This window comes from Enterobacter cloacae complex sp. IR5384, assembly GCF_049237265.1.
Classification (GTDB): domain Bacteria; phylum Pseudomonadota; class Gammaproteobacteria; order Enterobacterales; family Enterobacteriaceae; genus Enterobacter; species Enterobacter cloacae.
The window spans coordinates 56,320-113,211 of sequence record NZ_JBMKHJ010000013.1 but is presented as its reverse complement, the minus strand read 5'-3'; the positions used below and the strand labels follow the sequence as shown (position 1 = coordinate 113,211).

At 56.5% G+C, this 56,892-nt stretch carries 55 protein-coding genes and 1 other RNA gene (2 of these 56 cut by a window edge); 15 read left to right on the top strand and 41 right to left on the bottom strand.

Annotated elements, in window-relative coordinates:
- The 3 genes in view from recJ to xerD are tightly spaced (at most 28 nt apart) and all read right to left on the bottom strand, a layout consistent with a single transcriptional unit that may run on beyond the window.
- Positions 1-1,663 carry the 5' portion of a single-stranded-DNA-specific exonuclease RecJ gene (gene recJ / locus ACOTX3_RS13030; protein ID WP_127869118.1) on the bottom strand. The gene continues 71 nt to the left of window position 1, outside the view, so 1,663 of the gene's 1,734 nt are visible here — the first part of the coding sequence; the start codon lies at positions 1,661-1,663; its stop codon lies beyond the left edge, outside the window.
- 5 nt (positions 1,664-1,668) lie between these two features.
- Entirely contained in the window at positions 1,669-2,382 is a 714-nt protein-coding gene (gene dsbC / locus ACOTX3_RS13025) for a bifunctional protein-disulfide isomerase/oxidoreductase DsbC (RefSeq protein WP_013098611.1), read from the bottom strand.
- A 28-nt stretch (positions 2,383-2,410) separates the two neighbouring features.
- Entirely contained in the window at positions 2,411-3,307 is an 897-nt protein-coding gene (gene xerD, locus ACOTX3_RS13020; RefSeq protein WP_013098612.1) for a site-specific tyrosine recombinase XerD, read from the bottom strand.
- Positions 3,308-3,408: 101 nt separating this feature from the next.
- On the opposite strand from xerD, the gene fldB reads away from it, so the two are divergent.
- Positions 3,409-3,930: a flavodoxin FldB gene (gene fldB, locus ACOTX3_RS13015; RefSeq protein ID WP_013098613.1), complete on the top strand. Its 522-nt coding sequence runs from the start codon at positions 3,409-3,411 to the stop codon at positions 3,928-3,930.
- Between the two features lie 6 nt (positions 3,931-3,936).
- Here fldB and ACOTX3_RS13010 read toward each other — a convergent pair whose 3' ends face one another.
- Both ACOTX3_RS13010 and sdhE read right to left on the bottom strand, forming a co-directional pair.
- Positions 3,937-4,350 carry a protein YgfX gene (locus ACOTX3_RS13010; protein ID WP_023620447.1) on the bottom strand — a complete coding sequence of 138 codons (414 nt, stop codon included), beginning with the start codon at positions 4,348-4,350 and terminating at the stop codon, positions 3,937-3,939.
- A complete protein-coding gene (gene sdhE / locus ACOTX3_RS13005; RefSeq protein ID WP_013098615.1) occupies positions 4,331-4,597 on the bottom strand; it encodes an FAD assembly factor SdhE in 267 nt (88 codons plus the stop codon). Before sdhE ends, ACOTX3_RS13010 begins: the two co-directional genes overlap by 20 nt.
- 294 nt (positions 4,598-4,891) lie before the next feature.
- Between sdhE and ygfZ the strand changes: the two genes are divergently transcribed.
- Positions 4,892-5,872, top strand: coding sequence for a tRNA-modifying protein YgfZ (ygfZ, locus tag ACOTX3_RS13000; protein WP_023620448.1), 981 nt, complete (start codon positions 4,892-4,894; stop codon positions 5,870-5,872).
- 109 nt (positions 5,873-5,981) lie between these two features.
- Here ygfZ and trhA read toward each other — a convergent pair whose 3' ends face one another.
- Positions 5,982-6,641, bottom strand: coding sequence for a PAQR family membrane homeostasis protein TrhA (gene trhA / locus ACOTX3_RS12995; RefSeq protein ID WP_003863433.1), 660 nt, complete (start codon positions 6,639-6,641; stop codon positions 5,982-5,984).
- Between the two features lie 265 nt (positions 6,642-6,906).
- Between trhA and ACOTX3_RS12990 the strand changes: the two genes are divergently transcribed.
- Entirely contained in the window at positions 6,907-7,638 is a 732-nt protein-coding gene (locus ACOTX3_RS12990; protein ID WP_058679193.1) for a MurR/RpiR family transcriptional regulator, read from the top strand.
- A 116-nt stretch (positions 7,639-7,754) separates the two neighbouring features.
- Positions 7,755-9,188, top strand: a complete 1,434-nt coding sequence (locus ACOTX3_RS12985; RefSeq protein WP_058679194.1) for a 6-phospho-beta-glucosidase — start codon at positions 7,755-7,757, stop codon at positions 9,186-9,188.
- A gap of 69 nt (positions 9,189-9,257) precedes the next feature.
- On the opposite strand, the gene ACOTX3_RS12980 is transcribed toward ACOTX3_RS12985, so the two are convergent.
- From ACOTX3_RS12980 to ACOTX3_RS12945, 8 genes are all read right to left on the bottom strand, one after another.
- Positions 9,258-10,001, bottom strand: coding sequence for an SDR family oxidoreductase (locus ACOTX3_RS12980; RefSeq protein ID WP_058679195.1), 744 nt, complete (start codon positions 9,999-10,001; stop codon positions 9,258-9,260).
- Between the two features lie 72 nt (positions 10,002-10,073).
- Positions 10,074-12,947 (bottom strand): aminomethyl-transferring glycine dehydrogenase, encoded by a 2,874-nt coding sequence (gene gcvP / locus ACOTX3_RS12975; protein WP_029883155.1) that lies wholly within the window; start codon positions 12,945-12,947, stop codon positions 10,074-10,076.
- Positions 12,948-13,069: 122 nt separating this feature from the next.
- Positions 13,070-13,459: a glycine cleavage system protein GcvH gene (gene gcvH, locus ACOTX3_RS12970; RefSeq protein ID WP_013098622.1), complete on the bottom strand. Its 390-nt coding sequence runs from the start codon at positions 13,457-13,459 to the stop codon at positions 13,070-13,072.
- Between the two features lie 23 nt (positions 13,460-13,482).
- Complete coding sequence (gene gcvT / locus ACOTX3_RS12965) at positions 13,483-14,577, bottom strand: glycine cleavage system aminomethyltransferase GcvT (protein WP_028028158.1); 1,095 nt, start codon at positions 14,575-14,577, stop codon at positions 13,483-13,485.
- 397 nt (positions 14,578-14,974) lie between these two features.
- Positions 14,975-16,177: an FAD-dependent 2-octaprenylphenol hydroxylase gene (gene ubiI, locus ACOTX3_RS12960; RefSeq protein ID WP_058679196.1), complete on the bottom strand. Its 1,203-nt coding sequence runs from the start codon at positions 16,175-16,177 to the stop codon at positions 14,975-14,977.
- A gap of 12 nt (positions 16,178-16,189) precedes the next feature.
- A complete protein-coding gene (ubiH, locus tag ACOTX3_RS12955) occupies positions 16,190-17,368 on the bottom strand; it encodes a 2-octaprenyl-6-methoxyphenyl hydroxylase (protein ID WP_020687080.1) in 1,179 nt (392 codons plus the stop codon).
- The gene (gene pepP, locus ACOTX3_RS12950; protein ID WP_086528234.1) at positions 17,365-18,678 is read right to left on the bottom strand and encodes a Xaa-Pro aminopeptidase; all 1,314 of its coding nucleotides are present in this window, start codon (positions 18,676-18,678) and stop codon (positions 17,365-17,367) included. Before pepP ends, ubiH begins: the two co-directional genes overlap by 4 nt.
- A 31-nt stretch (positions 18,679-18,709) precedes the next feature.
- Entirely contained in the window at positions 18,710-19,288 is a 579-nt protein-coding gene (locus tag ACOTX3_RS12945) for a YecA family protein (protein ID WP_013098627.1), read from the bottom strand.
- Between the two features lie 168 nt (positions 19,289-19,456).
- Here ACOTX3_RS12945 and zapA point away from each other — a divergent pair, with 168 nt between their 5' ends.
- The 3 genes from zapA to ACOTX3_RS12930 all read left to right on the top strand — a co-directional run bounded on the left by zapA (position 19,457) and on the right by ACOTX3_RS12930 (position 20,631).
- Positions 19,457-19,786, top strand: a complete 330-nt coding sequence (gene zapA, locus ACOTX3_RS12940; protein WP_006811891.1) for a cell division protein ZapA — start codon at positions 19,457-19,459, stop codon at positions 19,784-19,786.
- Between the two features lie 41 nt (positions 19,787-19,827).
- Positions 19,828-20,011, top strand: a non-coding RNA gene (ssrS, locus tag ACOTX3_RS12935) — 6S RNA.
- Positions 20,012-20,034: 23 nt separating this feature from the next.
- Entirely contained in the window at positions 20,035-20,631 is a 597-nt protein-coding gene (locus ACOTX3_RS12930; RefSeq protein WP_058679197.1) for a 5-formyltetrahydrofolate cyclo-ligase, read from the top strand.
- A gap of 96 nt (positions 20,632-20,727) precedes the next feature.
- On the opposite strand, the gene serA is transcribed toward ACOTX3_RS12930, so the two are convergent.
- Complete coding sequence (serA, locus tag ACOTX3_RS12925; protein WP_013098629.1) at positions 20,728-21,960, bottom strand: phosphoglycerate dehydrogenase; 1,233 nt, start codon at positions 21,958-21,960, stop codon at positions 20,728-20,730.
- 268 nt (positions 21,961-22,228) lie between these two features.
- Positions 22,229-22,888, bottom strand: a complete 660-nt coding sequence (gene rpiA / locus ACOTX3_RS12920; RefSeq protein WP_013098630.1) for a ribose-5-phosphate isomerase RpiA — start codon at positions 22,886-22,888, stop codon at positions 22,229-22,231.
- A 127-nt stretch (positions 22,889-23,015) separates the two neighbouring features.
- Between rpiA and argP the strand changes: the two genes are divergently transcribed.
- Positions 23,016-23,909 (top strand): DNA-binding transcriptional regulator ArgP, encoded by an 894-nt coding sequence (gene argP / locus ACOTX3_RS12915; protein WP_008499727.1) that lies wholly within the window; start codon positions 23,016-23,018, stop codon positions 23,907-23,909.
- A 48-nt stretch (positions 23,910-23,957) separates the two neighbouring features.
- Here the strand turns inward: argP and ACOTX3_RS12910 are convergent, their stop codons facing one another.
- The 7 genes from ACOTX3_RS12910 to tkt form a co-directional block, all read right to left on the bottom strand.
- A complete protein-coding gene (locus ACOTX3_RS12910) occupies positions 23,958-24,698 on the bottom strand; it encodes an oxidative stress defense protein (protein WP_013098631.1) in 741 nt (246 codons plus the stop codon).
- Between the two features lie 92 nt (positions 24,699-24,790).
- Entirely contained in the window at positions 24,791-25,426 is a 636-nt protein-coding gene (gene argO / locus ACOTX3_RS12905; RefSeq protein WP_013098632.1) for an arginine exporter ArgO, read from the bottom strand.
- A 145-nt stretch (positions 25,427-25,571) separates the two neighbouring features.
- On the bottom strand, positions 25,572-26,426 hold the full coding sequence (locus tag ACOTX3_RS12900) for a small-conductance mechanosensitive channel MscS (RefSeq protein WP_013098633.1): 855 nt from the start codon (positions 26,424-26,426) through the stop codon (positions 25,572-25,574).
- A gap of 185 nt (positions 26,427-26,611) precedes the next feature.
- Positions 26,612-27,691 carry a class II fructose-bisphosphate aldolase gene (fbaA, locus tag ACOTX3_RS12895; protein ID WP_013098634.1) on the bottom strand — a complete coding sequence of 360 codons (1,080 nt, stop codon included), beginning with the start codon at positions 27,689-27,691 and terminating at the stop codon, positions 26,612-26,614.
- Positions 27,692-27,782: 91 nt separating this feature from the next.
- Positions 27,783-28,946 (bottom strand): phosphoglycerate kinase, encoded by a 1,164-nt coding sequence (pgk, locus tag ACOTX3_RS12890; protein ID WP_013098635.1) that lies wholly within the window; start codon positions 28,944-28,946, stop codon positions 27,783-27,785.
- A 49-nt stretch (positions 28,947-28,995) separates the two neighbouring features.
- Positions 28,996-30,015: an erythrose-4-phosphate dehydrogenase gene (epd, locus tag ACOTX3_RS12885; protein WP_014833195.1), complete on the bottom strand. Its 1,020-nt coding sequence runs from the start codon at positions 30,013-30,015 to the stop codon at positions 28,996-28,998.
- 326 nt (positions 30,016-30,341) lie between these two features.
- Positions 30,342-32,333: a transketolase gene (gene tkt, locus ACOTX3_RS12880; RefSeq protein WP_127869117.1), complete on the bottom strand. Its 1,992-nt coding sequence runs from the start codon at positions 32,331-32,333 to the stop codon at positions 30,342-30,344.
- Positions 32,334-32,605: 272 nt separating this feature from the next.
- On the opposite strand from tkt, the gene ACOTX3_RS12875 reads away from it, so the two are divergent.
- Both ACOTX3_RS12875 and ACOTX3_RS12870 read left to right on the top strand, forming a co-directional pair.
- Positions 32,606-33,364, top strand: coding sequence for a M48 family metallopeptidase (locus ACOTX3_RS12875; RefSeq protein ID WP_013098638.1), 759 nt, complete (start codon positions 32,606-32,608; stop codon positions 33,362-33,364).
- Positions 33,365-33,574: 210 nt separating this feature from the next.
- Complete coding sequence (locus tag ACOTX3_RS12870) at positions 33,575-34,843, top strand: OprD family outer membrane porin (RefSeq protein WP_023621590.1); 1,269 nt, start codon at positions 33,575-33,577, stop codon at positions 34,841-34,843.
- A 91-nt stretch (positions 34,844-34,934) separates the two neighbouring features.
- Here the strand turns inward: ACOTX3_RS12870 and ACOTX3_RS12865 are convergent, their stop codons facing one another.
- From ACOTX3_RS12865 to ACOTX3_RS12800, 14 genes are all read right to left on the bottom strand, one after another.
- On the bottom strand, positions 34,935-36,575 hold the full coding sequence (locus ACOTX3_RS12865) for a thiamine pyrophosphate-binding protein (protein ID WP_058678496.1): 1,641 nt from the start codon (positions 36,573-36,575) through the stop codon (positions 34,935-34,937).
- Between the two features lie 13 nt (positions 36,576-36,588).
- Positions 36,589-38,058: an aldehyde dehydrogenase gene (locus ACOTX3_RS12860; protein ID WP_127869116.1), complete on the bottom strand. Its 1,470-nt coding sequence runs from the start codon at positions 38,056-38,058 to the stop codon at positions 36,589-36,591.
- A 9-nt stretch (positions 38,059-38,067) separates the two neighbouring features.
- A complete protein-coding gene (locus ACOTX3_RS12855; protein ID WP_029883147.1) occupies positions 38,068-38,838 on the bottom strand; it encodes an aspartate dehydrogenase in 771 nt (256 codons plus the stop codon).
- Between the two features lie 9 nt (positions 38,839-38,847).
- A complete protein-coding gene (locus tag ACOTX3_RS12850; protein WP_020687070.1) occupies positions 38,848-39,642 on the bottom strand; it encodes an SDR family oxidoreductase in 795 nt (264 codons plus the stop codon).
- On the bottom strand, positions 39,626-40,396 hold the full coding sequence (locus tag ACOTX3_RS12845) for an alpha/beta fold hydrolase (protein WP_045902711.1): 771 nt from the start codon (positions 40,394-40,396) through the stop codon (positions 39,626-39,628). The genes ACOTX3_RS12850 and ACOTX3_RS12845 overlap by 17 nt, the downstream gene beginning before the upstream one ends.
- A 9-nt stretch (positions 40,397-40,405) precedes the next feature.
- The gene (locus ACOTX3_RS12840) at positions 40,406-40,936 is read right to left on the bottom strand and encodes a cupin domain-containing protein (protein ID WP_013098646.1); all 531 of its coding nucleotides are present in this window, start codon (positions 40,934-40,936) and stop codon (positions 40,406-40,408) included.
- 10 nt (positions 40,937-40,946) lie between these two features.
- Positions 40,947-42,203 (bottom strand): MFS transporter, encoded by a 1,257-nt coding sequence (locus tag ACOTX3_RS12835; RefSeq protein WP_014833205.1) that lies wholly within the window; start codon positions 42,201-42,203, stop codon positions 40,947-40,949.
- 25 nt (positions 42,204-42,228) lie between these two features.
- Complete coding sequence (locus tag ACOTX3_RS12830) at positions 42,229-43,416, bottom strand: NAD(P)/FAD-dependent oxidoreductase (RefSeq protein ID WP_127869115.1); 1,188 nt, start codon at positions 43,414-43,416, stop codon at positions 42,229-42,231.
- Positions 43,413-44,339: a VOC family protein gene (locus ACOTX3_RS12825; RefSeq protein WP_020687066.1), complete on the bottom strand. Its 927-nt coding sequence runs from the start codon at positions 44,337-44,339 to the stop codon at positions 43,413-43,415. Before ACOTX3_RS12825 ends, ACOTX3_RS12830 begins: the two co-directional genes overlap by 4 nt.
- Before the next feature lie 78 nt (positions 44,340-44,417).
- On the bottom strand, positions 44,418-45,206 hold the full coding sequence (locus tag ACOTX3_RS12820; RefSeq protein ID WP_028028063.1) for an IclR family transcriptional regulator: 789 nt from the start codon (positions 45,204-45,206) through the stop codon (positions 44,418-44,420).
- Between the two features lie 12 nt (positions 45,207-45,218).
- Positions 45,219-45,968 carry an SDR family oxidoreductase gene (locus ACOTX3_RS12815; protein WP_058678493.1) on the bottom strand — a complete coding sequence of 250 codons (750 nt, stop codon included), beginning with the start codon at positions 45,966-45,968 and terminating at the stop codon, positions 45,219-45,221.
- Positions 45,968-46,990 (bottom strand): aromatic ring-hydroxylating oxygenase subunit alpha, encoded by a 1,023-nt coding sequence (locus tag ACOTX3_RS12810; protein WP_013098652.1) that lies wholly within the window; start codon positions 46,988-46,990, stop codon positions 45,968-45,970. The genes ACOTX3_RS12815 and ACOTX3_RS12810 overlap by 1 nt, the downstream gene beginning before the upstream one ends.
- A 10-nt stretch (positions 46,991-47,000) precedes the next feature.
- Positions 47,001-47,309 carry a recombinase-like helix-turn-helix domain-containing protein gene (locus ACOTX3_RS12805; protein ID WP_020687064.1) on the bottom strand — a complete coding sequence of 103 codons (309 nt, stop codon included), beginning with the start codon at positions 47,307-47,309 and terminating at the stop codon, positions 47,001-47,003.
- A complete protein-coding gene (locus ACOTX3_RS12800) occupies positions 47,306-47,629 on the bottom strand; it encodes a Rieske (2Fe-2S) protein (RefSeq protein WP_013098654.1) in 324 nt (107 codons plus the stop codon). Before ACOTX3_RS12800 ends, ACOTX3_RS12805 begins: the two co-directional genes overlap by 4 nt.
- 414 nt (positions 47,630-48,043) lie before the next feature.
- Between ACOTX3_RS12800 and ACOTX3_RS12795 the strand changes: the two genes are divergently transcribed.
- The gene (locus tag ACOTX3_RS12795) at positions 48,044-49,255 is read left to right on the top strand and encodes an MFS transporter (protein ID WP_058678492.1); all 1,212 of its coding nucleotides are present in this window, start codon (positions 48,044-48,046) and stop codon (positions 49,253-49,255) included.
- A 3-nt stretch (positions 49,256-49,258) separates the two neighbouring features.
- Here the strand turns inward: ACOTX3_RS12795 and speB are convergent, their stop codons facing one another.
- From speB to ACOTX3_RS12775, 4 genes are all read right to left on the bottom strand, one after another.
- Positions 49,259-50,179 (bottom strand): agmatinase, encoded by a 921-nt coding sequence (gene speB, locus ACOTX3_RS12790; protein ID WP_002434404.1) that lies wholly within the window; start codon positions 50,177-50,179, stop codon positions 49,259-49,261.
- 210 nt (positions 50,180-50,389) lie between these two features.
- Entirely contained in the window at positions 50,390-52,366 is a 1,977-nt protein-coding gene (gene speA, locus ACOTX3_RS12785) for a biosynthetic arginine decarboxylase (protein WP_014833212.1), read from the bottom strand.
- Between the two features lie 8 nt (positions 52,367-52,374).
- Positions 52,375-52,506: an acid stress response protein YqgB gene (gene yqgB, locus ACOTX3_RS12780; protein WP_127312443.1), complete on the bottom strand. Its 132-nt coding sequence runs from the start codon at positions 52,504-52,506 to the stop codon at positions 52,375-52,377.
- A 94-nt stretch (positions 52,507-52,600) separates the two neighbouring features.
- The gene (locus ACOTX3_RS12775; RefSeq protein ID WP_418250466.1) at positions 52,601-52,744 is read right to left on the bottom strand and encodes a hypothetical protein; all 144 of its coding nucleotides are present in this window, start codon (positions 52,742-52,744) and stop codon (positions 52,601-52,603) included.
- 425 nt (positions 52,745-53,169) lie between these two features.
- Here ACOTX3_RS12775 and metK point away from each other — a divergent pair, with 425 nt between their 5' ends.
- From metK to endA, 4 genes are all read left to right on the top strand, one after another.
- Positions 53,170-54,324 carry a methionine adenosyltransferase gene (metK, locus tag ACOTX3_RS12770; protein WP_013098658.1) on the top strand — a complete coding sequence of 385 codons (1,155 nt, stop codon included), beginning with the start codon at positions 53,170-53,172 and terminating at the stop codon, positions 54,322-54,324.
- Positions 54,325-54,674: 350 nt separating this feature from the next.
- Entirely contained in the window at positions 54,675-56,072 is a 1,398-nt protein-coding gene (gene galP / locus ACOTX3_RS12765; protein ID WP_020687062.1) for a galactose/proton symporter, read from the top strand.
- 58 nt (positions 56,073-56,130) lie between these two features.
- A complete protein-coding gene (locus ACOTX3_RS12760) occupies positions 56,131-56,628 on the top strand; it encodes a SprT family zinc-dependent metalloprotease (RefSeq protein WP_003860035.1) in 498 nt (165 codons plus the stop codon).
- A gap of 94 nt (positions 56,629-56,722) precedes the next feature.
- Positions 56,723-56,892 carry the 5' portion of a deoxyribonuclease I gene (gene endA, locus ACOTX3_RS12755; protein ID WP_127869114.1) on the top strand. Its footprint extends 538 nt past the window's final position, so the window shows 170 of its 708 coding nt (coding positions 1-170); the start codon lies at positions 56,723-56,725; the stop codon falls past the right edge of the window.

Sequence of the window (56,892 nt, the reverse complement as noted above, 5' to 3'; positions counted from 1 at the left end):
TGTAGGCCAGTTCGACCTCGCGTACGCCATTGTCCGGCCAGACAGCGGTATCGACGTTAAAGGCAATACCATCCAACAGCGGGCCGCCGCCCACCGGTTCCACCATCACTTTCAAGTGACGTTCGCCCACGATGCGCTGTTGCAGCAGACGGAAGCGGCCATCGAACAGCGGCTCCGGGAACATCTGTCCCCACGGGCCTGCATCGCGTAGCATTTGCGCCACTTCCATGGTCATCTCCATCGGTGCGAGCTCACCGTCGGAAATCACTTCACCCTGCAGCAGAGCGGGGTCGATCCAGTCAGTCAGCAGTTCGCCAAACAGACGCTGAAACTCGTCGAATTTCGCCTCTTCCAGCGACAAGCCTGCCGCCATCGCGTGACCACCGAATTTGAGCATCAGGCCCGGGTAGAGCGTATCCAGACGCTCCAGCGCATCGCGCATGTGCAGCCCCTGAATCGAACGACCGGAGCCCTTCAGCGTGCCATCGCCTGCGGGCGCAAATGCAATCACCGGACGGTGGAAACGCTCTTTAATACGCGACGCCAGAATGCCCACCACCCCCTGATGCCACTCAGGGTGGTACATCGCCAGCCCGCCCGGCAATGTTTCACCACTGCGTTCAAGCTTTTCACACAGGGTTAGTGCTTCAGCCTGCATTCCCTGTTCGATCTCTTTGCGGGTCTGGTTCAGCGCATCCAGCTCATTCGACAGCACGCGCGCTTCACCAATGTTGTCGCACAGCAGCAGCGCGACGCCGACGGACATATCGTCCAGCCTGCCAGCCGCATTCAGGCGCGGGCCGAGGGCAAAGCCCAAATCGCTGGCGGCGAGCTTGAGCGGATCGCGGTTCGCAATCTCCAGCAGCGCCTTAATACCCGGACGACACTTGCCCGCACGAATGCGGCTTAACCCTTGCCAGGTGAGGATACGGTTATTGGTATCGAGCGGTACCACGTCCGCCACGGTGCCGAGCGCAACAAGATCGAGATACTCGGCCAGATTGGGCACGGCGATCCCGCGGGACTCGAACCAGCCTTTATCCCGCAGCAGGGTGCGCAGCGCCAGCATCAGATAAAACGCCACGCCCACGCCCGCCAGTGATTTCGACGGGAAATCGCAGTCGCGCAGGTTCGGGTTAATAATGGCTTCAGCGGCCGGCAGCGTGTCACCCGGCAGGTGGTGATCGGTAACCAGCACCGGGATCCCCAACTGATGCGCGTGATCGACACCCGCATGGGAGGAGATCCCGTTATCTACGGTCAGGATCATCTGCGCGCCGCGGGCATGTGCCTGATCGACCACTTCCGGGCTAAGGCCATAACCATCTTCAAAGCGGTTAGGCACCAGATAGGTGACGTTTTCGCAGCCCAGCGCGCGCAGACTGAGCACGCTCAGCGCGGTGCTGGTGGCGCCGTCGGCATCGAAATCCCCCACCACCACAATGCGCGTGCCTTCACGAAGCGCGTTGTAGAGCATTTCAGTGGCTTTTTCGATGCCGTTCAGCTGCTGCCAGGGCAGCATCCCTTTGACGCTGCGCTCAAGATCGCCTGCACTCCGCACGCCGCGGCTGGCGTAGAGCCGCTTTAACAGCGGCGGAAGATCGGCTGGCAAATCAACCTGTTCAACCGCGTCGCGGCGGCGCAATTTTATTGGGGCTTTCACGCGGATTATTTACCACCAAACTGTTTCTGGTGCGCGTCGAGGAACTCTTTCATCTCTTTTGGCCCCTGATAGCCCGGGACAACGTAGCCGTTGCTTAAGACAATGGCTGGCGTACCGGTCACGCCAAACTGCACGCCCAGCGCGTAGTGGTTGGCAATATCAATATCACAGGAAGCCGGCTGCACACCCTTACCGTTCATCGCGTCATCAAACGCTTTGTTACGATCTTTTGCACACCAGATGGCCTTCATGTCCTGCTCAGGCTGGCTCTGCACACCCGCGCGAGGGAAAGCCAGATAACGCACGGTAATACCCAGCGCGTTGTAATCTTTCATCTCTTCATGCAGCTTGTGGCAGTAGCCACAGGTGATGTCGGTAAAGACGGTTATAACGTGTTTTTCCTGCGCCGCCTTATAAACGATCATCTCTTTTTCAAGCGCATTCAGGTTTTTCATCAGCAGCTGGTTGGTCACGTTCACCGGCTGCGCGCCGCTTACGTCGTACATCGGCCCCTGAATAATGTGTTTGCCATCTTCGGTCACGTACAGCACGCCGCTGTTGGTTAAAACGGTTTTCATCCCCGCCACCGGCGCAGGCTGAATATCGCTGCTGGTTACGCCGAGTTTCGTCAGCGACTGTTTGATAGCGGCGTCATCCGCATGGGCAAAACCGGTAAAAGAGGCTGCCAGCAGGGTGAACAGCGCAAAAGACTTTTTCATATAAGATCCTGTAACAATTCGTCGGCACTCACGCGCGAGGGTGGTGCTGTTGGTGTAGCTGCCGCAGGCGTTCCGTCGCGACATGGGTGTAAATTTGCGTCGTGGAAAGATCGCTGTGTCCCAGCAGCATCTGCACCACGCGCAGATCGGCGCCGTGGTTCAGCAGATGTGTCGCAAAGGCATGCCGCAACACGTGCGGCGACAGCTTTTCGCTGTCAATGCCCGCCAGTGTGGCGTAATGCTTGATGCGATGCCAGAACGTTTGCCGCGTCATCTGCTGCGCACGCTGGCTGGGGAACAAAACATCGATAGAAACGCCGTTCAGCAACCACGGACGACCGTGCTCCAGATACGTTTCCAGCCAGTACACCGCCTCTTCTCCCAGCGGGACCAGCCGTTCCTTGTTCCCTTTACCGATCACACGAACCACGCCCTGACGTAAGCTGATGTCGCTCATCGTCAGGCCAACCAGTTCCGAAACGCGCAAGCCGGTAGCATACAATAGCTCAAGCATGGCTTTATCGCGTAACTCCAGCGGCAGGTCAACAGCCGGTGATTGTAATAATCTCTCAACTTGTGCTTCGCTGAGATCTTTCGGTAGCCGCTGCGGGAGTTTAGGCGATGCCAGGAGGGCGCTGGGATCGTCCGCGCGAATTTTCTCACGGTAGAGATGCTGGAACAGTCGACGCATTGCACTGAGCAGACGCGCAGAGCTGGTGGCTTTGTAGCCCCCCTCCATACGCTCGCCCAGCAGCGCTTGCAGGTCGTCGCTTTGTGCGCTCTCCAGCGACAGTCCCCGGTGTGCCAGCCACTCCACCAGCATGGTGAGGTCCCGCCGATAGGCGCTCAGCGTATTTTGGGCCAGGTTTTTCTCCAGCCACAGCGCGTCGAGAAACTGTTCGATGAGTGCGAGATCCTTTTCCACATCAGCCCCTTTGATTCTGCAATCCGGGCATTATGCCTGATTGCGAGCGGTTTCTGGTACACTACGCGCAAAGTCATAGCAAGAATTGAGATAGATACGCGATGAATATTGGTCTGTTTTATGGTTCCAGCACCTGCTACACCGAAATGGCGGCAGAGAAAATTCGCGACATCATTGGCCCGGAACTGGTGACGTTGCATAACCTGAAGGACGATGCGCTCACGCTGATGGAGCAGTACGACGTATTGATCCTCGGCATCCCGACCTGGGATTTCGGTGAGATACAGGAAGACTGGGAAGCCATCTGGGATCAGCTCGATACGCTCAACCTCGACGGCAAAATCATTGCCATGTACGGTATGGGCGACCAGTTCGGTTACGGGGAATGGTTCCTGGATGCTCTCGGCATGCTGCACGATAAGCTGGCACCGAAGGGCGTCACGTTTATCGGCTACTGGCCAACGGAAGGTTACGAATTTACCAGTAAAAAACCGATTATCGCAGACGGCCAACTGTTTGTCGGGCTCGCGCTGGATGAAACCAACCAGTACGATCTGAGCGACGAGCGTCTGCAAACCTGGTGCGAACAGATTCTGGGCGAAATGGCCGAGAAGTTCAGTTAACGCGTATTATTCCTGCGTCGGTTGCTGCTGCAGTAGCATCCGGCGCAGTTCCCGCCACTCCGCAATATCCATACTGTCGGCGGCCAGCCACAGATGCTGGCACTTACCGCCGCCCACCTGGCGTAACCGTAGCATCATGCCGGAACTGAGCATCCAGGGCATACCGAGGATATCCCACTCTTTACCCTGCCAGCGCAGGCGGGAGTCCATCAGTAATTTGATCTCACCCTGGCGGGCATTGATCCGGCGCTGGCTGCGCACGCTGTCAAAAACGACGAACGACAGCAACAACAGCCACAGCGGCGTATAGCTAAGCGGCCACGGCATCAGTAAAACAAATGCCGCGACCAGGCCGTGGAGCAATAACGACATCCACTGCGAGCGCCACGAGACGCGAAGATCAGATTGCCACAGGACCACGTTCCCGATTCCGTGTTTGAATTAATTGCACCATCCGTTGCAACTCGGTGTCGGCGGGCTTGCCGTGGTTCATCAGCCAGTTGAATAAATCGGGATCGTCAGACTCAAGCAGGCGAACAAACAGACGCTTATCCTCATCGCTTAAGCTGTCATACTCATATTCGAAGAAAGGCATGATGGAGATATCAAGTTCACGCATGCCGCGTCGGCATGCCCAGTGAATACGGGCCTTGTTGTTAATATCCATGTTCTGTTTCCTGCATTACGTTTGGCACAGTCGGTACCCCGTTCAGTCTTCTTTATTTCTCTGCGGGGACACTCGCTAGTGTAACGTGTTTTTGACCGTTTCTTTACTGGAATATTGCGAAGCTGAAGCGGGCTTCCAGAATAACCCCTATAAAGACAGCGGATTACACTATTTTGCGTGGCGCTACGCATTGCTGCGTTATGGCACGAATGGCCTGCTGAAAGCGCTTGCAATGGCTGTAGTCTCTTTTACCATAAGGCATTATCAAAGCGTTAAGCAATTCAGGATACCGTTATGGCATTTACACCATTTTCTCCTCGCCAGCCCGCCGCCTCTGCGCGTCTGCCGCTGACGCTTATTTCTCTTGATGACTGGGCACTGGCCACACTCGTTGGTGCCGACGCCGAAAAATACCTTCAGGGCCAGGTCACGGCAGACGTGAGCCAGATGACCGAACATCAGCACCTGCTGGCTGCGCATTGCGATCCAAAAGGCAAAATGTGGAGCAACCTGCGTCTGTTCCGCCGTCAGGATGGCTTTGCCTTTATTGAGCGCCGCAGCCTGCGTGATGACCAGCTTAAAGAGCTGAAGAAATACGCGGTCTTTTCCAAAGTCACGATTGCGCCAGATGACGAGCACGTGCTGCTGGGCGTGGCCGGTTTCCAGGCGCGTGCCGCGCTGAAAAACCTGTTCAACGAACTGCCGGATGCAGAAAAGCAGCTGGTTAGCGAAGGTGAGACCTCCATCCTGTGGTTTGAACACCCTGCAGAGCGTTTCCTGCTGGTGACCGACGCCGCGACCGCCGAGCGCGTAACTGAGGCCCTGCGCGGTGAAGCCCAGTTCAATAACAGCCAACAGTGGCTGGCACTGAACATTGAAGCGGGTCTGCCGGTGATTGACGCGGCCAACAGCGCGCAGTTTATTCCGCAGGCGACCAACCTGCAGGCGCTGGGCGGCATCAGCTTTAAAAAAGGCTGTTACACCGGCCAGGAGATGGTCGCGCGGGCAAAATTCCGCGGCGCGAATAAGCGCGCGCTGTGGACACTGGCGGGTCACGCCAGCCGTGTACCGGAAGCGGGTGAAGATTTAGAACTGAAGATGGGTGAAAACTGGCGCCGTACCGGCACCGTGTTAGCCGCCGTTCAGCTGGATGATGGCCGTCTGCTGGTGCAGGCGGTGATGAACAACGACATGGAAGCCGACAGCGTGTTCCGCGTGCGTGATGATGCCAATACCTTGAGTATTGAGCCGCTGCCGTATTCACTGGAAGAGTGATGCTGTATCGCCCGGTGGCGCTGCGCTTACCGGGCCTACGGTTTTGGTGTTCTCCCTCTCGCTGTGGGAGAGGGTTAGGGTGAGGGCAACAGGCCGCAAGATGTAAAAACTACACCTGCCCCACATACAAATAAATTGCCAGGAAGTGACACACGCTGCCCCCAAGTACAAAGCCGTGCCAGATGGCATGGTTATAAGGGATGCGCTTGCAGACATAGAAAATGACGCCCAACGAGTAGACCACGCCGCCTACGGCAAGCAGGGTCACGCCCCCTACCGCCAGCTTAATCGCCAGCTGATAAACCACTATCAGCGACAGCCAGCCCATCGTCAGGTAGGTCACCAGCGACAGCACCTTAAACCGGTGCGCAATGGTCAGCTTAAAGAGGATCCCCAGCAGCGCCAGGCTCCAGATCACAATCATCAGGCCACGCGACAGCGGTGAGTTCAACCCCACCAGCAGGAATGGCGTGTAGGTGCCTGCAATAAGAAGATAGATAGCGCAGTGGTCAAATTTTTTTAGCCATATCTTCGCCCGCTGATGCGGAATGGCGTGATACAGCGTCGACGCCAGAAACAGCAGGATCATACTCCCGCCATACAGGCTGTAGCTGGTAATGGCCATGGCACTGGCGTTGGTGTCCACCGCCTGCACCAGTAATAACACTAAACCGACAATCCCAAACACCAGGCCAATGCCGTGGCTGATGCTGTTGGCTACTTCCTCAGCCAGTGAATATCCCTGTGCGATTAATGGTCTGCTCACCATACAAAACTCCGGGAAAACGAAAGATGATTATTCATCGCATGACTATGCTAACTGAGAATGATTCCAGTGAACACCTGTTAGCTAAAATAATTTCAATCCATAATTTATATATAAAAATCATAGATATAAAAAACAGTTTCACCTTACATTTGTTCACATTAAAATTTAATCATTATGAATCAAAGGCATAAAAATGGATCCTGCCCTCTGGCTGCATGTTATGATGGGTCAATGAGGTCTGAATGAGAGTTATGCCACTGTGAGTATGTTCACCCACGCCGCCATTGCCAGTCTCAATAATCTGGAGATGATGGTCTACAACTATGTCATTAAAAATCGTGACAAAGTAATGTACATGACTATCCGCGAACTGGCGGACGCGGCAGGTGTCTCCACCACCACTATCCTGCGCTTTTGCCGCAAACTCAACTGCGAAGGCTACTCTGAATTCCGCGTACGCTTTAAGCTCTATCTGGAGCAGAATGAGCCTCAGCAGATAAATTTTGGTGCCAGTGAAATTATCAGCTTCTTTAAAAGCGTTAATAATGAAGAGTTCGATACATTATTAGATGAAGCGGTGGAGATAATATTATCGTCCGAGCGAATTATCTTTGTCGGCGCAGGGACCTCAGGCTCGCTGGCAAAATATGGTGCACGCTTCTTTTCTAATATCGGTAAATTCAGCAACCATATCGACGATCCTTATTTCCCGGTGACCAATGACATGGCCAAAAATGCGCTGGCGATTGTACTGTCGGTATCCGGTGAAACGGAAGAGATCCTGCGCTTCGCCAGCCAGTTCAGCCTGCATCACTGCAAGGTACTCTCCATTACCAGCCATGAGCACTCGCGGCTGGCAAAACTGGCCGATTTTAATCTCTCCTGGCATGTTCCACAGACGCGTATTGCAGGCGTGTATGATATCACCACCCAAATCCCCGTTATTTTTATTCTGGAGTCGCTCGGGCGTAAACTGGCGAAGAAATTAACAGAATAAAACATCCTGTTTTTTGCATGTAACAAATTACAATTCAGGCAAATTGTTATATCGTGACATTTAATGTCGCTTTGCTAGACTCGATTCCAATAAGTCATGAATTGAGAATAGCAACGATGAAAAAATTAACCTTACCAAAAGATTTTTTATGGGGCGGCGCGGTTGCTGCTCACCAGGTGGAAGGCGGCTGGAACAAAGGCGGCAAAGGGCCGAGCATCTGTGACGTGCTGACCGGTGGCGCGCATGGCGTTCCCCGTGAAATCACCCAGGAAGTGGTACCGGGTAAATACTACCCAAACCACGAGGCCATCGACTTTCACGGCCACTACAAAGAAGACATCAAGCTGTTTGCCGAGATGGGCTTCAAATGTTTCCGCACCTCTATCGCCTGGACGCGCATCTTCCCGAAAGGTGACGAAACGCAGCCTAATGAAGAAGGGCTGAAGTTTTACGACGATCTGTTCGATGAGTTGCTAAAGTACAACATCGAGCCGGTGATCACCCTCTCCCACTTCGAAATGCCGCTGCACCTGGTGCAGGAATATGGCGCCTGGACCAACCGTAAAGTGGTCGATTTTTTTGTCCGTTTCGCGGAAGTGGTCTTCGAGCGTTACAAAAACAAGGTCAAATACTGGATGACCTTCAACGAAATCAACAACCAGCGTAACTGGCGTGCCCCGCTGTTCGGTTACTGCTGCTCCGGTGTGGTCTATACCGAGCACGACAACCCGGAAGAGACCATGTACCAGGTGCTGCATCATCAGTTTGTGGCAAGCGCCCTGGCAGTGAAAGCTGCGCGTCGTATTAACCCGGAAATGAAGGTCGGCTGTATGCTGGCGATGGTGGCGCTCTATCCGTTCTCCTGTAAACCGGAGGACGTGATGTTTGCCCAGGAATCCATGCGTGAACGCTATGTCTTTACCGACGTTCAGCTGCGCGGTTATTACCCGTCTTATGTACTGAATGAGTGGGAGCGCCGTGGTTTTACCATTAACATGGAGCCGGGTGATGAGCAGATCCTGCGTGAAGGTACCTGCGACTACTTAGGTTTCAGCTATTACATGACTAACGCCGTCAAAGCAGAAGGCGGTACCGGCGATGCAATTTCAGGCTTTGAAGGCAGCGTGCCCAACCCGCATGTGAAAGCCTCTGACTGGGGCTGGCAGATTGACCCTGTGGGTCTGCGCTACTCTCTGTGTGAGCTATACGAGCGTTATCAGAAACCGCTGTTTATCGTCGAGAACGGTTTTGGCGCCTACGATAAAGTGGAAGAAGACGGCAGCATTAACGACGACTACCGCATCGACTATCTGCGCGCTCACGTGGAAGAGATGATCAAAGCCGTGACGCACGATGGCGTGGACCTGATGGGTTGTACGCCGTGGGGCTGTATCGACTGCGTGTCGTTCACCACCGGCCAGTACAGCAAGCGCTATGGTTTTATCTATGTGAACAAGCACGACGACGGCACGGGCGACATGTCGCGCTCCCGTAAGAAAAGCTTCGAGTGGTATAAAGGTGTGATTGCCAGTAACGGCGAGACGCTTTAACTCTGTAACGCCGGGCGGCGCTCCGCTTGATCCCCTCTCCCTTTTGGGGAGAGGGTTAGGGTGAGGGGTTTACTTCCCGCCCGCTAACTCAATAAAACTGCCCGTCACGTACGACGCTTTCTCGCTCAGCAGCCAGACAATCGCCTGGGCTACCTCTTCAGGCTGGCCGCCGCGCTTCATCGGCAGCAACGACTTAACGCGATCCACACGTCCCGGCTCTCCACCGTCGGCATGGATGTCGGTATAGATAAGCCCAGGGCGCACGCAGTTAACGCGGATACCTTGCGCCGCCACTTCCAGCGCTAACCCGGTTGTCAGTGAATCCACCGCCCCTTTGGACGCCGCGTAATCCACATACTCACCCGGTGCGCCCAGTCGTGACGCCGCGGAGGAGACATTCACAATCGCCCCACCCTTGCCGCCATGTTTGTGCGACATACGCTTTACCGCTTCACGGCAGCAAAGGAAATACCCCGTGACGTTGGTTGCCAGCACGCGATTAATGCGTTCAGCCGAAAGATTTTCGATAGTGGATTGCTCAAACAGGATCCCGGCGTTATTCACCAGCGCCGTCAGCGGCTCAGCTTCTCGGTCAAGACTGTCAAACATCGCCAGTACCTGCGCTTCATCGCTAATATCTGCGCGCAGGGCAAAGGCTTTACCGCCCGCCCCGACGATCTGGTTGATAACGTCCGTCGCAGCCTTGATATTGTGGTAATAATTCACCGCCACGGTGTAGCCTTCGTTTGCCAACTGCAGCGCGGTGGCTTTACCGATACCGCGGCTGGCGCCTGTTACAAGTGCAATACCCATTCTTTTCTCCCAATAAAAAAGCCGGGTATGGCGGCTTCGCCATACCCGGCCTACGTTACTACATCAACACGATTACTGGTATTCGCTCATTGGTACGCAGGAGCAGAACAGATTACGGTCACCGTAGACGTCATCAAGACGTTTCACGGTTGGCCAGTATTTGTTTGCCACACCGGCCGGGAAAACCGCCAGTTCACGGCTGTAACCGTGATTCCACTCCGCCACCATTTCATGCTGCGTGTGCGGCGCATTGACCAGCGGGTTGTCTTCCAGCGTCCATTCGCCGTCCTGCACGCGGTCGATCTCCATGCGGATGGCCAGCATCGCATCAATAAAGCGGTCCAGCTCGGCTTTGCTCTCGGACTCCGTTGGCTCCACCATCAGCGTACCCGCAACCGGGAATGACATGGTTGGCGCATGGAATCCATAGTCGATAAGACGTTTGGCAATATCCAGCTCGCTAATGCCGGTCTGCTCTTTCAGCGGACGAATATCCAGAATGCACTCGTGCGCCACGCGGCCATCACGACCGGTGTAGAGCACCGGGTAGGCCGACTTGAGGCGGGTCGCGATGTAGTTAGCGTTCAGGATCGCCACCTGGCTTGCCTTTTTCAGCCCTTCCGCGCCCATCATGCGGATGTACATCCAGCTGATTGGCAGGATAGAGGCGCTACCAAATGGTGCCGCTGACACCGCGCCCTGACGGGTCAGCATCCCTTCGATCTGCACCACGCTATGGCCTGGAACAAACGGTGCCAGGTGCGCTTTCACGCCGATTGGCCCCATACCCGGGCCGCCACCGCCGTGCGGAATGCAGAAGGTTTTATGCAGGTTCAGGTGCGAAACGTCCGCGCCGATGAAGCCCGGCGAGGTGATGCCCACCTGCGCATTCATGTTCGCACCGTCGAGATAGACCTGGCCGCCAAACTGATGCACCACTTCACACACTTCACGGATGGTCTCTTCGTACACGCCGTGAGTCGACGGGTAGGTCACCATGATGCAGGAGAGCTTATCGCCCGCCTGTTCGGCTTTTGCACGCAGGTCAGCGAGGTCAATGTTGCCGTTCTTATCGCACGCCACCACGACCACTTCCATCCCCGCCATCTGGGCGGAGGCCGGGTTGGTGCCGTGGGCAGAGCTTGGGATCAGGCAGATATCACGGTGGCCTTCGTTACGGCTCTCGTGATAGTGGCGGATCGCCAGCAGACCGGCGTACTCACCCTGCGCGCCAGAGTTTGGCTGCATGCAGAGCGCATCGTAACCCGTCAGTTTCACCAGCCAGTCGGAGAGCTGGTTGATCATCAGGTGATACCCTTCCGCCTGCTCGGCAGGGCAGAACGGGTGCAGCTCGGCAAACTCAGGCCAGGTGATAGGGATCATCTCCGCCGCCGCGTTCAGCTTCATGGTGCAGGAACCCAGCGGGATCATCGCCTGGTTCAGCGCCAGATCCTTGCGCTCCAGAGAGTGCATGTAACGCATCATCTCGGTTTCGCTGTGGTAGCGGTTAAAGACCGGGTGCGTCAGGATCGCATCGTTACGCAGCATGCTTTCCTGAATTGAGCGGCTGTCGAGCGCGACCTCTTTGTCCAGCGTATCAATATCCAGACCGTGCGCGTCGCCCAGCAACACGTTAAACAGGTTGACGATATCTACACGGGTGGTGGATTCATCGAGGGTGATGCCGACCGCGTTATGGATGTCGCTGCGCAGGTTGATTTGCGCCGCATCAGCACGCGCCAGCACCGCCGCTTTGTCCGCCACTTCAACGCACAGGGTGTCGAAGTAGTGAGCGTGACGCAGTTTGAGGCCTTTCTGCTGCAGACCGCAGGCCAGAATATCGGCCAGACGGTGAATGCGGCTGGCGATGCGTTTCAGGCCAACCGGACCATGGAACACCGCATACAGGCTGGCAATGTTAGCCAGCAGAACCTGCGAAGTACAAATGTTGGAGTTCGCTTTCTCGCGGCGGATATGCTGCTCACGCGTCTGCATCGCCATGCGCAGCGCAGTGTTACCGGCAGCGTCTTTTGACACACCGATAATACGGCCAGGCATGGAGCGTTTGAATTCATCTTTTGCCGCAAAGAATGCCGCGTGCGGGCCGCCGTAGCCCATCGGCACGCCGAAGCGCTGCGCAGAGCCGAAGACGATATCCGCACCCTGTTTGCCAGGCGCCGTCAACAGTACCAGTGCCATAAAATCAGCGGCGACGCTGACAACGACTTTGCGGGATTTGAGTTCGGTCATCAGCGCGCTGTAGTCATGCACTTCGCCGGTGGTGCCCACCTGCTGTAGCAGCACGCCAAAGACATCCTGGTGATCCAGTACTTTGTCGGCATCGTCGACAATCACGTCGAAGCCAAAGGTTTCCGCACGAGTGCGTACCACGTCCAGCGTCTGCGGATGAACATCCGCCGCCACGAAGAAGCGGTTGGCGTTTTTCAGCTTGCTCACGCGTTTCGCCATTGCCATGGCTTCTGCCGCGGCGGTCGCTTCATCCAGCAGAGACGCAGAGGCGATGTCGAGACCGGTCAGATCCAGGGTCACCTGCTGGAAGTTCAACAGCGCTTCCAGACGGCCCTGGGACACTTCCGGCTGATAGGGGGTATACGCGGTATACCAGCCCGGGTTTTCCAGCATGTTGCGCAGGATCACCGGCGGTAACTGCACGTTGGTATAACCCATGCCAATGTAAGACTTATAGCGCTTGTTAAGGGCTGCAATGGCCTTTAATTCTGCCAGCGCAGCAAATTCAGTCGTCGCCTCGCCCACCTGTGGTGGCGTGGCAAGCTGGATGTCTTTTGGCACGATCTGGCCGATCAGTGCGTCTAATGAATCCGCGCCAACTGTCTTCAGCATCTCCTGCTGTTGCTGAGCATCCGGCCCTATGTGACGTTCAATGAAGGCGCCACGGTTTTCAAGCTGGCTTAAAGTCTGTGTCATGAGCGATGGTTCCTGAAACGTGCAGTGAATATAAGTTCCCTCTCCCTGTGGGAGAGGGTTAGGGTGAGGGGAAGATGGGCACCCTCACCCCTGTCCTCTCCCGGAGGGAGAGGGATAATGGCTTACTCGTCTTCTAACAGGGCTTCGTATGCGGTGGCATCCAGCAGCGCAGCAACCTGTGATTCGTCGCTGGCTTTGATCTTAAAGATCCAGCCGCCTTCATACGGTTCGCTGTTGACCAGTTCCGGGGAGTCGCTCAGCGCGTCGTTGACGGCAATGATTTCGCCGCTCACCGGTGCATAGATATCGGATGCCGCCTTAACAGATTCCGCGACAGCGCAGTCATCGCCTGCGCTAACGGTCGCGCCCACTTCCGGCAGGTCAACAAACACCATGTCGCCCAGCAGCTCTTGCGCGTGCTCGGTGATCCCAACGGTATAAGAGCCGTCCGCCTCTTTGCGCAGCCACTCGTGTTCTTTGCTGTATTTCAGTTCTGCTGGCACATTGCTCATTGAAGTTCTCCTGATAAAAATGATTAGGCGACCGGCTTACCGGCGCGAACAAAAATCGGTTTGGTCACGTGGACCGGCATTTCGCGGTTGCGGATCTGTACCACCGCCGTTTCGCCAATGCCGGCCGGCACGCGTGCCAGTGCAATACTGTAGCCCAGCGTCGGGGAGAAGGTACCGCTGGTGATCACGCCTTCACGCGGATTGCCGTCTGCATCGGTAAAACGTACCGGCAGTTCGCCGCGCAGCACGCCTTTTTCCTTCATTACCAGGCCAACCAGCTGTTCAGTGCCCTTTTCGCGCTGCATCTCCAGCGCTTCACGGCCAATAAATTCGCGGTCAGCCGGTTCCCACGCGATGGTCCAGCCCATGTTAGCGGCCAGTGGAGAGACGCTTTCGTCCATCTCCTGACCGTAAAGGTTCATGCCCGCTTCCAGACGCAGCGTATCGCGCGCGCCCAGTCCTGCTGGCTTGACGCCCGCTTCCACCAGCGCACGCCAGAAGTCGGCGGCTTTTTCATTCGGCATGGCAATTTCATAGCCCGCTTCACCGGTATAGCCGGTGGTGGCGATAAACAGATCGCCCGCCTGCACGCCGAAGAACGGCTTCATGCCAGCGGTGGCTTCACGCTGCTCGTTGTTGAACAGCGTGGCGGCTTTCGCCTGCGCGTTCGGCCCCTGCACGGCGATCAGCGACAGATCATCACGGACGGTGATGTCGATGGCATATGGTTCAGCGTGTTGGGTAATCCAGGAGAGGTCTTTTTCGCGGGTGGCGGAGTTTACAACGAGGCGGAAGAAATCTTCAGTGAAGTAGTAGACGATAAGGTCGTCAATCACGCCGCCAGAGGCATTTAGCATGCCGGTATAGAGCGCTTTACCTGGCGTCTTCAGTTTTGCGACGTCGTTTGCCAGCAGATAACGCAAAAACTCCCGGGTGCGGCTACCGCGCAGGTCGACAATTGTCATGTGGGAGACGTCGAACATACCGGCATCGGTACGCACTGCGTGGTGTTCATCAATCTGGGAGCCGTAATGCAGCGGCATCATCCAGCCATGAAAGTCCACCATACGTGCACCGCATAACACGTGTTGTTCGTACAAAGGAGTCTGTTGAGCCATCTTTTCCTCGTTGAAAAATTCACCGTGAATCCCGGTATCGGCCCCGTCATTCGGCACCGACGCAAACGTTCTCTTTTACCTGAACTTACCACCGAAACCGACGGTTAACCATAAGGTAAAACAGGTCATCACATTAGCTTATGACCAAAAAACGCTGAAAAGCCTACAGAGTTATTCACTGGTAAAATGCGATTCAACCCGCATAAAATTAACAACGATCTAACAATATTTAGCACATGGTGATATTTCATGCGGAAAAACGGGCCAAATTTCCGTAACGTAAAAATAGCCAGATTAGATTATCTAATGCGAAAAATGGCGTGAAATTAGATTATTTCAAACGAGGATATTTACCCGGCGCAGAGGCCGGGTAAATAAAGTGTGACGGGGATCGAGATTAACGTAACCAGTCGGGAAGATCGTTAAGACCCATCGCCTGACGAAGGAGTTGAGGTTTTACGCCCGGAAGGGTGTCGGCCAGTTTCAGGCCGATGTCGCGCAGCAGTTTTTTCGCCGGATTTGCCCCGGCAAACAGCTCGCGGAAGCCCTGCATACCTGCCAGCATCACCGCCGCGCTGTGCTTGCGGCTGCGTTCGTAGCGACGCAGGTAGAGATGCTGGCCGATGTCTTTACCTTCGCGGTGCAGACGGCGCAGCTCATTCACCAGCTCTGCCGCATCCATAAAGCCAAGGTTAACTCCCTGTCCGGCCAGTGGATGAATGGTATGCGCCGCATCACCCACCAGCGCGAGACGGTGCGCCGCAAACTGGCGCGCGTAACGGCCGGTCAACGGGAATACCAGGCGTTCGCTCTCAAGAGTGCACAGACCAAGACGGTTATCAAACGCCATGCACAGCGCCTGATTAAACGCCTCTGGCGTCGCCTCGCGCATCAGCTGTGCTTTTTCCGGCACCAGAGACCAGACGATCGAGCACAGGTGCGGATCGCTCAGCGGCAGAAATGCCAGAATACCGTCGTTATGGAAAATCTGGCGCGCAACGCCGCCGTGCGGCTCTTCAGTACGGATGGTTGCTACCAGCGCATGATGACGATAATCCCAGAAGGTCAGGGGAATATCCGCCTTGTTACGCAGCCACGAGTTTGCGCCATCCGCGCCCACCACCAGCCGCGCGGTAAGCATGTCGCCGCTCTGCAGGGTGAGAAACGCTTCGTTTTCGCCCCATGCCACCTGCTGGATTTGCGCGGGCGCCATCAGGGTGATATCGCTGCAGGATTGCGCTTTTTGCCATAACGCATGGTGAATGACGGCATTTTCGATGATATGACCCAGATGGCTATAGCCCATGCTTTCATCATCAAACGCGATATGGCCAAAGCTGTCTTTATCCCACACTTCCATTCCGTGATAGCAGCTGGCACGCAGCGCCACGATATCTGACCAGACGCCAAGGCGCGTCAGTAGTTTTTCGCTGGCGGCATTGATTGCCGAGACGCGCAGTTCCGGCGGCGCATCGTGCGCAACGGGCTGAGGCAGATTTTGCTCCAGCACGGCCACGCGCAGACCACTGCCCTGTAAACCACAGGCCAGCGCCAGCCCTACCATTCCGCCGCCTACAATGGCGACATCAACATTTTGCACGGTGATAACTCCTTAACGCGCGACCCAACCAAGGGTCCGCTGCGCCAGCACGTCACGTGCCGGAATGAATAATTCCATCGCCATCAGCCCAAGGTTGCGGCCTGCAACCAGCGGTGCCCAGCGATTGGCAAACAGATGCACCAGGCCATCGGTGACGCCGATAGTCGCTTCTTTATCGGCCCGGCGTCGCTTCTGATAATGGCTGAGCACCGGATACGCGCCGCAATCTTTTTGCTCATGCCACGCCTGGGACAGAGTCTCTGCCAGGCTCATCACGTCGCGTAGCCCAAGGTTGAAGCCTTGCCCGGCGATTGGGTGCAACGTCTGCGCGGCATTGCCGACCAGCGCCACGCGATGGGAGATGGACTGAGATGCCGTGGTCAGCGACAGCGGGTAAACAGCGCGTTTTCCCGCATGGGTAATACGCCCCAGCCGCCAGCCAAAGGCTTTTTGCAGTTCGGTACAGAAACGGTCGTCGGACCAGGCCTCAACGTCAGCCGCTTTATCCTGAGGATGGCACCACACCAGCGAGCAGCGTCCGTTTGACATCGGCAGCATGGCCAGCGGGCCGTGCTGAGTGAAACGTTCAAACGCCCTGCCGTTGTGTTCTCCCGCCGTAGAAACGTTAGCAATAACGGCGACCTGTCCGTAAGGCTGGGCGCGCCATTCCACGCCGCACTGGGTGCCAAGCGCAGAACGTGAACCATCGGCGGCGACCAGAAGCTGGCCATCCAGAACCGTGCCGTTTTCCAGCGTCACGCTGACCGCCGCTTCGCTGCGGCTGAAGCTGGCGACGCGTGCCGGGCAATGGAGCGTCACGCCCGGGGCATCCTGCAATAAACGGAACAGACGCAGCCCGACGTCGTGAAGTTCAACCACCCGACCTAAGGCATCAATGCGGTAATCCTGCGCGTCCAGCGTCACAAACCCGGCATGGCCACGATCGCTGACGTGAACGGTGTTAATTGCCGTCGCACAATCCGCAATCGCCTGCCAGATGCCAATTCGAGCGAGCTGCTGGCAGGTCCCCTGAGCCAGGGCAATGGCGCGGGCATCAAACCCGGGATGGTCGGACGCCTCTGGCGCCACGGCCTCCACCAGATGGACCGGAAGTTGCCCTTTCGTCAAATGCGAGATGGCCAGCGCCAGCGTAGCTCCCGTCATCCCCCCACCAACGATAATCACGCTCATGGGCGTGCCGCTGCCATCAGCGCCTCAATGTCATCGGCGTTTTTCACCACGCCCGCGGTCAGGTTTTCGTTACCGGTTTCGGTGATGACAATGTCATCTTCGATGCGAATACCAATTCCACGGTACGCTTCCGGCACGTCGGCATCCGGCGCAATGTAGAGCCCCGGTTCAACGGTCAGCACCATACCCGGCTCCAGCACGCGAGAACGTTCTGAACCATACGCACCCACATCATGCACATCCAGCCCCAGCCAGTGGCTCAGGCCGTGCATAAAGTAGGGGCGATGCGCATTTTCAGCAATCAGGGTATCCACATCACCGTTCAGAATCCCGAGCCTTACGAGGCCGGTAATCATGATGCGCACCACTTCGCCGGTCACTTCCTGGATGGAGGTGCCGGGGCGATAGAGCTTCAGCGCGGTTTCAAGAGATTCAAGAACGATGTCATAAATTTCGCGCTGCGCGGGAGTGAACTTACCGTTCACCGGGAACGTACGGGTGATGTCGCCCGCATAGCCCTGATATTCACAGCCTGCATCAATCAGCACCAGATCGCCGTCACGCAGTTCACTTTCATTTTCGGTGTAGTGCAGAATGCAGCCGTTTTCACCGCCGCCGACAATGGTGTTGTAAGAGGGATAACGCGCGCCGTGGCGGTTGAACTCGTGGTGAATCTCGCCTTCCAGCTGATATTCAAACAGGCCGGGATGGCACTTTTCCATCGCCCTTGTGTGAGCCAGCGCGCTGATTTCGCCTGCACGACGCATCACGTCCAGCTCTTCCTGCGATTTAAACAGGCGCATCTCGTGGACCACCGGGCGCCAGTCCGTCAGCGTGGCCGGGGCGGAGAGATTCTGCCGGGAGCCTTTACGCAGCTTATCCAGCGCGGTGAAGACTATCTCATCGGCGTACGCATACTCACCCTGCGCGTGGTAAAGCACATCCAGCCCGTTCAGCAACTGATAGAGCTGCTGGTTGATTTCGCTGAACGCCAGCGCACGGTCCACACCCAGTTTCGCGGGCGCGGCCTCTTGCCCCAGGCGGCGACCAAACCAGATCTCCGCGGTGAGATCCCGTACGCGGTTGAAAATCACGCTGTGGTTGTGGGTGTCATTGCTCTTGATCAGCACCAGTACCGCCTCCGGTTCATTGAACCCGGTGAAGTACCAGAAATCGCTGTTCTGGCGATAGGGGTATTCACTGTCGGCACTACGCGTCACTTCGGGCGCGGCAAAAATCAGCGCAGCGCTTCCGGGCTGCATTTTTGCCAGCAGCGCCTGACGACGACGGGAATACTCTTGATGCGAGATAACCATGACACCCTCCTGTGCGTTATTTTTCTTAATGTAAGGTTGGCTTACGAACTTCCGGTGCGGTTGGCTGCGAGCGGGTGAAGTTATCGTGGCACAGCAGTGCCGCCACGCGAACGTACTCGATAATCTCTTCGAGAGACATCTCCAGCTCTTCCTGATCTTCTTCTTCGTCGTAACCCAGCTGCGCGATGTTACGCAGATCGTCGATCGCTTCACCCGCTTCGCCGGTCACTTTATCAAGCTTAGGCTGCGTTACACCCAGCCCCAACAGATAGTGGTTTACCCAACCGGCCAGCGCATCGGCGCGATCGAACACGCTGACATCGTCGCCTTCAGGCAGATAAAGCTGAAAAAGGAAGCCATCGTCCTCCAGCGAATCGCTGATTGCCGAGTGCATTTTTCGCAGCGCTTCCGCCAGTTCATGACCAAACGCCAGCCCTTCGTTCGTCAGGTCGTGGATCAGCGGCTGCCATGAGCTGTCGCTGTTTCCGCCGCATAGCATGCCACTGATCAGACCGTGCATTTCGGCAGGGGTTAAACCCACACCCTGCTGGTTCAGTAACTGGTTTAAATCGTTGTAACCAGGCATTTCGTTCTGTATAGACATGAGCTTTCGTCATCAAAGGGAGGAATATTCATGATATGCTACCACTTTGGACCCTGGTGATACCAGAAAAGGGCTTGTATCTTCACATCAGGGTAGCTATAGTGTCGCCCCTTCGCAGCCCCCGGGGCAGTAAGCGAAGGCAGCGCAGTCAATCAGCAGGAAGGTGGCATGTCTGCACAACCCGTCGATCTCCAGATTTTTGGCCGTTCACTGCGAGTGAATTGTCCTCCTGAACAAAGGGATGCTTTGAATCAGGCTGCGGACGATTTGAATCAGCGGTTGCAAGATCTTAAAGAACGCACTAGAGTCACAAATACTGAGCAGCTGGTTTTTATCGCCGCGTTGAACATCAGCTATGAACTGACTCAGGAAAAAGCGAAGACCCGCGACTACGCGGCAAGCATGGAGCAGCGCATTAAAATGCTCCAGCAGACCATAGAACAGGCGTTGCTTGATCAAGGTCGCAATCCCGAAAGACCGGGACCAAAGTTTGAATAACACTTCTCAGTTGACTATGGTAGAGTAACTGTGAAGACAAAATTTCTCTGAGATGTTCGCAAGCGGGCCAGTCCCCTGAGCCGATATTTCATACCACAAGAATGTGGCGCTCCATGGTTGGTGAGCATGCTCGGTTCGTCCGAGAAGCCTTAAAACTATGACGACACATTCACCTTGAACCAAGGGTTCAAGGGTTACAGCCTGCGGCGGCATCTCGGAGATTCCCTCACTCTTCTTCTACCACTACCATGACTCAATTCCCTGAAGTTTCTGCCTCACGCCAGGATATTCGTCAACTCATTCGACAGCGTCGCAGGGCGTTACCCCCTGAACAGCAAGCGCATTTTGCCCAGCAGGCCGCCGCACGCATGATGGCGTATCCGCCTGTAGTGATGGCACATACCGTCGCGCTGTTTCTCTCTTTTGATGGTGAGCTGGATACGCAGCCACTCATTGAACAACTCTGGCGAGCCGGAAAGCGGGTCTATCTGCCGGTGCTGCATCCGTTTAGCGCAGGGAACCTGCTGTTTCTGCACTACCACCCGCACAGCGAACTGGTTGTGAATCGTCTGAAAATCACCGAGCCGAAGCTGGATGTGCGCGACGTGCTGCCGCTGTCACAGCTGGACGTGCTGATTACGCCGCTGGTGGCGTTTGATGAACAGGGCCAGCGTTTAGGAATGGGCGGGGGGTTCTATGACAGAACGTTGCAAAACTGGCAGCAGTACGGGTTGCAGCCGGTGGGTTATGCGCATGATTGCCAGGCGGTAGAAGCCTTGCCGGTCGAGAAGTGGGATGTGCCGTTGCCGGCGGTGGTAACACCCAGTAAAACCTGGACCTGGTAGAATAAAGCCGGGTGGCGCTTACGCTTACCGGGCCTACAAAACCTCAACGTAGGTCGGGTAAGGCGCAGCCGCCACCCGACACCACAAACAGCACAATTAGTACAGCAGACGCGCGCGAATCGTCCCCGGAATGGCCTTCATGCTCTGCAGCGCTTTCTCGGCCACATCTTCATCTGCTTCGATATCAATAACCACATAGCCCATCTGCGAGTTGGTTTGCAGATACTGCGCGGCAATGTTGACACTCTGCTCAGCAAAGATCTGGTTGATGGCGGTCAGCACACCCGGACGGTTTTCGTGAATGTGCAGCAGACGACGGCCACCGTGCAGCGGCAGCGACACTTCCGGGAAGTTAACGGCAGAGAGCGTTGAACCGTTATCGGAGTATTTGCTCAGTTTACCCGCCACTTCCAGACCGATATTCTCCTGCGCTTCCTGAGTAGAGCCACCGATGTGTGGCGTCAGGATCACGTTGTCGAACTCGCACAGCGGAGAGTTAAATGGATCGCTGTTGGTTGCAGGCTCCGTCGGGAAGACGTCGATAGCCGCCCCCGCCAGATGCTTACGCTTCAGGGCATCGCACAGCGCAGGAATGTCGACAACCGTACCGCGTGCGGCGTTGATCAGCAGGGAACCTGGCTTCATCAGCGCCAGCTCTTCCGCGCCCATCATATTTTTGGTTGAGGCGTTTTCCGGCACATGCAGGCTTACCACGTCGCTCATGTTCAGCAGGTCAGAAAGATGTTGAACCTGAGTGGCGTTCCCCAGCGGCAGTTTGCTTTCAATGTCGTAGAAGTAAACATGCATGCCCAGGGATTCAGCCAGGATACCCAGTTGGGTACCAATGTGGCCGTAACCGATGATACCCAGTTTTTTACCGCGCGCTTCATAAGAGCCCGCGGCCAGTTTGTTCCACACGCCGCGGTGGGCTTTGGCGTTGGCTTCCGGAATACCACGCAGCAGCAGCAGCAGTTCGCCAATCACCAGCTCCGCCACGGAACGGGTGTTGGAGAACGGGGCGTTGAAGACCGGGATACCGCGTTTTGCGGCAGCATTCAGGTCAACCTGGTTGGTACCGATGCAGAAACAGCCGATAGCGACCAGCTTTTCCGCCGCAGCAATAACATCTTCAGTCAGGTGAGTACGGGATCGCAGGCCGATGAAGTGGGCATCACGGATGGACGCTTTCAGCTCTTCAGTATCCAGCGCGCCTTTGTGAAATTCGATGTTGGTGTAACCTGCCGCGCGAAGGCTATCAAGTGCTTTTTGATGCACGCCTTCTACTAGCAGGAATTTAATCTTGTCTTTCTCCAGTGATACCTTTGCCATTTACCCGACCCTGTTTTTTTGTCTGAACTGATGTTGTGCTGGATTGAAATCCGCTTAGCCAACATATCAAAAAAAACTATTGCAGCAATATGAACGTTTGCGTCGGCACTCTGAAGAAAAGTCATACAGCGCAAAATAGCAGAGTAAAATGCTGTAAATGTTTGTGAATGCGGAAGGTTCAGCAAGAGAGGGGCAAAAAACGTGACACAAGTCACCGAATTTAGCTTTTCAAAATTTTTTTAGCGGGGGGAGGACTCCCCCCGTCAGATCATTTTACGATGGTTTTCACGCCATCAGCCGTGCCGATCAGCGCAACATCCGCGCCACGGTTGGCGAATAACCCTACTGTTACCACGCCCGGAATGCCGTTGATGGCGTTTTCGAGCGCGATCGCGTCGAGAATTTCCAGGCCATGAACGTCGAGGATCACGTTGCCGTTATCGGTGACCACACCCTGACGGTATTCAGGACGTCCGCCGAGTTTTACCAGCTCACGTGCCACGGCGCTGCGCGCCATTGGGATCACTTCAACCGGCAGCGGGAATTTACCCAGAATATCAACCTGCTTGGAGGCGTCTGCGATACAGATGAATTTATCGGCCACGGAGGCGATGATCTTTTCACGCGTCAGCGCTGCGCCGCCGCCTTTGATCATCTGCATATGCCCGTTGATTTCATCCGCGCCATCAACGTAGATCCCCAGACGGTCCACTTCGTTCAGATCGAAAACGGTAATGCCGAGGCTTTTCAGCTTTTCCGTGGAAGCATCGGAGCTCGAAACCGCGCCCTCGATTTGCCCCTTCATCGTGCCCAGCGCATCGATAAAGTGTGCCGCCGTCGACCCCGTACCCACACCGACGATAGTACCCGGTTGCACGTACTGGAGCGCGGCCCATCCTACTGCTTTTTTCAGTTCATCCTGCGTCATGATCGTTTTGCCTGTGGTATGAAAACTTAGGGCGCATTATAGAACACGTGAGGTGGAATTCGTCTGCCACAAAGGGAAAATTGTGTCATAGTGCAGATTAAGCAAAATTAAGGAGTAAGCCAGAGCAATGAAACGTCCGGACTACAGAACACTACAGGCACTTGATGCAGTTATTCGTGAACGCGGTTTTGAGCGCGCAGCGCAAAAGCTGTGTATTACTCAGTCCGCCGTATCACAGCGTATCAAACAGCTTGAAAACATGTTCGGGCAGCCACTGCTGGTGCGTACCGTGCCACCGCGTCCAACAGAACAAGGACAAAAGCTCCTCGCCCTGCTGCGTCAGGTTGAACTGCTGGAAGACGAATGGCTGGGTGATGAACAAACGGGTTCTACGCCGTTGCTGCTGTCGCTGGCGGTGAACGCCGACAGTCTGGCAACCTGGCTGCTGCCCGCCCTCGCCCCGGTCCTGGCCGATTCCCCTATCCGTCTTAATCTGCAGGTTGAAGATGAAACCCGCACCCAGGAACGCCTGCGTCGCGGTGAAGTGGTCGGGGCGGTCAGTATTCAGCCTCAGGCACTGCCAAGCTGCCTGGTCGATCAACTGGGGGCGCTGGATTACCTGTTTGTCGGTTCAAAAGCCTTTGCGGAGCGCTACTTCCCCAATGGCGTCACCCGCGCCGCGCTGCTTAAGGCGCCTGCCGTGGCGTTCGACCATCTGGACGATATGCATCAGGCGTTCCTGCAACAAAACTTCGACCTGCCGCCGGGCAGCGTGCCGTGCCACATCGTGAACTCGTCTGAAGCCTTCGTGCAGCTTGCGCGTCAGGGAACCACCTGCTGCATGATCCCGCACCTGCAGATTGAAAAGGAGTTGAAAAGCGGTGAGCTGATTGATTTGACGCCGGGGCTGTATCAGCGCCGGATGCTTTACTGGCACCGTTTTGCGCCGGAAAGCCGCATGATGCGCAACGTCACCGACGCGCTGCTGGCATACGGGCACAAGGTGTTGAGACAGGATTAATCGCTTGAATTCCCTCTCCCTGTGGGAGAGGGTTAGGGTGAGGGCAAATTACTGCGCCTTAGCCGTCTCAGTTTGCTGAGTTTGTGTCGGCTCCAGCTGGAACACCACATCAACCTGATCGTCGAACTGAATGGTCGGCTGCTCATAGCTTTCCTGAGCAGATACCGGCGCCGCATCGGCTTTCATCATCCGTACCATCGGGCTTGGCTGATAGTTAGAGACGTGGTAACGCACGCTATACACCGGGCCGAGCTTACTCTTAAAGCCAGCGGCCAACTGCTGCGCCTGATGCATCGCATCGTCAATTGCCGCTTTACGCGCTTCGTCTTTGTATTTTTCCGGTTGCGCAACGCCCAGTGAGACGGAACGAATTTCGTTCAGACCCGCCTTCAGCGCGCCATCCAGAAGGGAGTTCAGCTTATCCAGCTGGCGGACGGTCACTTCAACGCTACGCACCGCGCGATAGCCTTTCAGGATACTTTTGCCGTTCTGGTAGTCGTAATCAGGCTGAGTACGCAGGTTCGCAGAGCTGATGTCTTTTTTGGCAACACCGTTCTGCTCCAGGAAAGAGAGATATTGCGCAACACGATCGTCAGCCTGCTTCTTGGCGGAAGCGGCATCCTTCGCGGCCACGTTGACTTCAATTGCCAGCGTCGCAACATCCGGTACCGCATCCACGCTGGCGGTGCCGGAAGTGACGATGTGCGGACCATTTGGCAATTCATTCGCCTGAACAGACACCGCACCCAAACTTACTAATGCCGCCAGGGCCATCACGTTAAACTTCACTGTCATTCCTCCATGTTGCGAAGAGTGCCCCAACAACAGGGCGCATGCCAGCAAGCTTAGCGGGTCCTGCTCAGTTGTCCATAAGACAACGCTTAGTTGAACAATCCCTGAACATGATGAATCCCCTCTTTCGCCAGCTGAAAGGCAATGACCCACATCACCACGCCCACCAGCGTGTTGATGATCCGCTGGGCTTTAGCGGTACGCAAACGGGGTGCCAGCCACGCCGCCAGAATGGCGAGGCCAAAGAACCAGAGGAAGGAGGCACTCACCGTGCCCAGGGCAAACCAGCGCTTCGGCTCAACGTCCAGTTGCCCACCCAGGCTCCCGAGCACCACAAACGTGTCGAGATAGACGTGCGGGTTAAGCCACGTTACCGCCAGCATGGTGACGATGATCTTCCAGCGCCCCTGCTTCATCACTTCTGCGCTCGCCAGCTCCAGGTTACTGCTCATGGCCGTTTTTAACGCACCGAATCCGTACCACAGCAGGAAGGCGACCCCGCCCCAGGTCACCAGCGCCAGCAGCCAGGGTGACTGCATCAGCAGCGCACTCCCGCCAAAAATCCCGGCACAAATCAGCAGTAAATCGCTTACCGCGCACAGCAGGGCAATCATCAGATGATACTGACGGCGAATCCCCTGGTTCATGACAAACGCATTTTGCGGACCGAGGGGAAGGATCATGGCTGCACCTAACGCAAGCCCCTGAAAATAATACGATAACATGACATTAATCTCGCTGAGTTGTCTTTGGGGCAGACTATACTGCGAGAAGAACATTAGAGGAAATTGATAATATTAATTGGGTATTAGCATAGCTAATAAAAGATAAGCCCGGTGGCGCTAACGCTTACCGGGCCTACGGGAGACGTTATTCGGCTTCTTTTACTTTTTTGACGTTTACGTCCATCTGCGGATACGGGAAGCTGATGCCGTTGGCGTCAAACTCGCGCTTAATGCGCTCCAGCACGTCCCAGTACACGTTTTGCAGATCGCTGCTTTTGCTCCAGATACGCACCACGAAGTTAATAGAGGAAGCACCCAGCTCATGCAGGCGCACGGTCTGCTCTTTGTCCTTCAGAATGCGATCGTCGGAGGCGATGATGTTAGCAATCAGCGATTTCACCTGATCAATATCGGAATCATACGCCACGCTGATAATTAACTCGTTACGGCGAACCGGCTCGCGAGAAAAGTTAATAATGTTGCCCGCGATGATTTTCCCGTTCGGGACCACAACGATACGCCCGTCAACGGTACGCAGAGTGGTAGAGAAAATTTGTACCTGCAGTACGGTACCGGCAATGCCGCCCAGATCAACATACTCACCGGAACGGAATGGACGGAAGGTGACCAGCAGAACGCCTGCAGCCAGGTTTGAGAGCGAGCCCTGTAACGCCAGACCAATAGCCAGACCCGCGGCACCAAGCACGGCTATGACGGATGCCGTTTGTACCCCCACGCGCCCCAGTGCAGCAATCAGCGTAAACGCGATGATGCCATAGCGCACCAGCGCAGAGAGAAAGTCAGCCACCGTAGCGTCAATGTGTCGCGCTACCATCACCCGGTTGACCGCATTCGATACAATACGCGCCACGATCATCCCGACGATGATGATGGCAATCGCCGCGACGATATTCACGGCGTAGCTCAGCAGCAGCGCCTGGTTGCGCACCAGCCAGTTACCGGCGTTATTGATGCTGTCTACAACATCGAGTTGTTCCATTTATTCTTCCTTTTGTTAAACCAAAACACAAATCCATCCCCCATGGAGACAGGCAGGTCCGTAAAGGGTAAACAAAAAGCGCAAGTTTTGCCAAACAGATCACAAAAACCGCTCTGACAGGGTATTGAAAAAGCATAAAAAAAGGCCCGCGTTTGCGGGCCTCCTGATGCTGTCAGCAGCTCAAATTACAGAACGTCGATCGCGTTCAGCTCTTTGAATGCCTGCTCCAGACGGGTCACCATGGACGTCTGCGCTGCGCGCAGCCATACGCGTGGATCGTAGTATTTCTTGTTCGGCTGGTCTTCGCCTTTCGGGTTGCCCAGCTGGCCCTGCAGGTAAGCTTCGTTCGCTTTGTAGTACTGCAGGATACCGTCCCAGGTTGCCCACTGGGTGTCGGTATCGATGTTCATTTTCACTACGCCGTAGCTTACGGAGTCTTTGATTTCCTGAGCAGAAGAACCGGAACCGCCGTGGAAGACGAAGTTCAGGCTGTTGTGCGGCAGGTTGTGTTTCTTGGACACGTATTCCTGAGAGTCACGCAGGATGGTTGGGGTCAGAACCACGTTACCTGGTTTGTAAACGCCGTGTACGTTACCGAAAGACGCTGCAATGGTGAAGCGTGGGCTGATTTTGCTCAGCTCGGTGTAAGCGTAATCAACGTCTTCTGGCTGAGTGTACAGAGCAGAAGCGTCCATGTGGCTGTTGTCCACGCCGTCTTCTTCACCGCCGGTGCAACCCAGTTCGATTTCCAGGGTCATGCCCATTTTGGACATGCGCGCCAGGTATTTGGAGCAGATCTCGATGTTCTCTTCCAGAGACTCTTCAGACAGGTCGATCATGTGAGAAGAGAACAGTGGCTTACCGGTAGCCGCGAAGTGTTTTTCACCCGCGTCCAGCAGACCGTCGATCCACGGCAGCAGTTTCTTCGCGCAGTGGTCAGTGTGCAGGATAACTGGAACACCGTAGTGTTCAGCCATCTGGTGTACGTGGTGCGCACCAGAGATAGCGCCCAGGATTGCAGCACCCTGAGGAATGTCAGTTTTCACGCCTTTACCCGCGATGAACGCAGCGCCGCCGTTAGAGAACTGTACGATAACCGGTGCTTTAACTTTTGCAGCGGTTTCCAGTACGGCGTTGATGGAGTCAGTACCCACGCAGTTAACTGCTGGCAGAGCAAAGTTGTTTTCTTTAGCTACCTGGAACACTTTCTGAACGTCATCACCAGTGATCACGCCAGGTTTTACGAAATCAAAAATTTTAGACATGTTGCTTAGTCCTGTATCTTCGGCCGTTAGAAAAGGTGCGAGCTCTTAAAGCGCGCTGAAAATTGGGCAGGTTTCCCTGCCCTTGAATGGCTTACTTCTTAGCGCGCTCTTCGAGCATTGCTACTGCTGGCAGAACTTTGCCTTCCACGAATTCGAGGAATGCGCCGCCACCAGTGGAGATGTAGGAGATTTTGTCAGCGATACCGAACAAGTCGATTGCTGCCAGGGTGTCACCACCGCCTGCGATAGAGAACGCTTCGCTGTCTGCGATAGCGTTAGCAACAATTTCAGTCCCTTTACGGAAGTTCGGGAATTCGAACACGCCAACAGGACCGTTCCACAGGATAGTTTTTGCGTTTTTCAGGATTTCAGCCAGTTTCTGTGCAGAAACGTCGCCCAGGTCCAGAATCTGCTCTTCATCTTTGATGTCGTTTACAGATTTCAGGGTAGCAGTCGCCGTTTCGGAGAACTCAGTGGCAACGCGAACATCGGTTGGAACCGGGATATCACAGGTACCCAGCAGGCGTTTGGCTTCGTCAACCAGGTCTGCTTCATACAGGGATTTACCCACGTTGTGGCCCTGAGCGGCAACGAAGGTGTTCGCGATACCACCGCCAACGATCAGCTGGTCAGCGATTTTAGACAGGGAATCCAGAACGGTCAGTTTGGTAGAAACTTTAGAACCACCCACGATGGCAACCATTGGACGAGCAGGTTCTTTCAGTGCTTTACCCAGCGCATCCAGTTCCGCGGCCAGCAGAGGACCAGCGCACGCAACGTCTGCGAATTTACCGATACCGTGGGTAGACGCCTGCGCACGGTGTGCAGTACCGAATGCATCCATTACGAATACGTCGCACAGCGCCGCGTATTTTTTGGAGAGTGCTTCGTCGTCTTTCTTCTCGCCTTTGTTGAAGCGAACGTTTTCCAGCACCACCAGCTCACCGGCAGCCACTTCCACGCCATCCAGGTAATCTTTCACCAGGCGAACCGGGCTGGACAGTTTGTCTTTCAGGTAATTAACAACCGGCAGCAGAGAGAACTCTTCGTTGTACTCGCCTTCAGTTGGACGACCCAGGTGGGAGGTCACCATCACTTTCGCACCCTGCTTCAGAGCCAGTTCGATGGTTGGCAGAGATGCACGGATACGCGCGTCACTGGTCACTTTGCCATCTTTAACTGGCACGTTCAGATCCGCACGGATGAAAACGCGTTTACCAGCCAGATCCAGATCGGTCATCTTAATTACAGACATGGTGAATCCTCTCGTTGATTCTTAAAGTTTTGCAGACGCACGATGCGTCTTACCTGAAACCTTTGGCAGCCATTGCTAACGTGGTGTCGAGCATTCGGTTAGCAAAGCCCCATTCGTTATCACACCAGACCAGCGTCTTGATAAGGTGTGCGCCACTGACGCGCGTTTGCGTGCCATCAACAATGGCGCTGTGCGGGTCGTGGTTAAAATCCACTGAGACCAACGGTAATTCCGTATAGTCAACTATACCATGAAATGCCCCCTGTGCCGCTTTTTGCAGCAACAGGTTGACTTCACAGGCTTTTACCGGTTTTTTCACCGTCACGCTGAGGTCAATTGCGGTGACGTTTATCGTCGGTACACGCACGGCAATCGCTTCAAAACGGTCATTAAACTGCGGGAAAATTCGGGTGATCCCGGCAGCCAGTTTTGTGTCCACCGGGATGATTGACTGGCTCGCAGCACGCGTGCGTCGTAAATCCGGGTGGTAGGCGTCGATGACCTGCTGATCGTGCATGGCGGAGTGAATCGTGGTCACGGTGCCGGATTCAATGCCATATGCATCGTCTAACAGTTTAATGACCGGAATAATGCAGTTGGTGGTGCAGGAGGCGTTGGAGACAATACGGTGTTCGGCTTGCAGCTCATGCTGATTGACGCCGAAAACGACCGTTGCGTCGAGGTCGTTACTGCCGGGATGAGAGAACAGGACTTTTTTCGCGCCGGCGGTGAGATGCGCTTCGCCGTGTTCGCGGTTGCCATATACACCGGTGCAGTCAAGCACCACATCCACACCCAGTTCACGCCACGGTAGCGCGGCAATGCTGCGCTCATGCAGTACGCGGATCGTATCGTCACCGACAAACAGCTGATCCCTTTCCTGGCGCACGTCCCAGGCAAAGCGTCCGTGGCTGGTGTCATATTTCAATAAATGCGCCATGCCCGCAGCATCCGCCAGTTCATTGATTGCCACCACGGTAATTTCCGCCCGACGCCCGGATTCATATAAAGCACGAACCACGTTGCGCCCGATGCGACCGAAGCCATTAATCGCTACGCGTACGGTCATAGATCTCCTGCAAAGCTATCCCTGAGTTCGAGGTGGCTGAAAGAGTAATCCAGCTACGCCCGAAGGGGAATCTTTGCTATCACAAACTGCGATTGATTGGTCAATTGTCGAACATTTAATCGACTGAAACGCTTCAGCAAGAATAAGCGAATCGGGGAATAAAAGGAATGTCTGTCCAGATGAATAAGCGAGCTATATGACTTGCGTCACATTTTAGGTGGAATAATGCTTACAAAAAAGCCGGGTGGCGCGCTAGCGCTTACCCGGCCTACTTTCGAGCCATTTGTAGGCCCGGTAAGCGTAAGCGCCACCGGGCAAAACGGCAATTACAGCAGTTCTTTCGCCTTAGCGACAACGTTCTCAACGGTGAAGCCGAACTCTTCGAACAGCTGCTCTGCCGGAGCAGATTCACCGAAGGTGGTCATACCGACGATAGCGCCGTTCAGGCCCACGTATTTGAACCAGTAGTCAGCGATACCCGCTTCAACCGCCACGCGTGCGGAAACGGCTTTAGGCAGTACGGATTCACGGTAAGCAGCATCCTGCTTGTCGAACGCATCGGTAGACGGCATGGAAACCACGCGCGCTTTAACGCCTTCGGCAGTCAGTTTGTCCCAGGCTGCTACAGCCAGCTCAACTTCAGAACCGGTTGCGATGAAGATCAGCTCTGGCTGTCCCGCGCAATCCTTCAGCACGTAGCCACCGCGCGCGATGTTCGCCAGCTGCTCTTCGGTACGATCCTGCTGTGCCAGGTTCTGACGGGAGAGGATCAGCGCGGTTGGACCGTCCTGACGCTCAACGCCGTATTTCCATGCCACTGCAGATTCCACCTGGTCACATGGACGCCATGTGCTCATGTTCGGGGTGACACGCAGAGAAGCAACCTGCTCTACCGGCTGGTGAGTTGGACCATCTTCGCCCAGACCAATGGAGTCGTGGGTATAAACCATCACCTGACGCTGTTTCATCAGCGCAGCCATACGTACGGCGTTACGGGCATATTCCACGAACATCAGGAAGGTAGAGGTGTACGGCAGGAAACCACCGTGCAGGGAGATACCGTTCGCGATAGCGGTCATACCGAATTCACGTACACCATAATGGATGTAGTTACCGGCCGCATCTTCGTTGATTGGCTTAGAGCCAGACCACAGGGTCAGGTTAGACGGTGCCAGGTCAGCGGAGCCGCCGAGGAATTCTGGAAGCCATGGACCGAACGCTTCGATCGCATTCTGAGACGCTTTACGGCTGGCGATTTTAGATGGGTTCGCCTGCAGCTTAGCGATGAACTCGTTCGCTTTCGCATCGAAGTCAGACGGCATTTCACCTTTCATACGACGGGTGAATTCAGCCGCTTCCTGTGGGAAGGCTTTAGCGTAAGCCGCGAACTTCTCGTTCCAGGCCGCTTCTTTCGCCTGACCCGCTTCTTTGGCATCCCACTGGGCATAGATTTCATATGGGATTTCGAATGCAGGGTGTTTCCAGCCCAACGCTTCACGGGTCAGCGCGATTTCCGCGTCGCCCAGTGGTGCACCGTGGGAATCGTGGGTGCCCGCTTTGTTCGGAGAACCGAAGCCGATGATGGTTTTGCACATCAGCAGGGATGGTTTGTCAGTGACCGCACGCGCTTCTTCTACTGCACGTTTAATCGAGTTAGCATCGTGGCCATCAACGCCACGCACAACGTGCCAGCCGTAGGCTTCGAAACGTGCCGCAGTGTCATCAGTGAACCAGCCTTCAACATGACCGTCGATGGAGATACCGTTGTCGTCGTAGAATGCAACCAGTTTGCCCAGCTTCAGGGTACCTGCCAGGGAGCACACTTCGTGAGAAATGCCTTCCATCATGCAACCGTCGCCCATGAACGCGTAGGTGAAGTGGTCAACAATGTCGTGACCAGGACGGTTGAACTGCGCCGCCAGAGTCTTCTCAGCAATCGCCATACCCACCGCGTTCGCAATACCCTGACCCAGTGGGCCGGTCGTGGTTTCAACACCTGCGGTGTAACCCACTTCCGGGTGACCCGGGGTTTTGGAGTGCAGCTGACGGAAGTTTTTCAGCTCTTCGATAGGCAGATCGTAGCCAGTGAGGTGCAGCAGGCTGTAGATCAGCATTGAGCCGTGGCCGTTAGACAGCACGAAACGGTCGCGGTCAGCCCATGCCGGGTTCTGCGGGTTGTGGTTCAGGAAATCACGCCACAGGACTTCGGCGATATCAGCCATACCCATAGGGGCCCCTGGGTGGCCAGATTTGGCTTTCTGTACTGCGTCCATGCTCAGCGCACGAATAGCATTAGCAAGCTCTTTACGTGAGGACATTTTAACTCCAGATCGGACTGTTAAAGGCCATGCCCTTGACGACAGCGCGTTTTGGGCTACGCCGGAAAAAAGTGCCAACAATGTAACCCAAGCGGCATGCCATGTACATGGAGCATTCTTTTGCCGCTTAAGAAATCTCTGGATCATGCTCGCATGTTGCGCAATCTGCTCGCCCGGGCCCGTCGATATTCCTTATACTTAGCCCGACCCCGGCTTCGCTGTCGGTGTACTTTTCGGATTTTATTCAGATTAACGAGTACGGAAGCAACCTCATGAAAATGCGTGCATTAGTGCTGGCCCTGGGTACAACGTTCCTGCTGAGCGGTTGTCAGAATATGGATTCTAACGGCCTGATGTCCTCAGGCGCAGAAGCTTTTCAGGCCTATTCCCTGAGCGACGCGCAGGTTAAAGCCCTGAGCGACCAGGCCTGTAAAGATATGGATGGAAAGGCTACGATTGCCCCGGCCAACAGTCCCTACACGCAGCGTCTGAATAAAATTGCCTCTGCGCTTGGCGATAACATTAACGGTCAGCCGGTGAACTATAAAGTGTACGTCGCGAAAGACGTGAACGCCTTTGCCATGGCGAACGGCTGTATCCGCGTTTACAGCGGGTTAATGGACATGATGACCGACAACGAAGTGGAAGCGGTGATCGGCCATGAAATGGGCCACGTTGCCCTCGGCCACGTGAAGAAAGGGATGCAGGTCGCCTTAGGCACTAACGCCATCCGCGCGGCGGCGGCTTCTGCGGGCGGTATTGTGGGCAGCCTGTCCCAGTCACAGCTTGGCGATGTGGGCGAAAAGCTGGTTAACTCCCAGTTCTCTCAACGTCAGGAGTCCGAAGCGGATGACTACTCCTACGATCTGTTGCGCAAACGCGGTATCAATCCAGCAGGTTTAGCCACCAGTTTTGAAAAGCTGGCTAAACTGGAAGCAGGACGTCAAAGCTCCATGTTTGATGATCACCCGGCCTCAGAAGCGCGTGCACAACATATTCGCGACCGTATGGCCGCAGACGGAATTAAATAATTTTGGAAGGAGGCAAATTTGCCTCCTTTTTATTTCGCATGAATTGCCAACTTAACCGCACATATCGGTAACACCCACAAAACCCCCGGCACACCTGCCCTTCACCATTGAAATGTCTGGTCACATAATTATTGCAATCGGTTACTTTTCGGGTAATTATCGAATCCGCAGTAATTCAAATTAATATATTAAGACAGAGACGTTCCCTCCGTGAAAAAAGAATTATCGTTAGTTGCGCTAAGCATATTTGCCACATTACCTGCCGTTGCAAGCCAACAATCAGACAGCCAGGGTTTTATTAATGACAGCCATTTAGATCTGTTTTTACGCAATGCGTATATCAGCCGTGATTATCACCAGGGCCAGCAGGATAAAGCAGAATGGGGTCAGGGTATCATCGCCACCTTTGAATCAGGTTTTACCGAAGGAGTGGTTGGCTTTGGCGTGGACGGCATTGCGCAGTATGGCGTGCGTCTGGACGGCGGCCGCGGTAAGAGCGGCGCAGGTGGCATTGACTTCTTTAAACAGGAAGACGACGGACGCGCAAAATCCGATCTGGCGAAATTTGGCGCGACCGCCAAAATGCGCATCTCGAATACCGTACTCAGCTACGGTAATCAGCGTCCCGAGCTGCCAATCATTAACGCCGACAGCTCCCGCCTGCTGTTTGAAAGCTACACCGGCACCATGCTGACCTCTAAGGAGATCGACGGTCTGGAAATCAACGCCGGTTATTTCACCGACGAGCAGCGTAAAAGTGACGATCGTCACGACAGCGGCCTCAAGGGTTTCTCCTTCGGCGGGGCGAGCTACCAGTTTAATGACCAGTTCAGCGGCGCGCTGTACGCCTCCCATAATGAAGAGGTGATGAACAAGCAATATCTGGGCATGAATTTCAAACAGCCGTTCAGCACTGGCCAGCAGCTGGTACTCGATTTTAACGGCTACAACTCGCGTCTGGATCAGGGCTACGCGGACAGCCTCGACACGGGCCGCAGCAACACCATCTGGAGCCTGGCGGCGAGCTACATCTGGGATATCCATACGTTCAAAGTGGCGTACCAGCAGAGCAGCGGAAGCACCGGCTACAACTATGGCGGCTACCGCGACCAGGGCGGTGTTGGTGACGGCGGCAACACCATCTGGCTGGCGAACTCCTACTGGTCTGATTTTAATGGTGAAGACGAACGTTCATGGCAGGCGTCTTACGGGCTGGACTTTGGCGGTCTCGGTTTGCCGGGTCTGAGCTGGACCACCGCCTACGTGCGTGGCGACAACATTAAAACCGCTGAAACCAGTAACGGCAAAGAGCATGAATGGTTTAACCAGATCCAGTATCAGGTGCAGGACGGCCCGGCGAAAGATCTGAAGCTGAAACTGCGCTATTCCGTACTGCGCGTCTCCAGCAACGCCAGCGATTACAACGTGGGCGGGGATGAGATCCGCGCTTACGTGGAATACCCGTTTAACGTGTTCTGAGTTTGTCCCCTCACCCTAACCCTCTCCCAAAGGGAGAGGGAACGCGATCACCCTCTCCCTTTGGGAGAGGGCCGGGGTGAGGGAAAAACAGCTAGTAAAGCGTCTTCTGCGGCGGCCCGGCAAACTTCAGCGCGCCAATTTGTCCCATCCGCACTTCCACTACCGACGGTCCCGGCATCGCCAGCGCTTCCGTCATCACCGCATCAAAATCCTCTGCCCGCTCAACGCTCCATGCCTGCAGGCCAATCGCCTGTGACAGCAGGGTAAAATCCGGCGTATGCAGCTCGTTATAGTACTGACGGCCACCGAAATACTTGTCCTGTATACCGCGCATAACGCCGTAACCGCCGTCATTCATGATAAGCAACGTCACGTTGGCCTTCTCCTGCGCCAGCGTCGCCAGTTCGCCCAGATTCAGGCTCAGACCGCCGTCCCCCACCAACCCCACCACTTTGCGTTGTGGGTTGGCAATCGCGGTGCCAATCGCCATCGGCAGACCCATGCCAATTGCCCCGGCCAGAGAGTGAATATTCATCAGCGGCCCCCTGGCGCGGAACAGTCGGCTGCCCCACAGGCTACCGGAAACGGTAATATCGCGCACCAGCAGACCATCTTCAGGTAGCGCTTTCTCTATGGCATCGTTGAGTTGCGCATAGACGCCGCACTGTTCACGCAGCCCACGTTCTGCCTGTGTCACCGCCTCCTGAACCAGACCATCCCACTGAGCATTCCCCCATTCACGCCCCTGTGCTTTTTCAGCCAGCGCGCTCAGCAACGCTGAGCAGTCGGCTACCAGCGTGTTATCCATCAGATAGTTACGGCTTGCCGCCGCCGGGTCGATATCGATCTGTACGCGCGGAGAAGGCAGTTCGAGCGTCCATGAACGGGTCTCATTGCTGCGCAGACGTGAACCGGCGATCAGCGTAAAGTCACACTGCGCGATCAGCACTTCAACCGATGGCGAGTTGTGGAATGCCCGCAGGCTGGCGCGATGGCTGTCCGGCAGCACGCCGCGCGCGTGAGTACTGGAGATCACGGTGATACCTGCATCCGCCAGCTTTTTCACTGCGTCCGCGCAGCCCAGCGCACCGCCGCCCAGCCACAGCAGCGGCTGTTTCGCCTGCTTAAGTTGCGCCCAAAGCGCATTAACACTCCCGGCATCTACCGGCGAAACCGACGCAGGCTTCACCGGTGCGGTCACCAGCGACAGCGGAATTTTCGCCCCCTGAATATCAATCGGGATCTCCACGGAGACCGGCCCGCACGGCGGCGTCTGCGCCTCCTGAATCGCTTTATGCAAAATCGCTATCGCCTGACTGGCATTGCTGATGCGATACGCCCGTTTTGAGCTGGCCTTCAGGAAAGTCAGCTGGTCGCGGGTTTCATGGATAAACCCGGTGTCGGCATCCAGCCAGGCTTTTTCTACCTGCCCGGTCAGGTGCAGCAGCGGCGTGCAGGCGTTCATCGCCTCCACCAGCGCGCCTACGGCGTTACCCGCGCCCGCGCCGGTGCTGGTCAGCGCCACGCCAAGGCCGGAAAAACGTCCGTGGGCATCAGCCATGGTGACAGACCCCGCTTCGCCGCGTGCCGGTACAAAGCGGATGTTGCCGCGCTGCCCTACTGCATCCGCGATGGGCAGGTTGTGAATAGAGATGACGCCGTAGATGGCCTCAACCTGATACTGCTCCAGCGTTCTGGCGATGGCGTCGCCGACGGTTATCATTTCGCTCATTGCTCACCCTTTCTCAGTCGCACCAGTGGTTGACGCTGTTACCCGTCGCCAGATAAATGCTCTTTTGCTGCATCCAGGCTTTCAACCCCTGAATGCCCTTCTCGCGGCCCAGACCGCTCTCTTTAAAGCCCCCGAACGGGGTCGAAATCGCAAATACTTTGTAGGTGTTGATCCACACCGTGCCGGCCTCAAGCTGTTCGCTTAAGCGCAGCGCGCGCCCGGTATCGCGTGTCCAGATCCCGGCGGCCAGGCCGTAAACCGAGTCGTTGGCCTCGCGGATAAGCGAGGTTTCATCGCGAAACGGCATCGCCACCAGCACCGGGCCAAAGATCTCCTCCTGGCAGACACGGGCGCTGTTGCTCAGCCCTTCGATAATCGTTGGCAGGAAGAAGCTGCCGCCTGCCAGCGTGGGATCGGCCGGGATCTCTCCACCGCACAGCACGCGGCCCCCTTCACGCTTTGCCAGCTCAACGTACGCCTGTACACTCTGACGATGTTTTTCATTGATCAGCGACCCAACGTGGACACCGTCGGTAAACGGATGTCCGACGCGCAGACCGCGGGTTAACTCCAGCAGCCGCGCCATCAGCGGGGCGTAAAGGCTCTCGTGGATAAACAGCCGTGAACCGGCGATGCACGCCTGCCCCGCCGAGCTGAAAATGCCGTAGCAGATCCCGCGCGCGGCCTGCTCGATATCCGCATCCTCCAGCACGATAGTCGGCGATTTTCCGCCCAGCTCCAGCGATGCCGGGATCAGCTTTTCCGCCGCCACGTGGGCCAGGTGACGGCCCGTGGTGGTACCACCGGTAAAGGAAATTTTGCGTACCTTAGGGTGGCGTGCCAGCGCGTCGCCAATCACCGAGCCTTTGCCCGGTAGCACGCTCAGCAGCCCGGCGGGCAGCCCGGCCTGTTCAAATATCCGCGCCAGCTCCAGCGCCATCAGCGGCGTGGCTTCGGCGGGCTTGAGGATCACCGCGTTACCCGCGGCAATGGCCGGAGCGACCTTCTGCATCTCGCTGGCAATCGGCGAGTTCCACGGCGTGATGGCCGCCACCACGCCGAGCGGCTCATAGCGGCTCAGGGTCAGTAAATCCGGCTGGCGCGGCGTCGGAAGTTCCCCTTCCAGCAGCTCGCAGGCGGCGGCAAAGTAGCGCGCCGTTCCCGCCGCGCTCATTACCAGCCCGCGGGCCTCCGCCAGCGGCTTGCCGTTATCGCGGCTCTGCATCTGCGCCAGCTCGTCGACGCGGGATTCAATGAGATCTGCCACCTTGTGCAGGATCTTCGCCCGTGTATGCGGCAGGCTGTGGCGCCAGGCGGGATCGCGCCACGCGCGCTCGCCGGCCTCGATCGCGTCATGCAGATCGTCGGGACTGGCCGCATTCAACGTCGCGTTGATCGACCCGTCTGCCGGGAAATAGCTCTGCATCGGGTTGCCGCCACCGTGTCGCCACTGGCCGCCGATAAATATCTTCAGATCGTCCATCGTCACTCCTCAGCTCATGGCCAGCTCGCGGCAGGCACGTACCGCGCTGAGTGCCGCCAGGGTGGAGGTTTTCGGGTTAGAGGCAAGCGGCAGGCCGCTTAGCTCCAGATGGAATTCACCAAACGCGCCTTCAACGTGCAGCGTGTGGGTGTTACGTTTCGTTGACGGGTCGACCATCAGCTGTACGCGCGTGTCGTCCATTCCCACGCCGCCGAGTGCCACGGTGGCCGCCACGTTGGCGTTGGCCGGAAACAGTCGTGCCGCCTCGCGGGCGCTGCCTTCAAAAAAGACCTGCGCAGCAGATACCGAATTAAGATCGATAAGCTGCTCGGCATAGCTGCCGCGCCAGCTGGCCGGGCTTTTACGCGACTGGTAGGTCACACGCGCCAGCCCGCCCTCTTTCGCCGCCGCCAGCCCGTCGATACCGGCTACCGCCCCGGAGAGCAGCGTCAGTCTGCCGCCGGCGTTGAGCAGGCGCTGTTCGAGCGCGCTGTCCGCCAGTGCGCCGGTCGAAATAACCGCCAGATGCCAGCCGCGACGTAAAATATCCTCACCGTACTGCGCTACCGCCTGCTGGCTGGCGCACTCCAGCACCAGGTCGGGCGTTTGCGCGCATTCCAGCGGTGAGGTCAATGCCACTACCGCATCACCAAACTGCGCGTGAATCGCCGCATGATGGGCCTCGCGCGCCACAATCCAGCCGATAGCCACGCCAGCGGGCAGGCGCTCAATCACCGCCTGCGCCATGGCGCCAAAACCAATCAACATAATCTTTTTCATGATGTGTCCTTACAGATGGCGGCAAAAGCCGCCGGAAACGTCCAGTGCCGCACCGGTGGTAAACGAAGCCAGCGGCGAGGCGAGGAACAGCAGCGCCTGCGCGGGCTCCTGCGGCTTGCCGAGGCGCGCCATCGGAATACCGCGTTTGCGGGCGATCTCCGCCGTCCACTCCGGCCAGCTCTGGCTTTTGTCTGTCCGGTTTTCAAAGCGACGCTGCCACTGCCCGGACTCCACCATGCCAAGCAATATGGAATTCACTCGGATGCCTTTGCCCACCAGCTCTTTTGAGAGCGTCAGCGTCATATTCAGCAGCGCGGCGCGGGCAGCAGAGGTGGCAATCATGTGCTCCTCCGGCTGCAGCGCCAGCAGGGAGTTCACGCAGGTGATGGAAGCGATGTCGGACTGCTCCAGCAAAGGCTGAAACGCCTGCACCGGGTTGATCACGCCAAACAGTTTGAGTTCAGCTTCATGCAGCCACGCCTCGCGCGGGGTGTCATGGAAGTGCGCCACATATCCCTGCCCGGCGTTGTTGATCAGCATGTCCACGGCACCAAAGCGCACCTGAACGGCATCCGCGAAGGCCTGCATCTCGTCAGCGTTCAGCACGTCGCAGCGATAAGAGAAAACCTCCCCGTCGGGGTATTCGTTATGCAGCGCGGCATGGGCGCTGGCGAGGCGATCCGGATCGCGGCCACAGAAGGCCACTTTTGCCCCCTCGCCCAGCAGCAGGCGTAGCGTTTCAAAGCCAATACCAGAAGAACCGCCGGTGACGACCGCTACGCGTCCGTCAATTTGTGCATTCATCGCGCACCTCTTCGTTAATACGTAAAAGCTGTTGGTTAAAAAACGCGTCGTTATCGAGATAGCTGGCATGTCCCGCCTGGGCAATAGCGATAAACGGCATGCCGTAGCGCAGCGCCAGCCCCTGCACCAGCTCGGGTTGCGTGATCGCATCCTGCTCGCCGCACCACACTTCAAAGTTGCCTGAATAGCGCTTCAGCCAGCCATGAATATCGTCGTGCGCCAGCATCCACGCGGCGGCGAGGTAGCCCTCGGGTCGAAGCCTGCGCATGCCCGCTGCCACGGTGGCGATATCCGCTTCACGCGCGCCGGGACGCAGCAGTTTTGCGGCGCGGGTTTGCGCGAGGATTTCGCCGCCGAGTGCAATCTGTTGCTCACGGCTGCGCCAGACCTGCTCGCGCTGCTCCGGCGCGGCGCGGCCGTAACCTTGCGCGGCGTCCGCCAGCACCAGATGCAGCACACGATCCGGATATTTCGCCGCAAAGGCGCTGGCAACCAGTGCCCCGAGTGAATGGCCCACCAGCACCGCCTGCCACACGCCAGCCCGGTCAAGCATCGCCGCCAGCGCATCGGCGTAATCCCCCGCGTTCGCCCGTTCCGCGGCCAGCATCGGGCTTTCGCCATAACCGGGCATGTCCCACGCCAGCACGCGAAAACCGTTCAGCGCCATCTGCTTGTGCCAGGAGGCTGCGCCAGAGCTGATCCCGTGCAGCAGCATCAGCGGAATGCCGCTTCCCTGTTCACGAAAACCCGTCATCATGCCCCCTTAGTTCCGCTTCACTTTCGAGAGCGGATGGTCCGCCGGGTAGGTCGGAATTTCCGGCTTGTTAGTGCCCAGCATGACGCACATCAGCGCCTCTTCTTCGCCGTGGTTAAACAGCCCGCGATAGATCCCCGGCGGCACGGAGATCAGGTCACGCTCGCGCAGCACGGTTTCGGTGTAGTTATCGCCGTCCTGGATCATCAGCGTGATCTGCCCTTTGAGCATGAAGAACACCTCTTCCACATCGTCGTGCAAGTGCAGCGGCCCTTCGCACTTCGACGGCAGTACCATGGTGGAAAAGGTAAAATGCTCCGCCTGTACGGTGTTGGTGTCGCTCGCCACGCCGGTAGCACCGGTGCCGATATAGCGCATCTGCGCGCGGCGGTATTTCGGGTCAAAATCGGCCTGGAACTTCAGCGCGTTCCAGTCGTATTTACGGCCCTCAAAGCGCGCAATACGGGACTCGACCCACTCTTCCATCGTCAGGTGGTCAGGTTTGATGCCAGATGGGTTGGTTACGGTTGAATCAGTCATGACACTCTCCTCAGTAACGTCTCAGCAGCGGCAGTAACAGGACGCAGCCCACCGCCGCCATCACCGCCAGAAAAATCAGCCCGGAATCCATGCTGTGGGTGAAGGCGATAAGCGCGCCCATCACCGCTGGCGACAGCGCGCCCGCAAAGTTTCCCAGCCCGTTGAAAATGCCGCCCGCCGTGGCGCTCACCCTTGGATGGGTAGCCTTTGCCAGCAGGGCGAAAATGTTGGGTGCCCCGGTGCCCCACATGAATGTGCTGAAGCTCATCGCCGCAATGATGGTCAGCGGGGTATCGAGGTGCATTACGGCCGTGAGCCCGACAGCGGCCCCCGCCATGGAGATGAAGCAGGCCGCTGCGCGCTTATCGACCCGGTCAGAGAGCCATGCGCCAATCACTTCCCCCGCCAGCATGGCGATGAACGGCATCGACGACAGCCAGCCCGCATGTTCCAGGTGAATGCCCTTCCCCTTGATCAGGTAGCCCGGCAGCCAGCCGTTAATGCCCCACAGGTAGGTCAGGAAAGCGATGTTAAAGATGCAGATGATCCAGAAGTGCGGGCTGACAAACAGCTCGCGCCGTGCGGCACGCCGTTCGTCCCGGGAGGTCTGTGACGTACCGCTTTTCGCCTCCAGACGGATCCCGCGCAGACCGACGCGCACGAAGATCAGCACCGGTACGGTCAGCATCGCCATCACGAAGAAGGTGCTCTGCCAGCCGAAGGTGTTCAGCAGCCAGAGTGACAGCGGGAAGCCAATCGCCGCCCCTACCGGCGTGCCCAGCAGCCACAGCATGGTGGCGCGCGCCTGCAGATGCTGTGGGAAGTTGTGGCGCACAATGGCGAAGGCCAGCGGGAACAGCGGCCCCTCCGCCACGCCCAGCAGAATGCGCAGCACGATCATCAGCGTGTAGTTATGGGTAAAGCCCATCGCCACCATCAGCACGCACCACACCACCATCATCCCGGTGAGCAGGCGCAGCGGGGCGATTTTGTCCCCCAGCCCACTGAGAAAGACCGATGAAAAGCCGTAGCTCAACAGGAAGGCGCTCATCAGAATGCCGAGGCGTGTGGTGTCAAAATCGATGCCCATCGCCTGCTGGAAGTGGCCGTCAGAAAACAGCGCGGCAATGCTGATTTTGTCGAAAAACGCCAGCAGCACGCAGGCCAGCAGCGACAGCGGGATGGCCCAGCGCACCGCTTTTTCAGGCGTGCGGGTCCCCTCACCGCTCGCCTCAACGGGCGCGGTGTTGGTCTCTAATGTGGTCATGTCTCCCCCTACGGGTGCGGGTTAGCTATCGCAATGACATCAGTGAAAAAGTCGGGTCGGCGAGCGGCACGTCTGATAAATCCCGCCCGGCCGCCATCCAGCGCTTCGCCAGCTTGACGGTGCGCGCATCGTTGAACGCCACCAGCTGCGTCAGGCGCCCGTTTTCGTCCAGCGAGAAGTACAGCGCGTCTTCACGCACTATGGTGCGGCTGCGCGGCTGCGGAATGCCGAGGATCTGAATGTTGTGCTGGTATTGATCCGACCATAGCCACGGCGCGTCGTCATAGCCTGCGGCATCGGGGTTAAGCATCGCTTTTGCCGCCGCCACCGCCTGATTCTGGGCGAAGGCCCAGGACTGAATACACAGGCCGTAATGATGATGCTGTGCCACATCCCCGGCAGCGAAGATGGACGGATCCGACGTGCGGCCCTGCGCATCCACCACGATCCCGCGTTCGGTTTGCAGCCCCGCGTCGCGCGCCAGTTCCAGATTGAGATCGACGCCGATCCCTACCACCACCGCATCAAAGGTTTCACGTTTGCCATCACAGTGAATGACCGGCAGGCCGTTATCGTCCTCCAGCTCCAGCGCGCCGCAGCCGGTTCGGATCTCCACGCCCTGCTCACGGTGAATGGTCTCTAAGCGCTGCGATACCTCGCCGCTCTCCGAGCGCATGCACAGCGCAGGCTGCTGCTCGAACAGGGTGACCGCGACGCCGCTTTTGCGCGCAGAAGCGGCAATCTCCAGGCCTATCCAGCCGCCGCCCACAATCGCCAGCTTTTGACTTTCCGCAAGCCGACGTTTCAGGCGCTGCGCGTCCTGCCAGTGGCGCAGGGTGTAGACCTGCGGATGCACAGACCATGCCTCGCCCGGCAGGCGCGCCCGCCCTCCGGTGGCAATTAATAGTATGTTGTAACTAAGATGTTCGCCGTTGCTTAAACGCACCGTTTTCGCATTGCGGTCAATCTGCTCCGCGCGCAGCGGACGGTACCAGGTCAGATTCAGCGCCTGCTGAGCCTCTTCAGTAAAGAGTCGCGGAAGCGTCGCGTCCGTCTCCAGCAGAGCCGCTTTCGACAGCGGCGGACGTTCATAGAAATCCCACGCCTCTTCCGCCACCACGCAGATCTCACCGTCAAAGCCTTCGTCACGCAGGGTTTTCGCCGCCCAGCCTCCCGCCTGACCGCCACCAATAATGACAATGCACGACGTCATACGGCCTCCGGTTTTTTCTGCTGGCGGCGCGTGTCGTGATCGATCCCGCCTTCCACCGCCCACTCGGTAAAGGAGACCAGCGAATGCTCCAGCTCGCGCGGCTGCCAGTTTTCCGTCAGGTAGTCGTCATTGGTGTAATACTCGAACGCCCCGCCGGTCGGGCTGTTGACGTACCAGAAGTAGGCTGACGACACCGGATGGCGGCCGGGTCCGATAAACGTGCTCCAGGCGTTTTTGTTCATCGCAATCCCGCCGCCGATCACTTCGTGAATATCGCGCACGGTAAAGGCCACGTGGTTCAGGCCGCGCTTGCGGTTCGGCAGCTGCAGCAGGAACAGGTTGTGATGACCCCCGCGCACGCCGCAGCGCAGAAACACGGCGCGGTTGATGTAGCGGTCAGAGACCTGGAAGCCGAGCACCTCGCGGTAAAATGTCTCCACCGCCGCAAGCTCCTCCACGAAGAACACCACGTGCCCCACGTTAATGGGCTGGGCGCGATCGTAAACCGGGCTGGGGGTGTCGATACGGCGAGCGTCGCCCCACTGGTTGATCGGCTCAACATTCAGTTCCACCTCAGTCTGCTGGCTGACCTGCACACGCAGCGTCATGCCGTTCGGGTCAAGACACTCCAGGGCGTCACCCACTTCGCGAAAGCCGGGCTGCTGCGCAAGCTTCGGACGCAGCGCATCCAGATCTGACTGTGCGGCAACCGCCCATGTCATGCGGCGCAGGGTGTTGCCCGCTTCAAACGCCGGGGGCAGGTCGGGGCTGTCGATCGGGTTTAGTTCCACGCGCGCGCCGCTCAGGGTGGTAAAACGCTGGCCACTGGCATCGCCCGTCAGGCCAAAATCACGCATAAATTTGGCGCAGTGCGTCAGGTCTTCAACGCCAAATTCCAGCTTTTCAATTCCGGTTACACTCATCGTTCGTTGCCTCATCTGGCCCAAATTGGGCGTAAAACATGCCCGACGCAGCAAAGCGCCTGACGTTAACTCACTGATTTAACTGGCCTGTGATAAATACCCTAAGAAGCCAGAAATTTTGTCCGCCGCCAGACGAACCTCGTTTTGCAGTCGCTCGCGGTCGGCTTGTGGGATCTCTTCCGACGGCACCAGAATGCTCACTACCGCCGCCACGCGATGGCTTCGGTCAAACACCGGATAAACGATGGAGGAGATACCGTGGCGGAAGAAGGATTCACCGATCACGTATCCGCGGGCTTTATCCTGTTGCACCATCTGCCACAGGGCTTCACGATCGTGAAGCTGACCCGGCGTGTTGCCCGGCAGGCGCTCCTGCGGGAACAGCTGTTCGAAATCGGCGCGGGAAATATCGGTCAACAGCATGCGGCCAAGCGAGGTGCAGTGCACCGGCAAACGGGTACCAATGCTGACCTGGTTGATGCGTGATCCGGCGGCGCTGACGCGGGCGATGTAGATGATGTCGCGCCCGTCGCGGATCGCCAGATGGCTGCTGCACTGGCTCACGTCGCGCAGTTGTTCAATCACCGGCTGACCCACCTGCGCCACATCCAGCGAGGCGATGTACTCAAAGCCCAGACGCAGCACGTTCATGCCGAGCGAGAAGGTATTGGTACGGGTGTTGCGCTCCAGAAAGCCCATATACTCCAGGGTCTGCACCACGCGGTAGGCGGTGGCCTTCGGCATATCCACCAGCCGGTGCAGCTCGGCAAAGGTCAGTTCACGATGCTGCTCGCCAAAGGCTAACAGCAGCTGCAGGCCACGCTCCAGCCCCGGTACCAGATACTTCACTTCCTGATCGTTTGCCATCATCGCCCTACCTTAGTTAAAGACAAAACCGCCGTTGACCGGGATCAGCTGCCCGGTGATAAACCGCGACAGATCGCTTAACAGCCAGACCACGCTGCCGGTGACATCTTCCGGCTGCTGTGCCCCCGTTAACGCCCGGCCGTTTTCGTAGAGTTGGTGTCGTTCGGCGGGAACATATTCCGTTGCCTCGACGCGGGTCAGCCCCGGCGCGATGGCGTTGATTCGAATACGCTTTTCACCAAGCTCGCGCGCCATTGAGCGGGTCATGGCAATCACGGCCCCTTTGCTGGCCACGTAGGCCATCAGGCGCGGCGCACCCCACAGGGCAGTGTCGGACGCCACGTTCACGATCCCTGCGCCATCGCGCAGCAGCGGCACGGCGGCGCGCGTCACCAGCCAGGTGCCTTTGACGTTGACGCGCATTACCCGGTCCCACAGATCCGGGTCGTAATCGAGCATGTTTTTGCCGCCCACGCCGGTCGCCATCGCCGCGTTATTTACCAGCCCGTCAATCTGCCCCTGCTCGCCAATCGCATTGAACACCTGCTCAATGGAGGCCGGATCGGCGAGATCGATAACGTGCGATTCGATCGTATAACCCTGTGCCCGCAGAGCGTGTGCGCTTTCGGCCAGCACGCCTTCAAGAATGTCGCACATCACCACCGCGGCACCCTGCTCCGCGCAGGCGCTGGCGAAGTGATAGCCCAGCCCGCGCGCGGCGCCGGTCACCACAATGCGTTTTCCGCTCAGCAGCGCATTCATCAGGCCGCTCCCTGCTGCGCTTCACGCATCGCCAGTTGCTCTTTAGCGGCCTTTTGCATCATGCGGCGCAGGCGCGAGAGGCCGACATCATGCTGGTACAGGTATTCGTGGTCGCGGGCGTTTGGCGCCAGGCTTTCCAGCACCACGCGGTCCTGCTCCAGTACCTCCCAGTGCAGTTTTTCCAGGCGGTTACGGTACATGAATCGCCACATATCGCGCTGCCAGCCCTGTACACGGCGGATACGCCAGAAGAAGACGCGGCAGTTGTCGTTATCTTCCGGCACCACCATGCCAACGATGAAGAAGTGGCCACCCGGTCCGAAACGCTTCTTATAGGGAATGGAGAGTCGCATCCAGCAGGTGCCGCTATTGCCCAGCTCCACCCAGTCGAAGTTGACGCCGCTCTGCCCTTTTTTCTCGAAGATAAAGCCGGTCTTCGTCGGCTGCAGGACCATGTCGGCCTTGCGATCCCCTTCCGCCATCGAGTGCGAGGAGGAGTGGAGATACGTACCGTGCATCGGATCCATCACGTTTTCCAGCGCGTACTGGTAGTTACATTTCCAGGCTGCGGTGCAGAGGAAGTTGCTGAAATGTTCCGTGTCGGCGAGTTCATCCGGGAAGGTCAGCTCGTCCGGCTGCTGATCGGCGGTGACGCCAAACCACAGGAAGATGGCACCGTGCGCCTCCTGCACCTGATAGCTGCGCACGCACTGCTGGCCGACCAGCGGACATTTGTCCACGGCGGGCACGTCTTTCACTTCACCGTTTCCCGCCACTTCCACGCCGTGATACCAGCAGGCGATGCGGTCGCCAAGGTTCCAGCCCATCGACAGACGCGCGCCGCGGTGCGGACAGCGGTCTTCCAGCGCCTGCACCTGACCGTCTTTATTGCGCCAGACCACAATCTGTTCGCCCAGACGAGTAATGCCCACGGGCGCAGACTGCACTTCCCAGCTCGCCAGCACCGGATACCAGAGGCCACGCAGACCTTTATCGAGATAGTTTTGTACGGTAGTTGTCATCGCGTCGTCCTCAGTAGCCGTTAACCTGTAAGAATGCCTGGAAGCTGGCGTCGCTCCACGGCTCGCCCTGCTGGTCGTGCATGCGCACCGCGTTCAGCCCGTTGACCAGCTCCGGCAAGGTTTCAACGCCCTGCTCAAAGAGATCTTCCAGCGTGGCGATAAGGCTCATTTCCCAGTTTTCCGGCACCCGGCTGCGGGTCTGCCAGATCAGGTTCTGATACTCACCCGGTTTATGAATGGCGCCGTTCCCGCCCTCTGCCGGGGGCGTAAACTGGCGGCTTTCGGGCAGCGCCGGGTTGAAGTTCAGGATGTCGCTCATGCCACGGTCTCCTCGACAAAAGTAATCTGGATTTGGTTTTCAAATACCCGAACCGGGTAGCGGTTGAGGTTTCGGCCGCCGGGGCCGTGCAGGCACTGGCCGGTTTTGACGTCGAACACCGCCTCGTGCAGCGGGCATTCCACTTTGCCGTCCTCGACAAAGCCCTGACTCAGCAGCGCATAGGCGTGCGGGCATACGTCTTCCAGCGCGTAATATTCGCCGTCGATTAAATAAACGCCGATCTCTTTACCTTCAACGTTGCCGCTAAAAGGGAAATCTTCCTGTACTTGTTCTGCGTCACATACGCCTATCCAGCTCATCACGATCCTCCAGGCTTTTGTTTCATATATGAAACTCTGTTTCTTATTTAATACGGTCAATATAAAAGCGATGAATGTTTCGTCAAGCGTCAATGTGACGAATTTGTTAATCAGCCGACAATTAATAAGCTAAGTGTGCAAGGGATCACGAAAAAATGCAGCGATATGAAATTTTCATTATTAAGGCGTGAATGAATACGTTTTAGTGATGAACTCAAAGCGCAAATAAAAAATATTGACTTCTTTTCTTTTTCTTCCTTAAAAATAAACAACTGAAAAAGCACCGTGTTTCACCTGTGAAACACATTTAAAAATACATCTTTAAAAACAACAAGTTTCACGGGTGAACCATTTTACATCCGTGACAATCACATTGATAAAAATATAAATGCGAGAACGCATAAGGCGGGCAATATGACGGCAAGATGGCAAGGCACAATTGCACTGTTATTTCTCATTATTATTTCCTACATTGACCGGGTAAATATCTCGGTGATGATTTTAAACCCGGAATTTGCCGAACATTTTCAGTTAAATGAAAACAGAATGTTACAAGGAATGTTAATGACCTGCTTTCTTCTGGGTTATGGATTATCGGCTTTATTATTAACACCGGTTATCGAAAGCAAACTGCATTATCGACATGGATTATTAAGCAGCATTGCGATTTGGGCTCTGGTCTGCGCCATTTCTCCCTTACTCGGATCGCTAATGGGAATGCTCATCGCCCGTGTGATTCTGGGGATCGCTGAGGGACCGCTCTTTTCACTGAAAACCCGCTTTATCAGCGATAACTTTCGTGCGGAAGAGGTTGGCAAACCCAACGCCGTGACCGCACTGGGCGTCTCGCTCGGTCTGGCTGTGGGCTTTCCGCTGGTGACCTGGCTGATGGCCCATCTGGGCTGGGCCGGATCGTTTTATGCGCTGGCGGCAATCAACCTGGTGCTCGGTGGCGGCCTGATCTGGCGTTTCCTGCCGGCACCGCGCGGTACAGTAAAAATGCACAAACGGGGGCTCGCAGAGACAGTGATGCTTGCGTGGCAAACCCCGCTGTTGGGCTGGATCCTGCTGGTTGAAATCGCCACGCTGAGCTATCTCTGGGGGAGCACCGCCTGGCTCCCGGCGTGGCTACGCGACGAACATCACTTCTCGCTGCACGCCACGGGCATGCTCGCGGCCATCCCCTTCCTGTTGAGCCTGGGCTCAAAATTCCTTGGCGGGGTACTGCTCGATAAAATGCGGCCGGAACAGGCACCGCTGCTGTTTGTCGCGGGCGGGGCGCTGACGGCGTTATCCGTGATCGCGCTGATGCTCAGCCATCAGCCTGCCTGGCTGGCGCTGTTTATGCTGTCGGCTAACGTCTTCTGGGGACTTCAGGGCGCGGCCATTCCGGCGGTGATCCAACATCACGCCGCGCGGGAGGCGGTGGGGAGCGCGTACGGCATCATTAATGGGATCGGCAATCTCTGCGCCGCCTTTATTCCGCTGCTGATGGGGATGGTGATGAGATCGGTGGGGTCGGTCAGCTCTGGCTTTTCCGTGCTGGTGGTGTCGCAGATTATCACCCTGCTGGCGGGGGGAATGTTGCTGCTGCGCATGCGTCGCGCAGCAGCAATCAGCGCGTAAGGCTTATTCGCCTTTTTTCGCAGCCTGGATATAGAGCATTTCCAGTGCCAGGGTCGCCGCGGCCAGCGCGGTGATCTCGGACTGGTCATAGGCAGGCGCCACTTCCACCACATCCATCCCGACAATGTTCAGATCCTTCAGGCCGCGCACCAGTTTGATGGCGCGGTCTGAGGTCAGCCCGCCGATCACCGGCGTACCGGTGCCCGGCGCAAACGCCGGATCCAGACAGTCGATGTCGAAGGTCAGGTACACCGGCATATCACCGACGATCTGCTTAACCTGCGCGATGATGTCATCCACGCCGCGATCGTTCACCTGACAGGCGTCCAGCACGGTGAAGCCGTTGTCTTTGTCAAACTCGGTACGGATACCGATCTGCACGGAGTGGTTAGGATCGATCAGACCTTCATTCGGCGCGGTGTAGAACATGGTGCCGTGGTCGAACTCGCAGCCGTTCGCGTAGGTGTCGGTGTGCGCATCGAAGTGCACCAGCGCCATTTTACCGAAGTGCTTCGCGTGGGCGCGCAGCAGCGGCAGGGTCACGAAGTGGTCGCCACCGAAGGAGAGCATGCGCTTACCGGCAGCCAGCAGTTTCTCGGCGTGGGCCTGCAGCTTCTCGCTCATTTCACGGGCGTCACCGAAGGCATACACCAGGTCGCCGCAGTCCACCACGTTCAGGCGTTCGCGCATGTCGAAGTTCCACGGGAAGCGGTTATGCTCCCAGGCCAGGTTGGTGGAAACCTGACGGATCGCCGCCGGGCCGTGACGACCGCCCGCACGGCCTGATGTGGCCATATCAAACGGCACGCCGGTGATCACCCAGTCAGCATCGCTGTCGTACGGCTGGAAGTTCATCGGAAGGCGTAAAAAACCAAACGCGTTAGATACCAGAGAGTTGTCGTACTGATGACCTAAAGTGCTCATGTCCTGACCTCTTTTAAAGTCGATGCGTTAAAAACAGATGAAAAAAAATCCCCTCCGCGTCGTTAAACCCGACGAGGAAGGGATTGATTCGTAAATCGCTTATTGGGGCGAATTATCGCCGTTAATTCATACGGGTTCAAGTGAGTATAGGGCATTGTGCGGCCTTTGCCCCTCACCCCGGCCCTCTCCCACAGGGAGAGGGAGGTCAACCTACTCGTCTTCCAGGTACGTGTAACCGTACAGACCCGCTTCAAACTCTTCCAGGAACTGCTGCTGCAGCGCGTCATCCAGACCGGTGTTTTTCACCTGATCGCGGAATTGCGTCAGCAGGGTTTTCGGATCCAGCTGCACGTATTCCAGCATGTCCGCCACGGTGTCACCTTCGTCAGACAACTCCACTTCCACGCTGCCGTCAGGGAAGACAAACACGTCAACCGCTTCGGTATCACCGAACAGGTTATGCATGTTGCCAAGGATCTCCTGATACGCGCCGACCATAAAGAAGCCCAGCATTGGCGGGTTCTCCGGGTCGTATTCCGGCATTGGCATGGTCGTTGCGATACCGTCGCCGTCAACATAGTGGTCGATGGCACCGTCGGAGTCACAGGTGATGTCCAGCAGCACCGCACGACGTTCCGGGGCGTGATTCAGCCCTTCCAGCGGCAGAACCGGGAACAGCTGATCGATACCCCAGGCATCCGGCATCGACTGGAACAGCGAGAAGTTGACATAAATCTTGTCCGCCATACGTTCCTGCAATTCGTCGATAATCGGACGGTGCGCACGGTTGCTCGGGTCCAGCTGTTTCTGCACTTCATGGCACATGTTCAAATAAAGCTGCTCGGCCCACGCGCGCTCCTGCAGGCTAAAGGTGCCTGAAGAGTAGCCGACGTGAATATCATGCAGGTCCATCTGGCTGTCGTGCAGCCATTCGCGCAGTGAACGGCGCGTGCCTGGCTCGTGCATCTCCTGCCAGGTTTCCCACATGCTTTGCAGCGAACGCGGGGCATCGTCTTGCGGAGGCGTCGCTTCGGTGATTTCGCTGCGCTCAACGCCGATGATGTTAGAGACCAGCACCGTATGGTGCGCGGTCACCGCGCGGCCAGACTCGGTGATCACCGTCGGGTGCGGCAGGCCGTGCTCTTCACAGGCATCGCCAATCGCCCAGATAATGTTGTTCGCGTATTCGTTCAGGCCGTAGTTCACGGAGCAGTCGGACTGCGAGCGGGTACCTTCATAGTCCACGCCCAGGCCGCCACCCACGTCAAAGCACTGAATATTGACGCCGAGCTTGTGCAGCTCAACGTAGAAACGCGCTGACTCACGCACGCCGGTAGCGATATCACGAATGTTGGCCATCTGCGAACCGAGGTGGAAGTGCAGCAGTTGAATGCTGTCCAGACGACCGCGCTCGCGCAGAATTTCCACCAGTTGCAGTACCTGGTTTGCCGCCAGACCGAATTTAGATTTTTCGCCGCCGGAGGACTGCCATTTACCGGAACCCTGCGAGGCCAGACGCGCACGCACGCCAAGACGTGGCACCACGTTCAGGCGCTCGGCTTCTTCCAGCACGATAGCGATTTCTGTCATCTTCTCGATAACCAGATAGACCTTATGGCCCATCTTCTCGCCAATCAGCGCCAGACGAATGTATTCACGGTCTTTATAGCCGTTACAGACGATCACTGAACGGGTCATGCCCGCATGCGCCAGTACGGCCATCAGCTCTGCTTTTGAACCCGCTTCCAGGCCCAGCGGTTCGCCGGAGTGGATCAGGGATTCAATGACGCGGCGGTGCTGGTTCACCTTGATGGGGTAAACCAGGAAGTAGTCGCCTTTGTAACCGTAAGATTCACGCGCACGCTTGAACGCGGCGTTAATAGAACGCAGACGGTGTTGCAGGATCTGCGGGAAGCAGAACAGTGCAGGCAAACGCTGGCCCTGCGCCTCACGTGCTTTCACCAGTTTGGCGAGATCCACGCGCGCTTCAGGGACGTCCGGGTCCGGGCAGACGCTGATGTGGCCCAGCTCGTTGACGTCGTAGTAGTTATTGCCCCACCAGGCAATATTGTAAGTGCGCAGCATCTTGCTGGCTTCCTGGGAGCTCATCGCAACCTCCTGCATGGAACGTAGTACACCCTGTTCGCCCGCTGACGAAGGCGAAAAAGAAGACATGTCGTCAGACATAGCGAACCTCAACTCTTTGTATTAAGTGTAAAACAGTTGACTACTATCGCAGCGTTATACGGCGATAACAACCCATAAACGGCTCCGTTTCCCAGCAGAGTATGCTGAAATCCAGACCGTGCGACCGGTTTCTTATTCATATCATTGTAAAACACGTATCCGAACTCTGTATGACAAGGTTCGGCGAAACCACGAGAAAACTCTTGTATTAACAAGAGCGCCCTTGTTCAGTTTTCACAAAGCGTGACCGGCCCTGGAATCCTGAGAAGCGCCGAGATGGGTATAACATCGGCAGGTTTGCAGACTAGAAATGCGGGTTGCGGGAATCAAATGCGCGCCAGAACGGCTGCGCTGAATTAGCGGAAAACGATGGTTCATTATCTCGTATCACCTCCACGGCCGCCTCTGCTGAAACGGACCACAAGCCAAAGCTAAAAGTTCACTGCTTAACCCGGCTGGAAGTGGCGACACGATGAGTTCATCGAGCGCTTTTTTGGTATGAGCCGCGCGCCGCGTTTTATACCGAGAACAGGGGTAAAAAGCAAAAGATAAATACGCGGGTTGCCAGGAGCGTCAGGAAAAATTTCCAGTAATGAATTCAACTCAGTGAGAGCGTTGTCAAAAAAAACTGGAAATCGGGCGAAGAAGTGACCTAAAATAGCCATCCAGATGTTAATCCATCTATACTGATTAACACTCATACTGCCAGTGTCAAAAAACCTGCGGCCTTGGTAGAATTATCTCCTTTGGCTATTCCACACAGCAGCTTGAGCTAACCAAATTCCTCTTAGGTGAAATAAAACATGGCAAAACACCTGTTTACGTCCGAGTCCGTATCAGAAGGACATCCTGATAAAATTGCTGACCAAATCTCCGATGCGGTGCTGGATGCGATCCTGACTCAGGATCCGAAAGCGCGCGTAGCGTGTGAAACCTATGTCAAAACCGGCATGGTTCTGGTTGGCGGTGAGATCACCACCAGCGCATGGGTTGATATCGAAGAGATCACCCGTAACACGGTACGTGAGATCGGTTATGTACATTCTGATATGGGCTTTGATGCCAATTCCTGCGCGGTTCTGAGCGCAATTGGTAAACAGTCTCCAGACATCAACCAGGGCGTTGACCGTGCCGATCCGCTGGAACAGGGCGCGGGCGACCAGGGTCTGATGTTCGGCTATGCAACCAACGAAACCGACGTGCTGATGCCAGCACCGGTGACTTACGCGCACCGTCTGGTGCAGCGCCAGGCTGAAGTGCGTAAAAACGGCACCCTGCCATGGCTGCGCCCGGATGCAAAAAGCCAGGTGACCTTCCAGTACGACGACGGCAAAATCGTCGGCATTGACGCGGTAGTTTTGTCTACCCAGCATGCCGAAGATATCGATCAGAAATCCCTGCAGGAAGCAGTGATGGAAGAGATCATCAAGCCTGTTCTGCCAACCGAATGGCTGAGCAGCGCAACCAAATACTTCATCAACCCAACCGGACGCTTTGTGATTGGCGGCCCAATGGGTGACTGCGGTCTGACCGGTCGTAAAATCATCGTTGATACCTACGGCGGCATGGCGCGTCACGGTGGCGGTGCATTCTCCGGTAAAGATCCATCAAAAGTGGACCGTTCTGCTGCTTACGCTGCACGCTATGTGGCGAAAAACATCGTTGCTGCAGGCCTGGCTGACCGCTGTGAGATCCAGGTTTCCTACGCCATCGGCGTGGCAGAGCCAACCTCCATCATGGTTGAAACCTTCGGTACTGAAAAAGTGCCTTCAGAACAGCTGACCCTGCTGGTGCGCGAGTTCTTCGACCTGCGTCCATACGGCCTGATTCAGATGCTGGATCTGCTGCACCCAATCTACAAAGAAACTGCTGCATACGGTCACTTTGGTCGCGAACATTTCCCATGGGAAAAAACCGACAAAGCCGCTCTGCTGCGTGAAGCTGCCGGTTTGAAGTAATCGACTACCCGCTGCTTAAACAGGCCAGCCTTTGTGCTGGCCTTTTTTATGGCGGGTGGCGGCAATGTTTGGAACCGCTTACACCTCACTTTCTATACCCCGCTTTCAGAATATTCTCTTTGCATGATCGCCTTTCTTCTGCTGTTACATTTCCTTTCAGTTAAGTCTGAAATTCAAACAAACGCGATGCACATCAATTAATTTACCTCTATATTTTCAAAGCTTTAATTATTTTTACGGTTGCAGCTTAGTGTAACCGATTACACCATTGTGATTTGTCTCACATATTTTTACGGGTCGCTCACCTACCCTTAACATCGATAAAACTGATAACCCAACTGGAGGGCATAATGCCTGACAATAATAAACAGGGGCGTACGTCCAACAAGGCGATGACTTTCTTCGTCTGCTTCCTTGCCGCCCTGGCAGGATTACTCTTTGGCCTGGATATCGGCGTGATTGCCGGCGCTCTTCCCTTCATCGCAGACGAATTCCAGATTAACGCACATACCCAGGAATGGGTGGTCAGCTCCATGATGTTTGGCGCGGCCGTTGGTGCCGTCGGCAGCGGCTGGCTCTCTTTCAAACTGGGACGTAAAAAGAGCCTGATGATTGGCGCGATCCTCTTCGTCGCCGGTTCCCTCTTCTCTGCCGCCGCCCCTAACGTTGAAGTGCTTATTCTTTCCCGCGTGCTGTTGGGGCTGGCCGTGGGCGTGGCGTCTTATACCGCGCCGCTTTACCTGTCAGAAATCGCGCCGGAGAAAATCCGCGGCAGTATGATTTCGATGTACCAGCTGATGATCACCATCGGTATTTTGGGCGCTTACCTGTCCGATACCGCGTTCAGCTACAGCGGCGCATGGCGCTGGATGCTGGGCGTGATCATCATTCCTGCCGTTCTGCTGCTGATTGGCGTCTTCTTCCTGCCGGACAGCCCGCGCTGGTTTGCCGCCAAACGCCGCTTCCACGATGCTGAACGGGTACTCTTACGCCTGCGAGATACCAGCGCAGAGGCGAAAAACGAGCTGGAAGAGATCCGCGAAAGCCTGAAGGTGAAACAGTCTGGCTGGGCGCTGTTCAAAGAGAACAGCAACTTCCGCCGCGCGGTGTTCCTTGGCGTGCTGTTACAGGTAATGCAACAGTTCACCGGGATGAACGTCATCATGTATTACGCGCCAAAAATCTTTGAACTGGCGGGTTATACCAATACCACCGAGCAGATGTGGGGCACCGTGATCGTGGGGCTGACCAACGTGCTGGCGACCTTCATCGCGATCGGTCTGGTCGACCGCTGGGGACGTAAGCCAACGCTGACCCTGGGCTTCCTGGTGATGGCCGCTGGTATGGGGATTCTCGGTACCATGATGCATATGGGCATTCACTCTCCAACCGCGCAGTACCTGGCGGTAGGTATGCTGCTGATGTTTATCGTCGGGTTTGCAATGAGTGCCGGTCCGCTGATTTGGGTGCTGTGCTCTGAAATCCAGCCGTTGAAAGGGCGTGATTTCGGTATCACCTGCTCTACCGCGACCAACTGGATTGCCAACATGATCGTCGGTGCCACGTTCCTCACCATGCTCAACACGCTGGGCAATGCGAACACCTTCTGGGTCTACGCCGGTCTGAACCTGTTCTTTATTGTTCTCACCGTCTGGCTGGTTCCTGAAACCAAACACGTTTCACTGGAACACATTGAACGTAATCTGATGAAAGGTCGTCCGCTGCGCGAAATTGGCGCACACGACTAATCCTCTTGCGGGAGGCGCCTCTTGCGCCTCCCCGCTTCGCGCTTTATGCTCTGCCCCTATGAAAGCACCCCGTCTCCCCATCGCCATTCAGCAGGCCGTTATGCGCAGCCTGCGGGAAAAACTCGCCCAGGCCAACCTGAAGCTCGGCCGTAATTATCCGGAGCCGAAACTCGTCTACCAGCAGCGAGGAACCGCGGCGGGTACCGCCTGGCTGGAATCCTATGAGATCCGCCTGAACCCGGTTCTGATGATGGAAAATCAACAGGCGTTTATTGAGGAGGTGGTACCGCACGAACTGGCACACCTTCTGGTATGGAAACACTTCGGCCGCGTGGCTCCGCACGGCAAAGAGTGGAAATGGATGATGGAGGCGGTGCTCGGCGTTCCGGCACGCCGGACTCATCAGTTTGAACTGGAATCGGTACGCCGTAATACCTTCCCCTACCGCTGCCAGTGCCAGCAGCATCAGCTCACCGTTCGTCGCCATAACCGTGTGGTACGCGGCGAGGCAACCTACCGCTGCGTGAAGTGCGGCGAGCCACTGGTCGCAGAATAACCAACTGAACTTTCAGGAACTTTCCTGATCTGGCTGATTGCATACTGGAACAACTTTCGCTACGTTGCGGGCTCATTTTGACACGGAGTGTAAGATGTCCCGTAATTTCTCTCTCGCGGTTGCCTTTTTGACAACGGCCCTCTCCGGCCAGGCTCTGGCCGACGGTATCAACAGTTTTTCCCAGGCCAAAGCGGCAGGCGTGAAGGTCAACGCCGACGTGCCGGGCGATTTCTACTGTGGCTGCAAAATTAACTGGCAGGGTAA

Coding starts and splice junctions, on each gene's coding strand:
- ACOTX3_RS12815 (WP_058678493.1), bottom strand. CDS start 45,968: ATGAATGCGCTGCTGAGCGGAAAACGCATTGTGGTGACCGGCGCCGCG.
- argP (WP_008499727.1), top strand. CDS start 23,016: ATGAAACGTCCGGACTACAGAACACTACAGGCACTTGATGCAGTTATT.
- ACOTX3_RS12860 (WP_127869116.1), bottom strand. CDS start 38,058: ATGGACGATCTGAAGATATTTATCGGCGGCCAGTGGCGACACGGTGGC.
- ACOTX3_RS12990 (WP_058679193.1), top strand. CDS start 6,907: ATGTTCACCCACGCCGCCATTGCCAGTCTCAATAATCTGGAGATGATG.
- ACOTX3_RS12835 (WP_014833205.1), bottom strand. CDS start 42,203: ATGACCACATTAGAGACCAACACCGCGCCCGTTGAGGCGAGCGGTGAG.
- ACOTX3_RS12855 (WP_029883147.1), bottom strand. CDS start 38,838: ATGAAAAAGATTATGTTGATTGGTTTTGGCGCCATGGCGCAGGCGGTG.
- ACOTX3_RS12760 (WP_003860035.1), top strand. CDS start 56,131: ATGAAAGCACCCCGTCTCCCCATCGCCATTCAGCAGGCCGTTATGCGC.
- sdhE (WP_013098615.1), bottom strand. CDS start 4,597: ATGGATATTAACAACAAGGCCCGTATTCACTGGGCATGCCGACGCGGC.
- fldB (WP_013098613.1), top strand. CDS start 3,409: ATGAATATTGGTCTGTTTTATGGTTCCAGCACCTGCTACACCGAAATG.
- gcvP (WP_029883155.1), bottom strand. CDS start 12,947: ATGACACAGACTTTAAGCCAGCTTGAAAACCGTGGCGCCTTCATTGAA.
- argO (WP_013098632.1), bottom strand. CDS start 25,426: ATGTTATCGTATTATTTTCAGGGGCTTGCGTTAGGTGCAGCCATGATC.
- ACOTX3_RS12985 (WP_058679194.1), top strand. CDS start 7,755: ATGAAAAAATTAACCTTACCAAAAGATTTTTTATGGGGCGGCGCGGTT.
- ACOTX3_RS12845 (WP_045902711.1), bottom strand. CDS start 40,396: ATGACGGGTTTTCGTGAACAGGGAAGCGGCATTCCGCTGATGCTGCTG.
- ACOTX3_RS12980 (WP_058679195.1), bottom strand. CDS start 10,001: ATGGGTATTGCACTTGTAACAGGCGCCAGCCGCGGTATCGGTAAAGCC.
- yqgB (WP_127312443.1), bottom strand. CDS start 52,506: ATGAATAAGAAACCGGTCGCACGGTCTGGATTTCAGCATACTCTGCTG.
- epd (WP_014833195.1), bottom strand. CDS start 30,015: ATGACCGTACGCGTAGCGATTAATGGCTTCGGTCGCATCGGGCGCAAC.
- ACOTX3_RS12810 (WP_013098652.1), bottom strand. CDS start 46,990: ATGACAACTACCGTACAAAACTATCTCGATAAAGGTCTGCGTGGCCTC.
- ACOTX3_RS12775 (WP_418250466.1), bottom strand. CDS start 52,744: ATGAACCATCGTTTTCCGCTAATTCAGCGCAGCCGTTCTGGCGCGCAT.
- gcvT (WP_028028158.1), bottom strand. CDS start 14,577: ATGGCTCAACAGACTCCTTTGTACGAACAACACGTGTTATGCGGTGCA.
- ACOTX3_RS12830 (WP_127869115.1), bottom strand. CDS start 43,416: ATGACGTCGTGCATTGTCATTATTGGTGGCGGTCAGGCGGGAGGCTGG.
- galP (WP_020687062.1), top strand. CDS start 54,675: ATGCCTGACAATAATAAACAGGGGCGTACGTCCAACAAGGCGATGACT.
- ubiH (WP_020687080.1), bottom strand. CDS start 17,368: ATGAGCGTGATTATCGTTGGTGGGGGGATGACGGGAGCTACGCTGGCG.
- tkt (WP_127869117.1), bottom strand. CDS start 32,333: ATGTCCTCACGTAAAGAGCTTGCTAATGCTATTCGTGCGCTGAGCATG.
- ACOTX3_RS12825 (WP_020687066.1), bottom strand. CDS start 44,339: ATGAGTGTAACCGGAATTGAAAAGCTGGAATTTGGCGTTGAAGACCTG.
- pgk (WP_013098635.1), bottom strand. CDS start 28,946: ATGTCTGTAATTAAGATGACCGATCTGGATCTGGCTGGTAAACGCGTT.
- speA (WP_014833212.1), bottom strand. CDS start 52,366: ATGTCTGACGACATGTCTTCTTTTTCGCCTTCGTCAGCGGGCGAACAG.
- rpiA (WP_013098630.1), bottom strand. CDS start 22,888: ATGACGCAGGATGAACTGAAAAAAGCAGTAGGATGGGCCGCGCTCCAG.
- ACOTX3_RS12795 (WP_058678492.1), top strand. CDS start 48,044: ATGACGGCAAGATGGCAAGGCACAATTGCACTGTTATTTCTCATTATT.
- trhA (WP_003863433.1), bottom strand. CDS start 6,641: ATGGTGAGCAGACCATTAATCGCACAGGGATATTCACTGGCTGAGGAA.
- speB (WP_002434404.1), bottom strand. CDS start 50,179: ATGAGCACTTTAGGTCATCAGTACGACAACTCTCTGGTATCTAACGCG.
- fbaA (WP_013098634.1), bottom strand. CDS start 27,691: ATGTCTAAAATTTTTGATTTCGTAAAACCTGGCGTGATCACTGGTGAT.
- ACOTX3_RS12930 (WP_058679197.1), top strand. CDS start 20,035: ATGACTCAATTCCCTGAAGTTTCTGCCTCACGCCAGGATATTCGTCAA.
- ACOTX3_RS12865 (WP_058678496.1), bottom strand. CDS start 36,575: ATGAGCGAAATGATAACCGTCGGCGACGCCATCGCCAGAACGCTGGAG.
- ygfZ (WP_023620448.1), top strand. CDS start 4,892: ATGGCATTTACACCATTTTCTCCTCGCCAGCCCGCCGCCTCTGCGCGT.
- dsbC (WP_013098611.1), bottom strand. CDS start 2,382: ATGAAAAAGTCTTTTGCGCTGTTCACCCTGCTGGCAGCCTCTTTTACC.
- serA (WP_013098629.1), bottom strand. CDS start 21,960: ATGGCAAAGGTATCACTGGAGAAAGACAAGATTAAATTCCTGCTAGTA.
- ACOTX3_RS12800 (WP_013098654.1), bottom strand. CDS start 47,629: ATGAGCTGGATAGGCGTATGTGACGCAGAACAAGTACAGGAAGATTTC.
- ACOTX3_RS12900 (WP_013098633.1), bottom strand. CDS start 26,426: ATGGAACAACTCGATGTTGTAGACAGCATCAATAACGCCGGTAACTGG.
- ACOTX3_RS12840 (WP_013098646.1), bottom strand. CDS start 40,936: ATGACTGATTCAACCGTAACCAACCCATCTGGCATCAAACCTGACCAC.
- metK (WP_013098658.1), top strand. CDS start 53,170: ATGGCAAAACACCTGTTTACGTCCGAGTCCGTATCAGAAGGACATCCT.
- ACOTX3_RS12820 (WP_028028063.1), bottom strand. CDS start 45,206: ATGGCAAACGATCAGGAAGTGAAGTATCTGGTACCGGGGCTGGAGCGT.
- ACOTX3_RS12875 (WP_013098638.1), top strand. CDS start 32,606: ATGAAAATGCGTGCATTAGTGCTGGCCCTGGGTACAACGTTCCTGCTG.
- ACOTX3_RS12805 (WP_020687064.1), bottom strand. CDS start 47,309: ATGAGCGACATCCTGAACTTCAACCCGGCGCTGCCCGAAAGCCGCCAG.
- ACOTX3_RS12945 (WP_013098627.1), bottom strand. CDS start 19,288: ATGTCTATACAGAACGAAATGCCTGGTTACAACGATTTAAACCAGTTA.
- ACOTX3_RS12850 (WP_020687070.1), bottom strand. CDS start 39,642: ATGAATGCACAAATTGACGGACGCGTAGCGGTCGTCACCGGCGGTTCT.
- zapA (WP_006811891.1), top strand. CDS start 19,457: ATGTCTGCACAACCCGTCGATCTCCAGATTTTTGGCCGTTCACTGCGA.
- gcvH (WP_013098622.1), bottom strand. CDS start 13,459: ATGAGCAATGTGCCAGCAGAACTGAAATACAGCAAAGAACACGAGTGG.